This is a genomic window from Leisingera sp. SA215, from assembly GCF_055902035.1.
In genome coordinates, this window is sequence record NZ_JBVVXU010000020.1 from 1 (window position 1) to 54457 (window position 54457).

54 protein-coding genes are annotated in these 54457 nt (G+C 65.4%); 23 read left to right on the forward strand and 31 right to left on the reverse strand.

Going from position 1 to position 54457, the window contains the following annotated elements; genetic code table 11:
* Nucleotides 1–156: 156 nt before the first annotated feature.
* The 4 genes from AC0KW6_RS17400 to AC0KW6_RS17415 form a co-directional block, all read right to left on the reverse strand.
* Nucleotides 157–1452: a hypothetical protein gene (locus tag AC0KW6_RS17400; RefSeq protein WP_474035520.1), complete on the reverse strand. Its 1296-nt coding sequence runs from the start codon at nucleotides 1450–1452 to the stop codon at nucleotides 157–159.
* 75 nt (nucleotides 1453–1527) lie between these two features.
* Nucleotides 1528–2952, reverse strand: coding sequence for a TolC family outer membrane protein (locus AC0KW6_RS17405; RefSeq protein WP_474035521.1), 1425 nt, complete (start codon nucleotides 2950–2952; stop codon nucleotides 1528–1530).
* Nucleotides 2953–3088: 136 nt separating this feature from the next.
* Nucleotides 3089–3742, reverse strand: a complete 654-nt coding sequence (locus AC0KW6_RS17410) for a protein-L-isoaspartate O-methyltransferase family protein (RefSeq protein ID WP_323783776.1) — start codon at nucleotides 3740–3742, stop codon at nucleotides 3089–3091.
* A 232-nt stretch (nucleotides 3743–3974) separates the two neighbouring features.
* Nucleotides 3975–4316, reverse strand: coding sequence for a TraR/DksA family transcriptional regulator (locus AC0KW6_RS17415; RefSeq protein WP_474035522.1), 342 nt, complete (start codon nucleotides 4314–4316; stop codon nucleotides 3975–3977).
* 235 nt (nucleotides 4317–4551) lie between these two features.
* Here AC0KW6_RS17415 and AC0KW6_RS17420 point away from each other — a divergent pair, with 235 nt between their 5' ends.
* Nucleotides 4552–4689: an entericidin A/B family lipoprotein gene (locus AC0KW6_RS17420; RefSeq protein WP_084294418.1), complete on the forward strand. Its 138-nt coding sequence runs from the start codon at nucleotides 4552–4554 to the stop codon at nucleotides 4687–4689.
* A 61-nt stretch (nucleotides 4690–4750) separates the two neighbouring features.
* Here the strand turns inward: AC0KW6_RS17420 and AC0KW6_RS17425 are convergent, their stop codons facing one another.
* Both AC0KW6_RS17425 and lepA read right to left on the reverse strand, forming a co-directional pair.
* Nucleotides 4751–4993 (reverse strand): hypothetical protein, encoded by a 243-nt coding sequence (locus tag AC0KW6_RS17425; protein ID WP_474035523.1) that lies wholly within the window; start codon nucleotides 4991–4993, stop codon nucleotides 4751–4753.
* A gap of 468 nt (nucleotides 4994–5461) precedes the next feature.
* Nucleotides 5462–7261, reverse strand: a complete 1800-nt coding sequence (lepA, locus tag AC0KW6_RS17430; protein WP_474035524.1) for a translation elongation factor 4 — start codon at nucleotides 7259–7261, stop codon at nucleotides 5462–5464.
* Nucleotides 7262–7554: 293 nt separating this feature from the next.
* Here lepA and AC0KW6_RS17435 point away from each other — a divergent pair, with 293 nt between their 5' ends.
* From AC0KW6_RS17435 to AC0KW6_RS17445, 3 genes are all read left to right on the forward strand, one after another.
* Nucleotides 7555–7737, forward strand: a complete 183-nt coding sequence (locus AC0KW6_RS17435; RefSeq protein WP_323783858.1) for a hypothetical protein — start codon at nucleotides 7555–7557, stop codon at nucleotides 7735–7737.
* 151 nt (nucleotides 7738–7888) lie between these two features.
* The gene (locus AC0KW6_RS17440; RefSeq protein ID WP_323783856.1) at nucleotides 7889–8200 is read left to right on the forward strand and encodes a hypothetical protein; all 312 of its coding nucleotides are present in this window, start codon (nucleotides 7889–7891) and stop codon (nucleotides 8198–8200) included.
* Between the two features lie 188 nt (nucleotides 8201–8388).
* Nucleotides 8389–9354: a LysR family transcriptional regulator gene (locus AC0KW6_RS17445; protein ID WP_323783854.1), complete on the forward strand. Its 966-nt coding sequence runs from the start codon at nucleotides 8389–8391 to the stop codon at nucleotides 9352–9354.
* Here the strand turns inward: AC0KW6_RS17445 and AC0KW6_RS17450 are convergent, their stop codons facing one another.
* The gene (locus AC0KW6_RS17450) at nucleotides 9355–9792 is read right to left on the reverse strand and encodes a low molecular weight protein-tyrosine-phosphatase (RefSeq protein WP_474035525.1); all 438 of its coding nucleotides are present in this window, start codon (nucleotides 9790–9792) and stop codon (nucleotides 9355–9357) included.
* 49 nt (nucleotides 9793–9841) lie between these two features.
* On the opposite strand from AC0KW6_RS17450, the gene AC0KW6_RS17455 reads away from it, so the two are divergent.
* Nucleotides 9842–10540, forward strand: a complete 699-nt coding sequence (locus AC0KW6_RS17455; protein ID WP_323783850.1) for an NAD-dependent deacylase — start codon at nucleotides 9842–9844, stop codon at nucleotides 10538–10540.
* 91 nt (nucleotides 10541–10631) lie between these two features.
* On the opposite strand, the gene AC0KW6_RS17460 is transcribed toward AC0KW6_RS17455, so the two are convergent.
* The 5 genes from AC0KW6_RS17460 to meaB all read right to left on the reverse strand — a co-directional run bounded on the left by AC0KW6_RS17460 (nucleotide 10632) and on the right by meaB (nucleotide 13884).
* Complete coding sequence (locus tag AC0KW6_RS17460) at nucleotides 10632–11108, reverse strand: copper chaperone PCu(A)C (protein ID WP_323783848.1); 477 nt, start codon at nucleotides 11106–11108, stop codon at nucleotides 10632–10634.
* Nucleotides 11109–11164: 56 nt separating this feature from the next.
* On the reverse strand, nucleotides 11165–11512 hold the full coding sequence (locus tag AC0KW6_RS17465; RefSeq protein ID WP_323783846.1) for a hypothetical protein: 348 nt from the start codon (nucleotides 11510–11512) through the stop codon (nucleotides 11165–11167).
* Nucleotides 11513–11657: 145 nt separating this feature from the next.
* Nucleotides 11658–11948: a 50S ribosomal protein L28 gene (gene rpmB / locus AC0KW6_RS17470; protein ID WP_474035526.1), complete on the reverse strand. Its 291-nt coding sequence runs from the start codon at nucleotides 11946–11948 to the stop codon at nucleotides 11658–11660.
* A gap of 149 nt (nucleotides 11949–12097) precedes the next feature.
* On the reverse strand, nucleotides 12098–12901 hold the full coding sequence (locus AC0KW6_RS17475) for an alpha/beta hydrolase (protein ID WP_474035527.1): 804 nt from the start codon (nucleotides 12899–12901) through the stop codon (nucleotides 12098–12100).
* Between the two features lie 5 nt (nucleotides 12902–12906).
* Nucleotides 12907–13884, reverse strand: a complete 978-nt coding sequence (gene meaB, locus AC0KW6_RS17480) for a methylmalonyl Co-A mutase-associated GTPase MeaB (RefSeq protein ID WP_474035528.1) — start codon at nucleotides 13882–13884, stop codon at nucleotides 12907–12909.
* A gap of 200 nt (nucleotides 13885–14084) precedes the next feature.
* Between meaB and hrpB the strand changes: the two genes are divergently transcribed.
* The 3 genes from hrpB to AC0KW6_RS17495 all read left to right on the forward strand — a co-directional run bounded on the left by hrpB (nucleotide 14085) and on the right by AC0KW6_RS17495 (nucleotide 18786).
* The gene (gene hrpB, locus AC0KW6_RS17485) at nucleotides 14085–16544 is read left to right on the forward strand and encodes an ATP-dependent helicase HrpB (RefSeq protein WP_474035529.1); all 2460 of its coding nucleotides are present in this window, start codon (nucleotides 14085–14087) and stop codon (nucleotides 16542–16544) included.
* A gap of 210 nt (nucleotides 16545–16754) precedes the next feature.
* A complete protein-coding gene (locus AC0KW6_RS17490; RefSeq protein ID WP_323780975.1) occupies nucleotides 16755–17213 on the forward strand; it encodes an NUDIX hydrolase in 459 nt (152 codons plus the stop codon).
* Between the two features lie 91 nt (nucleotides 17214–17304).
* Nucleotides 17305–18786, forward strand: a complete 1482-nt coding sequence (locus AC0KW6_RS17495) for an inorganic phosphate transporter (protein ID WP_323780972.1) — start codon at nucleotides 17305–17307, stop codon at nucleotides 18784–18786.
* A 150-nt stretch (nucleotides 18787–18936) separates the two neighbouring features.
* On the opposite strand, the gene argF is transcribed toward AC0KW6_RS17495, so the two are convergent.
* A complete protein-coding gene (gene argF, locus AC0KW6_RS17500; protein ID WP_323780969.1) occupies nucleotides 18937–19863 on the reverse strand; it encodes an ornithine carbamoyltransferase in 927 nt (308 codons plus the stop codon).
* A gap of 76 nt (nucleotides 19864–19939) precedes the next feature.
* Complete coding sequence (locus AC0KW6_RS17505; protein ID WP_474035530.1) at nucleotides 19940–21115, reverse strand: acetylornithine transaminase; 1176 nt, start codon at nucleotides 21113–21115, stop codon at nucleotides 19940–19942.
* A 502-nt stretch (nucleotides 21116–21617) separates the two neighbouring features.
* Between AC0KW6_RS17505 and AC0KW6_RS17510 the strand changes: the two genes are divergently transcribed.
* Entirely contained in the window at nucleotides 21618–22535 is a 918-nt protein-coding gene (locus AC0KW6_RS17510) for a DMT family transporter (protein WP_323780966.1), read from the forward strand.
* A gap of 123 nt (nucleotides 22536–22658) precedes the next feature.
* On the forward strand, nucleotides 22659–23897 hold the full coding sequence (locus tag AC0KW6_RS17515; RefSeq protein ID WP_474035531.1) for an MFS transporter: 1239 nt from the start codon (nucleotides 22659–22661) through the stop codon (nucleotides 23895–23897).
* 5 nt (nucleotides 23898–23902) lie between these two features.
* Here AC0KW6_RS17515 and AC0KW6_RS17520 read toward each other — a convergent pair whose 3' ends face one another.
* A complete protein-coding gene (locus AC0KW6_RS17520; protein WP_474035532.1) occupies nucleotides 23903–24715 on the reverse strand; it encodes an ABC transporter permease in 813 nt (270 codons plus the stop codon).
* Between the two features lie 160 nt (nucleotides 24716–24875).
* Between AC0KW6_RS17520 and AC0KW6_RS17525 the strand changes: the two genes are divergently transcribed.
* On the forward strand, nucleotides 24876–25475 hold the full coding sequence (locus tag AC0KW6_RS17525; RefSeq protein ID WP_474035533.1) for a GcrA family cell cycle regulator: 600 nt from the start codon (nucleotides 24876–24878) through the stop codon (nucleotides 25473–25475).
* 102 nt (nucleotides 25476–25577) lie between these two features.
* On the opposite strand, the gene AC0KW6_RS17530 is transcribed toward AC0KW6_RS17525, so the two are convergent.
* Nucleotides 25578–26096, reverse strand: coding sequence for a YHS domain-containing (seleno)protein (locus AC0KW6_RS17530; protein ID WP_323784278.1), 519 nt, complete (start codon nucleotides 26094–26096; stop codon nucleotides 25578–25580).
* Nucleotides 26097–26367: 271 nt separating this feature from the next.
* Here AC0KW6_RS17530 and yghU point away from each other — a divergent pair, with 271 nt between their 5' ends.
* A complete protein-coding gene (gene yghU / locus AC0KW6_RS17535) occupies nucleotides 26368–27243 on the forward strand; it encodes a glutathione-dependent disulfide-bond oxidoreductase (protein WP_323784280.1) in 876 nt (291 codons plus the stop codon).
* 300 nt (nucleotides 27244–27543) lie between these two features.
* On the opposite strand, the gene AC0KW6_RS17540 is transcribed toward yghU, so the two are convergent.
* Complete coding sequence (locus tag AC0KW6_RS17540) at nucleotides 27544–28335, reverse strand: SseB family protein (protein ID WP_474035534.1); 792 nt, start codon at nucleotides 28333–28335, stop codon at nucleotides 27544–27546.
* A complete protein-coding gene (locus tag AC0KW6_RS17545; protein ID WP_474035535.1) occupies nucleotides 28332–28949 on the reverse strand; it encodes a uracil-DNA glycosylase family protein in 618 nt (205 codons plus the stop codon). The genes AC0KW6_RS17540 and AC0KW6_RS17545 overlap by 4 nt, the downstream gene beginning before the upstream one ends.
* 246 nt (nucleotides 28950–29195) lie before the next feature.
* Between AC0KW6_RS17545 and AC0KW6_RS17550 the strand changes: the two genes are divergently transcribed.
* From AC0KW6_RS17550 to AC0KW6_RS17565, 4 genes are read left to right on the forward strand one after another with little or no spacing between them, the layout of a single operon-like run.
* Complete coding sequence (locus tag AC0KW6_RS17550; protein WP_474035536.1) at nucleotides 29196–29855, forward strand: ABC transporter ATP-binding protein; 660 nt, start codon at nucleotides 29196–29198, stop codon at nucleotides 29853–29855.
* On the forward strand, nucleotides 29833–31554 hold the full coding sequence (locus AC0KW6_RS17555) for a KpsE/RkpR family capsule polysaccharide export protein (protein ID WP_474035537.1): 1722 nt from the start codon (nucleotides 29833–29835) through the stop codon (nucleotides 31552–31554). The genes AC0KW6_RS17550 and AC0KW6_RS17555 overlap by 23 nt, the downstream gene beginning before the upstream one ends.
* Nucleotides 31555–31569: 15 nt before the next feature.
* Nucleotides 31570–32403, forward strand: coding sequence for a 3-deoxy-8-phosphooctulonate synthase (gene kdsA, locus AC0KW6_RS17560; RefSeq protein WP_474035538.1), 834 nt, complete (start codon nucleotides 31570–31572; stop codon nucleotides 32401–32403).
* Nucleotides 32404–32423: 20 nt separating this feature from the next.
* Entirely contained in the window at nucleotides 32424–33920 is a 1497-nt protein-coding gene (locus tag AC0KW6_RS17565; protein ID WP_474035539.1) for a phosphomannomutase/phosphoglucomutase, read from the forward strand.
* Nucleotides 33921–34130: 210 nt separating this feature from the next.
* On the opposite strand, the gene AC0KW6_RS17570 is transcribed toward AC0KW6_RS17565, so the two are convergent.
* On the reverse strand, nucleotides 34131–36047 hold the full coding sequence (locus AC0KW6_RS17570; protein ID WP_474035540.1) for an AsmA family protein: 1917 nt from the start codon (nucleotides 36045–36047) through the stop codon (nucleotides 34131–34133).
* 278 nt (nucleotides 36048–36325) lie between these two features.
* A complete protein-coding gene (gene rimO, locus AC0KW6_RS17575) occupies nucleotides 36326–37729 on the reverse strand; it encodes a 30S ribosomal protein S12 methylthiotransferase RimO (protein ID WP_323780515.1) in 1404 nt (467 codons plus the stop codon).
* A gap of 234 nt (nucleotides 37730–37963) precedes the next feature.
* On the opposite strand from rimO, the gene AC0KW6_RS17580 reads away from it, so the two are divergent.
* Entirely contained in the window at nucleotides 37964–38218 is a 255-nt protein-coding gene (locus tag AC0KW6_RS17580; protein ID WP_474035541.1) for a CDGSH iron-sulfur domain-containing protein, read from the forward strand.
* 67 nt (nucleotides 38219–38285) lie between these two features.
* On the opposite strand, the gene AC0KW6_RS17585 is transcribed toward AC0KW6_RS17580, so the two are convergent.
* The 3 genes from AC0KW6_RS17585 to AC0KW6_RS17595 form a co-directional block, all read right to left on the reverse strand.
* Nucleotides 38286–38549, reverse strand: a complete 264-nt coding sequence (locus tag AC0KW6_RS17585; RefSeq protein ID WP_474035542.1) for a DUF6455 family protein — start codon at nucleotides 38547–38549, stop codon at nucleotides 38286–38288.
* A 94-nt stretch (nucleotides 38550–38643) separates the two neighbouring features.
* Entirely contained in the window at nucleotides 38644–39030 is a 387-nt protein-coding gene (locus AC0KW6_RS17590) for a YigZ family protein (protein ID WP_323780523.1), read from the reverse strand.
* A gap of 2 nt (nucleotides 39031–39032) precedes the next feature.
* Nucleotides 39033–39746, reverse strand: coding sequence for a M48 family metalloprotease (locus AC0KW6_RS17595; protein WP_323780526.1), 714 nt, complete (start codon nucleotides 39744–39746; stop codon nucleotides 39033–39035).
* Nucleotides 39747–39895: 149 nt separating this feature from the next.
* On the opposite strand from AC0KW6_RS17595, the gene AC0KW6_RS17600 reads away from it, so the two are divergent.
* Complete coding sequence (locus AC0KW6_RS17600; protein WP_024089321.1) at nucleotides 39896–40132, forward strand: hypothetical protein; 237 nt, start codon at nucleotides 39896–39898, stop codon at nucleotides 40130–40132.
* Nucleotides 40133–40134: 2 nt separating this feature from the next.
* Here the strand turns inward: AC0KW6_RS17600 and AC0KW6_RS17605 are convergent, their stop codons facing one another.
* Complete coding sequence (locus tag AC0KW6_RS17605) at nucleotides 40135–40416, reverse strand: DUF167 domain-containing protein (protein ID WP_474035543.1); 282 nt, start codon at nucleotides 40414–40416, stop codon at nucleotides 40135–40137.
* Between the two features lie 187 nt (nucleotides 40417–40603).
* Between AC0KW6_RS17605 and AC0KW6_RS17610 the strand changes: the two genes are divergently transcribed.
* Together AC0KW6_RS17610 and AC0KW6_RS17615 are read left to right on the forward strand one after the other, a co-directional pair.
* On the forward strand, nucleotides 40604–41191 hold the full coding sequence (locus tag AC0KW6_RS17610; RefSeq protein ID WP_474035544.1) for a nitroreductase family protein: 588 nt from the start codon (nucleotides 40604–40606) through the stop codon (nucleotides 41189–41191).
* Entirely contained in the window at nucleotides 41188–41877 is a 690-nt protein-coding gene (locus AC0KW6_RS17615) for an EI24 domain-containing protein (RefSeq protein WP_323780537.1), read from the forward strand. The genes AC0KW6_RS17610 and AC0KW6_RS17615 overlap by 4 nt, the downstream gene beginning before the upstream one ends.
* Before the next feature lie 272 nt (nucleotides 41878–42149).
* Here AC0KW6_RS17615 and AC0KW6_RS17620 read toward each other — a convergent pair whose 3' ends face one another.
* Both AC0KW6_RS17620 and mce read right to left on the reverse strand, forming a co-directional pair.
* A complete protein-coding gene (locus AC0KW6_RS17620) occupies nucleotides 42150–42425 on the reverse strand; it encodes a DUF1467 family protein (RefSeq protein ID WP_024089317.1) in 276 nt (91 codons plus the stop codon).
* 56 nt (nucleotides 42426–42481) lie between these two features.
* Complete coding sequence (mce, locus tag AC0KW6_RS17625; protein WP_024089316.1) at nucleotides 42482–42886, reverse strand: methylmalonyl-CoA epimerase; 405 nt, start codon at nucleotides 42884–42886, stop codon at nucleotides 42482–42484.
* A gap of 177 nt (nucleotides 42887–43063) precedes the next feature.
* Here mce and AC0KW6_RS17630 point away from each other — a divergent pair, with 177 nt between their 5' ends.
* Nucleotides 43064–43783: a response regulator gene (locus tag AC0KW6_RS17630; RefSeq protein ID WP_323780541.1), complete on the forward strand. Its 720-nt coding sequence runs from the start codon at nucleotides 43064–43066 to the stop codon at nucleotides 43781–43783.
* Nucleotide 43784: 1 nt separating this feature from the next.
* Complete coding sequence (locus tag AC0KW6_RS17635) at nucleotides 43785–43931, forward strand: hypothetical protein (protein ID WP_323780543.1); 147 nt, start codon at nucleotides 43785–43787, stop codon at nucleotides 43929–43931.
* 105 nt (nucleotides 43932–44036) lie between these two features.
* On the opposite strand, the gene AC0KW6_RS17640 is transcribed toward AC0KW6_RS17635, so the two are convergent.
* From AC0KW6_RS17640 to AC0KW6_RS17660, 5 genes are all read right to left on the reverse strand, one after another.
* Complete coding sequence (locus tag AC0KW6_RS17640; RefSeq protein ID WP_474035545.1) at nucleotides 44037–45245, reverse strand: DUF1501 domain-containing protein; 1209 nt, start codon at nucleotides 45243–45245, stop codon at nucleotides 44037–44039.
* Nucleotides 45246–45260: 15 nt separating this feature from the next.
* Nucleotides 45261–46646, reverse strand: a complete 1386-nt coding sequence (locus AC0KW6_RS17645; protein WP_323780549.1) for a DUF1800 domain-containing protein — start codon at nucleotides 46644–46646, stop codon at nucleotides 45261–45263.
* Nucleotides 46647–46859: 213 nt separating this feature from the next.
* A complete protein-coding gene (aspS, locus tag AC0KW6_RS17650; protein WP_474035546.1) occupies nucleotides 46860–48638 on the reverse strand; it encodes an aspartate--tRNA ligase in 1779 nt (592 codons plus the stop codon).
* A 407-nt stretch (nucleotides 48639–49045) separates the two neighbouring features.
* Nucleotides 49046–49699: an aminotransferase class IV family protein gene (locus AC0KW6_RS17655; protein WP_474035547.1), complete on the reverse strand. Its 654-nt coding sequence runs from the start codon at nucleotides 49697–49699 to the stop codon at nucleotides 49046–49048.
* Nucleotides 49642–50847, reverse strand: coding sequence for an aminodeoxychorismate synthase component I (locus AC0KW6_RS17660; protein ID WP_474035548.1), 1206 nt, complete (start codon nucleotides 50845–50847; stop codon nucleotides 49642–49644). The genes AC0KW6_RS17655 and AC0KW6_RS17660 overlap by 58 nt, the downstream gene beginning before the upstream one ends.
* A gap of 199 nt (nucleotides 50848–51046) precedes the next feature.
* Here AC0KW6_RS17660 and carB point away from each other — a divergent pair, with 199 nt between their 5' ends.
* Complete coding sequence (carB, locus tag AC0KW6_RS17665; RefSeq protein WP_474035549.1) at nucleotides 51047–54394, forward strand: carbamoyl-phosphate synthase large subunit; 3348 nt, start codon at nucleotides 51047–51049, stop codon at nucleotides 54392–54394.
* Nucleotides 54395–54457 lie beyond the last annotated feature (63 nt).

Sequence of the window (54457 nt, forward strand, 5' to 3'; positions counted from 1 at the left end):
CCGGGCCCAACGGGCGAGAGGCTTTTTCAAAAGCCGCGAGCCGGGCGGGAGCCCCCTGCGTTGCCGCACAGGCACGGGCTGCAATATCCGGCCCGGAACAAAAAAGGCGCCCCGCTGGAGCGCCTTGAGAAATCCTGACAAACGCTGCTGCCGCTGTCAGAGCAGATCATGTGCCGCCAGAGCGCGCTGGATTTCGCGGCGGACCAGTTTGCGCACGTTGCGGGTGATGCGCTCCCCCAGCGGGCCCTGCAGCTCCTCGCGCACGATACTGGCCACCAGTTCGCGCAGGCTGTCCTCGTCGAGATAGCCGTCAGCGGATTCGGTCAGAGTTTCCAGGGCAGCCCCGGCGACAGCGGCTTCGGCAACAGCGGATTCGGCGACGGTTTCAGCCCGCGCAACCGTGCTGCCATCGTTGACGCCGGGGCCCGGCAAAACCTCTGCGCCCGCATCCTGCGGCGCATCATCAGCGGCGGAGGCGCCGCCCCCGGCCTGCGGTCCGGCACGGCGGGCGGAAAGCGGTTCGTCGCGCCATTCGATGGTGTCGGGGACGGTGCCGGCAAACGGCGCCTCCGTCTGACTGTCCGGCTCCCATTGCTGCTGGTCCTGGTTTTTCCCGCGGGCGCTGCGGGCCTCAAGCTCGGCGATTTTGCGCACAACAGAGGCAGCGCGGGCACCGGCGGTTTCAATGGCGTGACCGCTGTCCGGGGCCTGACGGCCCGCAGGCGTTTCAGCGGCCGGACCGGCTGTGCCGTCTGCCGGCTGGTCCGCGTCTGCGGCAGCGGCAAAAAGAGTGGCATTGGGGTCGCCCCAGGGGACGTCCGCCGCAGCACCGGGCGCCGTTTGCGGTTGCGGGTCCTGCACGTCTGCATTCAGGCCTGAAACCGGGATGCCCGTGTCCGGATTCCCGGCATCCGAGCGGCCCGTTTCCAAGCGGTTCAATTCCAAATGGTCCGTATCGAAATGATCCGTATCGAAATGGCCCGTGTCCAAATCGCCTGGATCCGGCTGGACGGCCTGCAATCCGGTGTCCGGCTCCGCATCGGCCAGCCCGTCATCCAAGGACGATCCGGTTTCAGGCACGCTGCTGCGGTGGCGGAAGGCAATCGGGGCTTCCGCCTCCAGAAGCGCCGCGCTGCCGGTCCGGCCGATTGGCTCCGGAGCCTCAGCGCCGTTTCCGGCCTGGCCAGCGCAGTCAGCGGCGCCGGCAGACGGGCGGCGGGGTGCAGACCCGGTTTCAGCCGCCGGATCATCAATTGCCGGATCATCAACTGCCGGATCTTCGGCTGCGGGGGGGCAGTCTGGACCGCCCTCCTGCACCCGCAGGGCGGGTGTCAGAACCAGCCGCGCCGCCGGTTCGGGAACCGCCGGCCCGCTGCGGCTGTCATCACTCACCAAGCGGCGGATTGAGGACAATACATCTTCGATCTCAGCATGGGTAACTGGGTCGGACATTTTATAAACCACTCTTGCCTCTTGAGTCAGAGTGTAGCGGCCTTCCCGTCACCGCACAACCGATAGGATGAATTGTCAGTTACGTCCCAAGGCCTTGAGCACCCGGTCCAAATCCTTGCCGCGCTTGCTGTATTGCGCAGGCGCGTCCTTGACCAGGTTGTAATAGAGCGCCGGGTCGTAAATCTCCACCGCCAGCCCAAGATGCTCGGCGGTGAGCAGCCCCTGTGCCTGCAACAGCTGGTAGGCCGCGATCACCTGGCTGGCACGCGCAGTCACCTCGCCGGTCTGAGCATCGAGATACTGCTGCTCTGCCTGCAGCACGTCCAGCGTCGTCCGTGCCCCCAGGGTCGCCTCTTCCCGGATGCCGTCAAAAGCAACCTTGGACGCGCGCACCCGTTCATTGGAGGACACCAGGGTCGCCCGCGCCGTTTCCACATTAAAGAACGCCGAGCTGACATTCTGGCGCACGGCACGCTGGATATTGATCAGGGCGCCGCGTTCCGAGTCGGCACCTGCAATGGCCCGCCGCCGGGTCGCCGCGTTGAGACCGCCGGCATAGAGCTGTTGCGACAGTGTCACCGAAGCCGAAGCATCCGAGTCGGTGCCGGTGCTGCCGTTCACGTCCTCGCTCAAGCCTGCGGAGGCACGGAACCTCACGTTCGGCCCCAGGGCTTTGGTCGCTGCCTGGACCAGAATGTCGGCGGATTTGACCGAATGCTGCTGCGCCAGCAGATCCGGCTGGTTGCGGGCCGCGATGGACTGCGCCCCGTCAATCGAAACTGCCCGCGACGGCAGCCGCGGCTGGCCGGCAATCCTGCCCGGCGCGTGGCCGACGATTTGCAGATAGGTCGCCCGGGCGGTCAGCAGAGCGCCCTCGGCATCGGTCAGGTTGGCACGCGCGGCAGCCACCTGGCTTTGCGCCAGCGCGACATCGGTGCGGGTCACCTCGCCCACTTCGAACCGGTCCTGCGCCGCCTTCTGCTCCTCTTGCAGCAAGCTCAGGTTGTTGCGGCGCAGGGCGACATTCTCCTGCCCCTGCAGCACCCCCACATAGGCCTGAACGGCATTGAGCAGCACCGTCTGCTCGACACTCAGCAACTGCTGGCGCGCTGCAAGCACCAGCTCCTGCGCCGCCAGTTTGCGCAGGCGTGTCTCGCCGCCGTCATAGAGCAGCTGGGTCAGCTGGATCTGGGTGCCGAGATCGTTGTTGGTGAACTCGTTGAAAGTGCCGAACTGGTTGATGCTGCGGGAATAGGTATGGCTGGCAGTGATTGTCCAGTCGATCACCGGGCGCAGCCGGGACAAGGCAATCGCCACGTCCTCATCCGCGGCCCGCAGCAGCGCCCGGTTCTGATCCAGCAGGCCGCTGGTCTTATAGGCGCCGATCATCGCGTCGGACAGGTTGTCCGCCGCGGCCGCCACAGGCACCAGCGCCGTGGCCGCCACGCCGCTGGCAAACACAAAAGCCTTCAACACACTCGCCGGGAATTTCATTCGCATCGGTTGCCTTATCTTTTGCCGCGCCGCCAGCCGCGGTGGTTTTTTTCTGCACTCCGGGCGCTCTTTTGTCCGGCGCCCGGCCTCTGGTTCAGTTTAACGGCGGCATCGCTGCAAACGCAATGCCGCGATCCGCGGATCAGAGCGCGAAGTCACGCGCGGCGGCAAACCCCGGAAGCACCGGGGCGCCGGCATTGAAGGCAAACCGCCAGGAAATCCCGGTGCCGCTTTTATAGCCGATTTTCAACTCGCCAAGCGCGCCGGTCATCATCAGCGCCGCAATCCGGCCGCCGTCCTTGAGCTGGTCCAGCAGCGCCGCGGGCAGCGCCTCGACGCCGCCCTCGACCAGGATCACGTCATAGGGGCCGTGTTCGGCAGCCCCTTCCGCCAGCGGGCCGGTGTGCACAATGGCATTGTCCGCGCCGGTCTCCGACAGCAGCTCCTGCGCGTCGGCGGCCATGTCCGCGTCTTCTTCGACGCCGATCACCATCTGCGCCATCCGGGCGGCCACAGCGGTGGAATAGCCCAGCCCGCAGGCCACATCGAGCACCAGTTCGTCGTTCTGCAGATCCACCGCATCCAGCATCTTGGCCAGGGTGCGCGGCTCCATCAGCACCCGGGCGCCGCCCAGTTTCACGTTCTTGTCCGCGTAAGCCGCCTCGCGCTGCGCGTCCGGCACAAACTGTTCCCGCGGGACTGCCAGCATCGCCTCGATGATCGGATATTTGGTGACATCCGACGGACGGATCTGGGTGTCCACCATCATGCGGCGGCGCTCAGGGAAATCTGGCATCTGCTAAACTCATTTGTTCAGTCGGTCAGGCAGGTTGTGACATATCCCGGCCGGCACGGCAACGGGGGCTTTTGCAGGAAGCCCCGAAGTAGTGCAGCGCTGCGGCGGCGGTTCAGGACCGGCACCGGCCGGCGGGGCGGCTGCCCCCCGGCTGTGGAAGATCCCGGATCTGTCTGAGGCGTGTCACCCTGCCGCCCTGCCCCGCTGCAGCCGGGGCCGGGCGGCCGCGCTGTCAGAGCGCGCAGCTTTTGCAGAAGGGCGAGGCCGGACGCTGGTCCAGCCAGTCATCGGCGATATTGTCGCCGCAAATCCGGCAATAGCCATAGGACCCCTCGCGCAGGCGGGCCAGAGCCGCATCGATGCGGCGCAGCTCGTCCAGGCCGGCCCTGGCCGGGACCGCGATGGATCCGGCACCGGCAAGGCCTGCCCCCGCCTGCCGGGCCGACCCCATCTGCACCGGGTCCGGCGCGCGGCCGGTATGTGCCGGCGCCGGCGCCAGGGCGGTTTTTTCCAGGGTGCCTGCCAGCGCCATCCGGCGCAGTTCAAGGGTTTGTTTTCTGGTGGAAAAGTCCATAGTACATGCCCTCCAGCTCAAATTTCGCACAACGTGCCGCGGAGACAAAGCTACCGCCTTGATCCAGGTCAATATATCCGCGACTTCCGGGTATCACACTACCCTATAAGTTGCAAATTTCTGGTAAATCGCTTTCCGGCCTGCACTACGGCCCCGGCAATTCCGCTGGCCTGCGCCACAGCGGCTTGCTAGATATCCCGGCAAACACCCAGGCAGAGATAAGGAGCCTTAGACGATGATCAGGATTTTTGCGTGTGCGCTGATGCTGCTGGGGCTGGCCGCCTGCGAGACCACCAAGGGCGCCGGGCGCGACATTTCCAAGGCCGGCCAAGCAATCAGCGGCGCCGCACAGGACGTGCAGGACGCGCTGTAAGGTTTTTGTTTTTCTGTCGATCGAAACGCCCGGCCCGGTGCCGGGCGTTTTTGTTGCGCGGTCAGTCGATCCCGAGCAGCGCCTTGGCCTCGGCCAGGGTCGCGACCGAGGCGTCATGATCGCCGGCCTCATGCTGGGCCTGGCCCTCGCTGCGCAGTTCCTGCACCGTTGCCAGATCCGCCTCAGACAGCTCCGTCCCGGCGGCCAGTGCGGTATCGATGGCGGCCATGTCGGCGGGGCATTGATGGGCAAAGGCAGGAACCGCCAGCAGGCACAGCGCCGCGGCCAAAGTCAGATGTTTCATGGTGTCATCCTCCCCAGGTGAACGGGGCGGAGAATAGCACGGAACGGGCACGGTTTCAGGTGGAGAGTTGCGGCCCGGCGGCGGATCGGCGGAGAGTGGCGCATGGGGTGCGGCGGCACTGGATGATGGGCAGGATTGCCCGCGCTGCGGGAACGCGAGCGGCCTCCGTTTCATTGCAGGGCCCCGAATACCGGCTTTCGCAGGGCCAAAACAGCACGCGGAGGGCAGCGCCCGGCGCTGCCCGGCCTGGCAACCGGGCGGGACGTTGGATAGGCCAGTAACAACAAACGGGACCGAGGCCCCGTGTTGCAACTGTCTGAATATGTAGCGTTTCCGCCGCAGAACGCAGGGGGGCGGGCACGCGACTGGCTGCGCCAGCCGCTTTCGCCCGCCGTCCCTTAAAATGGCGGACAGGGCTCCGCCCCTTCGCACCTGAAACGCTCCCCCGGAGCGTTTCCTAGACGGTGCTCAGCTGTCCATTTTCAGGGCGGAAATAAACGCCTCCTGCGGGATGTCGACCTTGCCGAACTGGCGCATCTTCTTCTTGCCGGCCTTCTGCTTGTCCAAGAGCTTGCGCTTCCGGGTGGCGTCGCCGCCGTAGCATTTGGCGGTCACGTCCTTGCGCAGGGCGGAGAGGGTCTCGCGGGCGATCACCTTGCCGCCGATCGCCGCCTGGATCGGGATCTTGAACATATGGCGCGGGATCAGCTCTTTCAGCTTTTCGCACATCGCCCGGCCGCGCATCTCGGCCCGGTCGCGGTGCACCATCATCGACAACGCATCAACCGGCTCGTCATTGACCAGCACCGACATCTTGACCAGCGCATCCTCGCGGTAGCCGGTCATCTGGTAGTCAAAGGAGGCATAGCCCTTGGTCACCGATTTCAGCCGGTCGTAGAAGTCAAACACCACCTCGTTCAGCGGCAGGTCATAGACCACCATGGCGCGGGAGCCGGCATAGGTCAGGTCTTCCTGCAGGCCGCGGCGCTCCTGGCAGAGCTTCAGCACATCGCCGAGGTAGTCGTCGGGCACCAGGATCGTCGCCTTGATGCGCGGCTCCTGGATGTGGTCGACCTTGGACATGTCGGGCATGTCGGCAGGGTTGTGCAGGTCGATCTTCTCGCCGTCTTTCATATAGACGTGATAGATCACGCTGGGCGCGGTGGTGATCAGCTCGATATTGTATTCGCGCTCGATCCGGTCGCGGATCACCTCGAGGTGCAGCAGGCCAAGGAAGCCGCAGCGGAAGCCGAAGCCCAGCGCGGCGGAGGTTTCCATCTCGAAACTGAAGGAGGCGTCGTTCAGGGCCAGCTTGTCGATCGCCTCGCGCAGGTCTTCGAATTCGGCGCTATCGACCGGGAACAGCCCGCAGAACACCACCGGCTGGGCGGGTTTGAAGCCCGGCAGCGCCATCTCGGTGCCGTTGCGGTCATTGGTGATGGTGTCGCCGACACGGGTGTCGCGCACCTGTTTGATCGAGGCGGTGAGGAAGCCGATCTCGCCGGGGCCGAGGCTGTCGATCATCTGCATTTCCGGCCGGAACACGCCGATACGGTCAACGTTATGCAGGGTATCATTGGACATGAACTTGACCCGCATGCCCTTTTTCAGCACCCCGTCCATGATCCGCACCAGAACGATGACGCCCAGATAGGCGTCATACCAGCTGTCCACCAGCATCGCCTTCAGCGGCGCGTCGCGGGTGCCTTTGGGGGCTGGCAGGTGCTGCACGATGGCTTCCAGCGTTTCGCGGATGCCCTGGCCGGTCTTGGCGGACACCTGAATGGCGCCCGAGGCGTCGATGCCGATCACATCCTCGATCTGTTCCGCCACCCGGTCGCAGTCGGAAGCCGGCAGGTCGATCTTGTTCAGCACCGGCACGATCTCGTGGTCGGCCTCCATCGCGTGATAGACATTGGCCAGGGTCTGCGCCTCGACCCCTTGCGAGCTGTCAACCACCAGAAGCGAGCCCTCGACCGCGCGCATCGAGCGGGAGACCTCATAGGCAAAGTCGACATGGCCGGGGGTGTCGATCAGGTTCAGCACATAGGTGTCGCCGTCATCGGCAGTGTAGTCGATGCGGACGGTGTTGGCCTTGATGGTGATCCCGCGCTCGCGCTCGATATCCATCGAGTCGAGCAGCTGTTCCTTCATATCGCGGTCCTTCACCGTGCCGGTCTCCTGGATGAGCCGGTCAGCGAGGGTGGATTTGCCATGGTCGATATGGGCGACGATGGAGAAATTGCGGATTTTGGCGAGGTCTGTCATGCAAGGGGATATGATTTGGTTTTGGGGTTTGGTCAAGCGGGCGCAGCGGCCCAGCTGATGATATTTCACCAAGTGAGGAATTGGAGGCCGGGTTTTGCGCCGGATCGAGACAGAAGATCAGCCAGCAGCCGGCTGGCAGGGGCGGCGCGTTCAGCCCCCGCCGCCTTCAGACGCCCCGAACGCCTCAAATTCTCCCCGCCCCCTTCGCGTTCACCCGAAATGCGCTATACTCCTTCTGTACCGCGAAACGCGCGCCCCTCTGGTGGGAGACACAGCAAAGGAGGACGACCCGCATGGATACAATCAAAGCCGCTGAATATGCACGCGCGCTTTATGCCGCGCATGGCGACAAGGCCGAGGCCGAAGCCGCACAGAAGATGCGCAGCTGCCAGGAAGCCGGCAAGGACAGCGAAGCCGCAGACTGGAAAGCCGTGCGCCAGGCCGTCCGCGCCCTGCGCGGGCCGAACCAGGCCTGAAAACAGCAGCAGCCGGAGGGCCGGGGCAACCGGCGCTCCGGCCCTGCCCACCCCCCGCTTACCGTGATTGAAACGCGCCTTGGCTTTTGGCATACTGCCGCCAATTCCGCGGGCAGCAGACCCGCTTGCCAAAAAACGAGGCACGAGCAAGATGAAATTTTTCCTGACCGCCGCGCTTTGCGCCGGGTTCCTCACCGCACTGGCGCCAGCCGGCGCCGAAGCCGGGGAGATTGAGCGCGCCTGCCGCCAGTCCGACCGCACCGCCGCCTCGCCCGGCCTGTGCAGCTGCATCCAGAAGGTGGCCAACCGCAGCCTGACACGGGCCGAGCGCAAGACCGTCTCGAAATGGTTTTCCGATCCGCACCAGGCCCAGGTGGTGCGCCAGTCCTCCAGCCGCACGGACGAACGGCTGTGGCTGCGCTATAAGGCGTTCGGCGATCACGCGGCGCGCAGCTGCGGCTGACGCCCCGGCTTTCAGTCTTTCAGTCAAACCGCGGAAACAGCCGCCCCTGCGGGCGCCTGTTTCACTTCAACGCATCTGCGCTGCGGCATTTTCGCAAGGGATTCCGCACGGGATAAGGCTGCGCCTTTGCCCTCTTGACCGGGCTGCAGCAACGCGGAACAAACGGCGTAAGTTATTGGAGCGTTTGGATGTTGATCAAAGGTGTTACCCTGCGCGGGCTGGAAGTGTTCGAAGCTTTGGCCAAGACCGGATCGGTGGCGCAGGCGGCGGAGATGACCGGCCTCAGCCAGCCCGCCGTCAGCCAGCAGATGCGCAACCTGGAAAAGGCGCTGGACAGCGAATTGATCGATCACGGCCGCCGCCCGATGGTGCTGACCGCCGCCGGGCGCAGTTTTCTGACCCGGACCGAGGCGGTCCTGTCCGAACTGCGGCTGGCCCAAAGCGAACTGACAGTGATGGACCTCACCCATCTGCAGGCGCTGTCGATCGGGCTGATCGATGATTTTGACAACGACCTGACACCGCGGCTGGCGACCATCCTTGCCGATAGCCTGACCCAGTGCCGGTTCAAGATGATCACCGCCTCCAGCCATGATATTGTGCAGGCGATGGTGGCGCGCGAGCTGCATCTTGCGGTTGCCGCCGCCACCGGCGGGCCGCACGACGGGCTGGTGGAACACCCGCTGGTGCGCGACCCCTTTATCCTGGTGGCGCCCAAGGGCGCCTTGTCCGATGCGGCGCAGGCGGCAGAGCAGCTGCAGGATCTGCCCTTTCTGCGCTATGCCCGCGAGCAGCTGATCTCGCAGCAGATCGAAGGGCTGCTGGTGCGCCAGAAACTGGAGTTCGAAGACCGGTTCGAGGTCGGCTCGCATCTGGCGCTGATGGCGATGGTGGCGCGGCGGATCGGCTGGGCCATCACCACGCCGCTGGGCTATATGCGGGCCGGGCGCTTCCACGATCAGATCGACGCCTTCCCGCTGCCCTTTGGCGAGATGTCGCGGACGATTTCGCTGTTTTCGGCTGCCGATTGGGCTGACCGGGTGCCGCGCGACGTGGCGGAAACCCTGCGGCGGCTGGTGCAGAGCCAGATGATCGACCCTGCCGTGCAGCGGCTGCCGTTTCTGGCGGGCGGGTTCCGGGTGATCGGGGCGTAATTACAGCGCGGCCTTCAGGCCCGTGGCGGCCGCCTCGATCAGATCCAGACAGGCATCGAAATCGCGGGTGTAATAGGGATCGGGCACATGATCGGCGCCGGTTCCGGGCGCATAGCCGGTGAACAGGCGCACGGCGGTATCATTGCCCGCGGGGCGCAGGGCTTCAATAGCCTCAAGATTGCCGGCGTCCATTGCGATGATCAGATCGAAGGTTTCGAAATCACCGCGCCGGAACTGCCGCGCCCGCAGGTCCGAGATATCCAGCCCGCGCGCGCGTGCCGCCGCCTGCATCGGGCCATAGGGCGGCTCGCCTGCGTGATAGGAGGCCGTGCCCGCACTGTCTGTTTCAACCTCCGGGCACAGTGCGCGGAACACGCCTTCGGCCGCCGGCGAGCGGCAGATGTTTCCTAGGCAGACGAACAGAATACGGGTAGGCATGGGTTTGTGGCTCCTGTGTACAGAGCCCGTGATAGGAGGTTCCGCAGCGATGGGGAAGAGCGCGAAGATCGTGATCCTGACCGGCGCCGGGATTTCCGCCGAAAGCGGGCTGGGCACCTTCCGCGACGAGGGCGGCCTGTGGGCGCAGCACCGGATCGAGGATGTGGCAACGCCCGAAGGCTTTGCCCGCGACCCGGATCTGGTGCATCGCTTTTACAACGCCCGCCGCGCCCAGGCGGCGGCGGCCCGGCCGAACCCGGCGCATCAGGCGCTGGCGCGGCTGCAGGCACAGCACAAGGGCGAGGTGGTCATCGTCACCCAGAATGTGGACGGGCTGCACGAGGCCGGCGGCGCGCAGGCGGTGCTGCATATGCACGGCACGCTGGCGGGGGCGCTGTGCGCCGCCTGCGGCCACCGCTGGCCCGCCCCTTTGGCAATGTGCACAGGCATAGCCTGCCCCGCCTGCGCGGCGCCTGCGGGCCGCCCGGATGTGGTCTGGTTCGGCGAGATCCCCTATTTCATGGAAGAGATCTTTGCGCATCTGGCGGCGGCGGATGTGTTTGCTGCCATCGGCACCTCGGGTGAGGTCTACCCGGCTGCCGCCTTTGTCGATGAGGCGCATCTGGCGGGCGCCCGTACGGTAGAGCTGAATCTGCAGCCTTCCGCCACCGCCTCGCGCTTTGCCGAGCGCCGCTTTGGTCCCGCCGGCGAAACTGTTCCGGCCTGGGTGGCAGAGCTGCTCGGCTGACCCCGGACACCGGAAAGCCCGCCATCCGGCGGGCTTTGGGCGCGAAGGAGGGCTGCGGCGCAGCCTGACGCCGCGCCCGCCCTGCCCGGCTTCAGTTGGAGTGGCCGCCGTGGCCCCCGGCCTTGCGCTCCAGATCCACCGGCACTTCGACTTCCACCTCGCCGGCCTTCTCAAACACCAGCGTCAGCGTCACCACATCACCGTGGTTCAGCGCCCGTTTCAGCCCCATGAACATAACATGATCGCCGCCGCGCTTCAGCATATGGGTGGCGCCCTCGGCGATGGCAAAGCCTTCCTCCACATGCATCATCTTCATGACGCCGCCATCAGTTTCCCTGTGGGTATGCAGCTGCACTTTGGCCGCCACATCCGAGCGGACGCCGATCAGCCGGTCATCCGCATGGGTCTGGTTCACGATCTGCATGAAGGCGGCACCGGCCTTGGCAGCGGGCGAGGACACCCGGGCGTATTGATCCTGCACCAGGATCTTATGGGCGCCGTCGGCAAAGGCCGAACCGGCCAGAACCGCCGCAGCGGCGGCGGCAACGAAAACGGATTTCAGGGACATTGTCTGTCTCCTCGCATGAAAGCATTTGAATTTTTGGGTAACGGGGGTGTCTGCGGTCAGGCCGCAGGCGGCGAACGTGCGGTGGCCTCCGGTTCGCGGCATCCGCCGCTGACCGGCCGTTGCGGAACCGCAGCCACACGGCCCGCCCCCTCCCCGGGCACCGGCAGGGCGGCAGGTAGCGCCACCGCATCCAGCAGATGCATCACGCAATCGGGGCAGCTGTGCGGCGGCGGCACCGGCTGGCCGTCGCTGTCCACATAGACAATTTCCGGCCCCAGGCCGGTGCAGATCACCATCTGCCCGGCCGCGTCCCGCGCGCCCTGCCGTGCCGCAGCGCTATGCGCCGTCAGGGCAACCGCAAGGACCAGGAACAGGCCAAGGCATATGCGCAGGATGCGTGTCATTGCCGCCAGATATGCCCGCATGGCACGACGGCTGCAAGACACAACTCCGCGGCAGATTGCGCAAACGCAAACACCGCGCCGGGTTTCCCCGGCGCGGTGCCTGTAACTGTAACTGTAATCCGGTGAAGGGATCAGGCCAGGCCTATCAAGCCTCGGCGGCTTGCGCCTTGGCGATCTCTTTCTTCACTTTCAGTGCGTTGTCGGACAGCTCTTCGTTCTTGGCTTTGGCCAGGAAGGCGTCCAGGCCGCCACGGTGATCAACCGAGCGCAGCGCAGCAGCGGAGATCTTCAGCTTGACGCCGCGGCCCAGGGTCTCGGACTGCAGGGTCACATCATTCAGGTTCGGCAGAAACCGGCGGCGGGTTCTGTTTTTCGCGTGGCTGACATTGTTGCCAGTCATCGGGCCTTTTCCGGTCAGTTCGCAACGGCGCGACATATCATCATCCTTCGTTTCTGGAAGCCCGGAGCAGCTCCGGGCTAAATCACAAGGGGCGCGGCCATTGGCTGCGCCCGAAAACTGGTCCGCTGCTCATACGATCAACCAGCAACAGCGTCAAGTGATTCAACTCAGCTTTCTTGCGGGGCTTATTGCCCCTTTTCCTGTTCGGCTGCAAGCCTTTCAAGCCATGCGTCCGCAGCGGCGCCGAGCCGCGGCCTGCGGCGCTGCCGCGCAACCCGCGCCAGGCGCTGCCAATAGGTCTGCGAGCGCCTGCGCCGCTCCCGGTGCAGTCCAACAACCCGCGCCGCGGTCAGCGGCCCTGTGTGCAGCATCGACTGCAGGTCCCAGAAGCTGCCGCCCTCGCGGATCACCTGGCTGGCCGGATGGCCGCCGCAGGGCAAGCGGCACAGCTGCAGATCCGGGAATACGGCCTGAATGTACAGCGCGTGGCTCAGGTCCATCTTGCGGAACGGATCGAACAGAACCACCCCCTGCAGGCCGTGGCGGCCATAGCGGATCAGATCGCCCAGAGCTTCATCAAAAGCCGCCGCTTCCTTGCGGCGGCGGTCATGCGGCACCACGCCTTGGGCAATAGTGTATTGCGGCGAGACGGCGATCAGCCGCTTCAGATTCAGCGCCGAAGAAAACCGCAGCGCGCCGTAGCCGCCCATCGAAAACCCCATCGCCGCCGCGTCCCGATAGCGCCTGGCCAGCTCTTTCAGGCTGCGGGACAGGGCCTGTGTCTCGCTGTTCACGTACCAGTCATTCTTGCGGCACTGGATATGCAGATGCGCATAGCCGTGCTGCGTCATATTCCTGACCGGGCCGCGGTCTTCGAACTCTCCGGCCACGGCAACCCGCTGGCGAAAGGTCACGAACAGCCGCTCTGCCTGCGCATTGAACAGCGAGGCGCGCAGTTTTTCGCCGTCAAAGACGCGGATCCCCTGCATGCGCCTCAGCCTTTCAGATGCTCCTGCAGCATCTGTTCCGCCGCCGCCGCCGGGGTCAGCGCGCCCTCGGCCACCTGGCCGGACAGCGCTGCCATCGCGGTCTGGGCGCTGGCGGTATGCAGCCGCGCCAGCAGCGCCTGACGCACCTCCTGATCAAACCAGTAGCAGGACTGATCCGCACGGCGGCGGTCCCAATGGCCGTTCTCGCGGCGCCAGGCGGTCAGCGCCTGCATCTCCTCCCAGGCCTGTTCCAGCCCGTGTTCCTCGACCGCCGAGACCATCAGCGCCTTGGGGAAGCCTTCGGGGTCCTGCGGGCGCTTGCGCAGCAGCCGCAGCGCGCCGGCGTAATCGGCGCAGGTGCGGGTCGCGACGGGTTTCAGGGGGCCGTCGGCCTTGTTGACCAGAATGAGGTCGGCCATTTCCATGATGCCGCGCTTCACCCCCTGCAGCTCGTCGCCGCCCGCAGGCGCCAGCAGCAGCAGGAACAGGTCCGACATCTCGGCCACCACGGTTTCCGACTGGCCGACGCCGACGGTCTCGACCAGCACCACGTCAAACCCGGCCGCCTCGCACAGGGCCACCGCCTCGCGCGAGCGGCGGGCGACACCGCCCAGGTGGGTCTGGCTGGGGGACGGGCGGATGAAGGCATTCTTCTCGCGGCTGAGGCGCTCCATCCGGGTCTTGTCGCCGAGGATCGAACCGCCGGAGCGCGCCGAGCTGGGATCCACTGCCAGCACCGCCACCCGCAGGCCCAGCGCCGTCAGCATCATGCCGAAGCTTTCGATAAAGGTGGACTTGCCCACCCCCGGGGTGCCGGACAGGCCGATGCGCAGCGACTGGCGTTTGTGCTGTGCCAGTTCCGACAGCAGCTCCTGCGCCATGCTGCGGTGATCGGCGCGGCCGCTTTCCACCAGGGTGATGGCGCGGGCCAGGGCCCGGCGGTCGCCATCCAAGATCTTCTGCTTCAGCTGTTCAGTATCCATGCGCGTCTTCCTGTCGTGATGGGCGGACCTTGGCGCAAGCCCGCCCGGATTGTCCAGTGCCTGCCATCTGCCGGGCAACCTACAACAGCAGCAGGCGCGGAAAAGGCGGCAAATCCGCCGCGCCTGCCGCCGTTTGCGCAGACTGCCAGCTGCAAACCGGGCGCTAGACCTTGCCGCCGCCTTTGGCGATAAGGCGGGTCATGAGCAGATTACCGATCGAAGACGCCCTTCCTGAACTGCTGGACGCCCTGCGCAAGCGGGGCCGTGCTGTGCTGCAGGCGCCGCCCGGCGCGGGCAAGACCACCCGGGTGCCGCTGGCCATGCTGGAGGCCGGGCTGACCGCGGGGCGGATCGTGATGCTGGAGCCGCGCCGCCTGGCGGCGCGCGCGGCGGCCGAGCGGATGGCCGAAACGCTGGGCGAGACGCCCGGCCAGACAGTCGGCTACAGGGTGCGCGGCGATGCCAGGGTTTCCAAGGCGACCCGGATCGAAGTGGTAACCGAAGGCATCCTGACCCGGATGCTGCAGTCGGACCCGGACCTGCCCGGCGTGGGTGCGGTGATCTTTGATGAATTCCACGAACGCTCGCTGAACGCAGACCTGGGCCTGGCCTTGTGCCTTGAAGTGGCCGGCGCGCTGCGCGATGACCTGATCCTGATGGCAATGTCCGCGACACTGGATGCCGGGCCGGTGGCGGCGCTGATGGACGCGCCGATGGTCACCTCCGAGGGGCGCAGCTATCCGGTGGAGACCCGCTGGCTGGACCGCCCCCTGCCCGCCCAGGCCCGCCGTGCGGACGCGCTTGCGGATCTGGTGGTGCAGGCGGAGAAGGACACCCGCAGCGCAGACAGCGATCAGGGCGGCGGCATTCTGGTGTTCCTGCCCGGCGAGGGCGAGATCCGCCGTGCAGCCGGCGCCCTGGCCAAACGCCTGCCCGGCCATTGCCATATCCGCCCCCTGTTCGGCGCCCTGCCCTTTGCCGATCAGCGTGCCGCAATCCAGCCGGAAAAGGACGGGCGCAAGGTGGTGCTGGCAACCTCGATCGCCGAGACCTCGCTGACCATTCAGGACATCCGGGTGGTGGTGGATATGGGCCAGGCGCGGCGCGCCCGGTTCGATCCCGGCTCCGGCATGTCGCGGCTGGTCACCGAGAAAGTCACCCGCGCCGAGGCCACCCAGCGCCGGGGCCGCGCGGGCCGGGTTGCCGAGGGCGTCTGCTACCGGCTGTGGACCAAGGGCGAAGAAGGCGCGCTGATGGCGTTCCCGCCGGCCGGAATCGAAAGCGCCGACCTTACTGATCTGGCGCTGGAGCTGGCCTTGTGGGGCGCGGCGCCGGAGGAGCTGTCGTTCCTCAGCCAGCCGCCTGCCGGCGCGTTGAGCGAAGCGCAGGCGCTGCTGCAAATGCTGGGCGCCTTGACGGCGCAGGGGCGGATCACCAAACACGGCAAGGCGCTGTCTGCACTGCCGCTGCACCCCCGCCTTGGCCATATGCTGCTGACCGCAGGCCCGGCTGCGGCACCGCTGGCGGCCCTCCTGGGCGAGCGCGACCCGCTGCGCGGAGCGCCTGCCGATCTGTCATTGCGGCTGGAGGCGCTGAAAGATCCCAAGGGGTTTGAGCGCAAGCGCCCCTATCAGCTGAACCGCCCGGTGGTGGAACGGATCAAAAGCGAGGCCCGGCGGCTGGAGCGGCAGGCAGGACGCGGCACCGGCAGGCTGTCGCCGGCGGCGATGGCCGCGCTGGCCTATCCCGACCGCATCGGTCAGCGGCGCAAGGGCGACGCGCCGCGGTTTGTGCTGTCCGGCGGCAAGGGCGCGGTGCTGGAAAGCAGCGACACGCTGGCGGGCGCTCCCTTCCTCGTGGCGCTGGACACCGACGGCAACCCGCGCGAGGCGAGGATCCGGATGGCGGCGCAGATCTCCCTCGGCGAAATCCGCGCGCTGTTTGCGGATCAGATCGCCTGGAACGATGTCTGCGGCTGGTCCAAACGCGACCGCCGGGTGGTGTCGCGCCAGCAGGAGCGGTTCGGCGCCATCGTGCTGGACGACCGGCTCTGGAAAGAGGTTCCGCAAGACGCCGTTGCCGCTGCCATGCTGGACGGGGTGCGCGAGCTGGGCCTGCGGCTGACCGGCGCCGCTGCACGGCTGGCGGCGCGGGTGGAATTGGTGCGGGCTGAGGGCCATGATCTGCCGGATTTCACCATCCCCGGCCTGATGGACCGGCTGGAAGACTGGCTGCTGCCGATGCTAAACGGGGTGAAAAGCGCCGAAGAGTGGAAGCGTTTCGATCTGCTGCCCGCGCTGCGCGCCGCCCTCGATTGGGAGCAGACACAGCTGCTGGACCGCGAGGCGCCGGGCAGCTTCATCACGCCGCTGGGACGCAAGATCCCGATCAGCTATGAGGATGAGGTGCCGGAAATCTCGGTCCGTCTGCAGGAGCTGTTCGGCGTCAGCCGCCACCCTGCCGTGGGCGGGGTGGCGCTGAAGATCACCCTGCTGTCGCCGGCCCAGCGCCCGATCCAGATCACCCGCGACCTGCCCGGATTCTGGGCGGGGTCATACGCCGACGTGCGCAAGGACATGCGCGCGCAATATCCCAGACACCCCTGGCCCGAAGACCCCACCCGCGAAGACCCGACGCTGCGCGCGAAACGCCGGAAATAGGCGCCGGGCAGCGGGCGGGAGGGGCTGCGGCCCCGGCCCGCGTCAGGGGTCTGCACCGCGGGCGCTGGCAGCCCGGGACCCGGTGCAACCTGCCTCTTGCAAGGCCGGCATATCTGCGGGCGCGGCCTTGAAACTCCGGGGATTCAGGCTTACTTTTTCACAATTCCACACAAAACACGGGACCAACCCAACAACAAAGGCTGGGCAGATATGACAAGCACTCTGATCCGCGCCTGGGAAGAAATTCTCAAGCCGATGCTGAAACGACCAAACCGCCTGCAGGTTGCTGCGCTGTGCTACCGCACCGGCGCGGACGGCAAGGAAGTGCTGATGATCACCAGCCGCGGCACCGGCCGCTGGATCCTGCCCAAGGGCTGGCCGGTCGATGGCAAGGACGGGCCGGATTCGGCCCTGCAGGAAGCCTGGGAAGAAGCCGGCGTCAGCGCCGCCCGCGTTTCGGAGAAACCGATCGGCGAATACAATTACACCAAATATCACGACAACGGCACCGAGGAGCCGGTGACGACGCTGATTTTCGCGGCCGAGGTCGAACAGCTGACCGACGACTACCCCGAATCCGCCGAGCGCAACCGCCAGTGGATGCGCCCGGAGGAAGCCGCAACACTGGTGCATGAGCCGCAGTTGCAGGACGTTTTGCGTCAATTGTAAAAGTTATGTGACATTTTCATGTCAGACGCTTGATCCGTAGCCAGAGCGGCGTTAGGCGCGTGCGCAGACCTTCGGAATCAGGAATGCCACGATGAGCGATGCAGATCCGCGCACGCAATGGAATACGCTGGACAAGGATCTGAACCGGATCTCCCAGCTTGAACTTGCCACAAGCTATGCCTCCCGCCCGCTGGTAGCGCCCGGCATCGCGCTGGCCTTCATCGTGCTGGCAGGGCTTGGCGCCGGGGTGTTCTTCGGCGGTTCCGCGATGAATATGGTGGTTATCGCCGCCGCCGCATTCGGCGCCTATATGGCGATCAACATCGGCGCCAATGACGTCGCCAACAACATGGGGCCGGCGGTGGGCGCCAACGCGCTGACCATGGGCGGCGCCATCGTGATTGCCGCGGTTGCCGAAAGCGCGGGCGCGCTGCTGGCCGGCGGCGATGTGGTCTCGACCATTTCCAAGGGCATTGTCGACCCCGCCGCGGTTGCCAGCAGCAGCGTCTTCATCTGGGCGATGATGGCGGCACTGATCTCCTCGGCGCTGTGGGTGAACCTGGCCACCTGGGTCGGCGCGCCGGTGTCCACCACCCATTCGGTTGTCGGCGGTGTTCTGGGCGCTGGTGTCGCCGCCGCAGGCGTTGCCGCCGTGAACTGGCCCACCATGGGCAAGATCGCCGCCAGCTGGGTGATCTCGCCGGTACTGGGCGGAGTGATTGCGGCGCTGTTCCTCGCCTTCATCAAGGCCAAGATCATCTACCAGGACGACAAGATCGCCGCCGCGCGCCGCTGGGTGCCGGTGCTGGTCGGTATTATGGCCGGCGCCTTTGCTGCCTATCTCGCGCTCAAGGGCCTGAAACGGATCGTCAAGATCGACCTTGAGACGGCGCTGCTGATCGGCGCCGGCACCGGGGCGCTGTCCTATGTGATCACCGCGCCGCTGATCAAGCGCCAGTCCGAAGGCATGGAGAACCGCAACAAGTCGCTGAAGACGCTGTTCGGCCTGCCGCTGGTGATTTCCGCCGCCCTGCTGTCCTTTGCCCATGGCGCCAACGACGTCGCCAACGCGGTCGGCCCGCTGGCGGCCATCGTGCATGCCACCGAGTTCGGCGATTTCGCCTCCAAGGTGGCGATCCCGACCTGGGTTATGGTGATCGGCGCCTTCGGCATCTCCTTCGGCCTGTTCCTGTTCGGCCCCAAGCTGATCCGCATGGTGGGCAGTCAGATCACCAAGCTGAACCCGATGCGCGCCTTCTGCGTGTCGCTGTCTGCGGCCATCACCGTGATCGTGGCCAGCTGGCTGGGCCTGCCGGTGTCCTCTACCCATATCGCTGTGGGGGCCGTGTTCGGCGTCGGTTTCTTCCGCGAATGGCATATGGAGCGCCGCCTGAAGAAATCCGCCGAGGGCCTGCCGCCGGAAAAGCGTATCGCCCCCGAAGAACGCCGCCGCCGCAAGCTGGTGCGCCGCAGCCATTTCATGACCATTATTGCGGCCTGGGTCATCACCGTGCCCGCCGCCGCGCTGCTGTCAGCGGTGATCTACCTGTTGCTGAACGCCCTCGTCGGCTGATCCGCAATGCCGTGGCAATTGGAACCCCCCGCGCCAGCCGGCTGCGGGGGTTTTTCTTTGCCCGGGCGCCGCGCCCGACCAACAGGCAAGGTTCTATCCATGGAATGCGCGGCGGCAGGCAGCAGCCCGCCGCCGCGCAAGCCGCAAAAGTCAGCCGCCCATGCACCAGCGCATGACAGCTTTTTGCGCGTGCAGCCGGTTTTCCGCCTCGTCAAAGATCACGGACTGCGGGCCGTCCATCACCGCCGAGGTCACCTCTTCCTCGCGGTGGGCGGGCAGGCAATGCATGAACAGCGCATCGGGCTTGGCATGGGCCATCAGGTCATCGTTCACCTGATAGGGCCGCAGCATGTTATGGCGGCGCTCTTTGGATGATTGGCTGTCATGCATCGACACCCAGGTATCGGCCACAATCAGATCGGCGCCCTCAACCGCTTTGAACGCGTCGCGTTCAATGGTCACCTTGGCACCCGCCTTGCGCGCCAGACCGATGAATTCCTCCTCCGGATCCAGCTGTGCCGGGCCGGTGAAGGTGAGGTCGAACCCGAACTGCCCCGCCGCATGCAGGAAAGAAGCGCAGACATTGTTGCCGTCGCCGGCCCAGACCACCTTCTTGCCCTTGATCGGGCCGCGGTGCTCCTCGTAGGTCAGGATGTCGGCCATGATCTGGCAGGGATGGGTGCGGTCGGTGAGGCCGTTGATCACCGGCACGTCTGCATAGTCCGCCATCTCGGTCAGCACGGTTTCGTCAAAGGTGCGGATCATGATCATATCAACATAGCGCGACAGCACCCGGGCGGTGTCGGCAATGGTCTCGCCATGGCCCAGCTGCATGTCCTTGCCGCTGAGCACCATGGTCTGGCCGCCCATCTGGCGCACGCCCACATCAAAGGACACACGGGTCCGGGTCGAGGGTTTCTCGAAAATCAGCGCCACCATCCGGTCCTTCAGCGGCAGCTCATCGTCCAAGGCGGCCTTGGGGCGGCCGAGGCGCGCCTGTTTGGTCGCCTTGGCCTGATCGATGATCCCGCGCAATTCGGCAGGGTCTGTTTTGTGGATGTCGAGGAAATGGTTCATGTCGGTTTCGCTTTGTTCTGGCGAAGGCCGGGGGCGCTGCCCCCGGACCCCCGGAGTATTTCTGCAAAGATGATGATCAGGCGGCTGCGACCTGGGCGGCGGTTTTTTCCAGGCGGCTGACGGCCTCGGCGATGTCTTCATCAGTCAGGGTCAGCGGCGGCAGCAGGCGGATCACATTGTCTGCCGCCGGCACGGTGATCAGCTCGTTTTCATAGCCTGCGCTTACCACATCACTGTTCACCGCCTTGCATTTCAGGCCCAGCATCAGGCCCGCGCCGCGCACCTCCTCAAAAACCTCCGGGTGATCGGCAACCAGCCCTTCCAGCTTTTGCCGGAAAAGGCCGGACTTGCGGTTCACATCTGCCAGAAACTCAGGCTCGGCAACGTGATCCATCACCGCGCAGCCGACCGCACAGCCCAGCGGGTTGCCGCCGTAGGTGGAGCCATGGGTGCCCGCGGTCATGCCGCTGGCAGCCTCTTCGGTGGCCAGCACCGCGCCCAAGGGAAAGCCGCCGCCGATGCCCTTGGCCACCATCATGATGTCCGGGGTGATGCCCGCCCATTCATGGGCAAACAGCTTGCCGGTCCGCCCGACGCCGCATTGCACCTCATCGAGGATCAGCAGCAGGCCGTGTTCATCGCAGATCTGCCGCAGCGCCTTCAGTTCGGCATCCGGCACCGGGCGGATGCCGCCCTCGCCCTGCACCGGTTCGATCATGATCGCGGCGGTGGTCCCGGTAATGGCATTGGTCAGGCCATCCAGATCGCCAAAGGCCAGATGCACGAACCCGGGCAGCAGCGGGCCGAAGCCCTTGGTCATCTTTTCCGACCCGGCTGCGGCGATCCCGGCAGAGGACCGGCCGTGAAAAGAGCCGTCAAAGGTGATGATTTCCACCCGCTCCGGCTGGCCCTTGTCGTAGAAATACTTGCGCGCCATCTTCACCGCCAGTTCGCAGGCCTCAGTGCCGGAATTGGTAAAGAACACGGTGTCGGCAAAGGTATGTTCCACCAGCTTGTCCGCCAGCGCCTGCTGTTGCGGGATCTGGTAGAGGTTTGAGACATGCCACAGGTTCTGCGCCTGGGTGGTCAGCGCCTCCACCAGCGCCGGATGGGCATGGCCCAGCGCATTCACCGCAATGCCCGAACCCAGGTCCAGAAAGCGTCGCCCGTCCGCCGTGGTCAGCCAGGCGCCTTCGCCTTTGACGAACTCAAGCGGTGCACGGTTATAGGTCGGCAGAACGGACGGGATCATCAGGATCATCCTTTTCATGGAGTGAAGCCAAAGCTGTGACTCAGCAAGGGCCTTAGGTCAACGGTGGGTCAACGGTTTTGGGAAAGCAGGAGCGCCGGAAAACGGCACAACGGATCAAAGGGCCGGTTACGCCAGGCGGCGTCGGCGTCGCGGAAGGGTGATATGTGCGCGTTTGATCATAATGCGGTTCCATAATGGAGGTTTGGTCAAAAGAAAACCCCTTTTGGAAGGGCAGGACCGGCAAACCGGCACATGCGCCCGGCAGCCGCTTCTTTCTGGTTCGAAATACTCCGGGGTGAATTGGCCGGCCGGCCAAGAGGGGCAGCGCCCCTCTTTCCTTCAAGCCTGCGGGGCAGCGCCCCTCTTCCCGCCAAGCCTGCGGGGCAGCGCCCTTCATTCCTTTCAGCCTGCGCGGCTGCCTCCGCCTTTGCCGCAGCGGAATGCGGCTGGCAGCGATGCGTTTCCCCTTGCATCCCGCGGCGGCTTGCCGCACCGCTTGCCCATGAGCCGAAACACACCGCAGAACCCGCCGCTGGCCGCCGCCCTCATTCTGGCGGCAACAACCTTCATTGCCGGCACCACCCTGCTCGCCAAGGCGCTGGGAACGGATCTTCTGGGCACGCCGCTGCACCCGCTGCAGATCAGCCATGGGCGGTTTGTGTTTGCCTTTCTGGCAATCTCCGCGTTGGTGGTTGCGCTGCGGCCCAGGTTCCTCCGGCCGCATTGGGGCTATCACATCGGCCGCACCGCCTTTGGCTGGGCCGGGGTCACGCTGATGTTTGCCTCGGTCGCCTATATCCCGCTGGCCGATGCCACTGCGATCACCTTCCTGAACCCGGTGTTCGCCATGCTGCTGGCCATCCCGCTGCTGGGAGAGCGGGTCGGCCCCTGGCGCTGGGGCGCGGCGCTGATTGCCATGATCGGCGCCATGATCCTGTTGCGGCCGACCCCGGCCAGTTTTCAACCCGCGGCCCTGCTGGCGCTGGGGGCGGCGGCGGTGATGGGGCTGGAGCTGATCTTCATCAAGAAACTGGCAGGCCGCGAAGCGCCCTTGCAGGTGTTATGGGTCAACAACCTCCTGGGGGTGATGATTGCCAGCTGCGCGGTGCTGCCGGTCTGGCAGATGCCCAGCCCTGCGCAATGGGGGGCGCTGGCCGCGCTGGGGCTGCTGATGGCCTGTGCCCAGGCCTGTTTCATCAACGGCATGGCCCGCGCCGATGCCTCCTTTGCGGCGCCGTTCAGCTATGCCACGCTGGTTTTTGCAGCCTTTTATGACTTTCTCGGCTTTGGCGCGGTGCCGGATGCCATCTCCTTGCTTGGCGCCTTTATCATCCTGGCAGGCGCCGCCATCCTCGCCTGGCGGGAAGGGCGGCCGGTTCCCCCGGCCGGCCGCGCCGCCGCCGCCGCGCACAGGTCCTAGGCGGCCGGCCTTCACGAAAGTTATTTCCGCTGCGCGGCCCGCCTGCGACCTCCGCGTCGAAAACCGGCATTTTCCGGGCATTTTGCGCGCCACCCTGTCCTGTAACAGGAGAGGAGGACGCAGATGCACGAGAGGCGGATACCCGAATGGCTGCGCCATGCGCCGGTGCCTTCGGTGCGGGATTTTGGCATCCTGGCCGGGCTGGAAGCGGTGGTGCGCGGCACGCTGATCTCGGTCTTTCCGCTGATCATGTACCGGGCCTTGGGCGATGCCGGGCTGGTGTCGGCCTCATATTTTGCTGTCGGCATCCTGTCGCTGCTGGCCGGGCTGATGATCCCTGCGCTGATCCGGCTGGTGCCGCGCCGCTGGGCCTATTCGCTGGGGGCGCTGATGTTCATCGCTTCGGCCGGATTCGCCATCGAAGGCAGCCCGGCGTCGGTGCTTGCGGCGCTGGCGCTGAACACGGTGGCGGCGGTGACCACCTTCATCTGCTTCAATGCCTATGTGCTGGACTATATCTCGCGGGTGGCGCTGGGGCAGTGCGAAACCTCGCGGATGTTCTATTCGGCGCTTGGCTGGACCGCCGGACCGGTGGCCGGCGTGCTGCTGCTGGAGGTCTGCCCCCCTGCCCCGTTCCTGATTTCCGCCGCGGCCGCGCTGCTGATGCTGGCGGCCTTCTGGTGGATGCGGATGGGCAACGGCAAGCAGATCGCCCGCGCCCGCGGCCCCGCCTCCAGCCCGCTGGCCTATGTGCCGCGCTTCCTGGCGCAGCCGCGGCTGGTCGCCGGCTGGCTGTTTGCGGTGATCCGCTCGGCCGGCTGGTGGATCTATGTGGTCTACCTGCCGATCTTTGCGATCGAAAAAGGCCTGGGAGAGGGGCTCGGCGGCATCCTGCTGTCTGTGACCAACGCGGCTCTGTTCAGCGCGCCGCTGCTGCAGCGCTGGGTGCAGCGGCATTCGATCCGGCTGGCGGTGCAGACCGGCTTTCTGGGGGTGACGGGCTGTTTTGGCGCGGCGGCCCTGGCCCAGGGCTGGCCGCCTGCCGCGATCGCTCTGCTGGTGGCCGGCTCGGCAGCGCTGATCCTCTTGGATATCTGCGCCGGGCTGCCGTTTTTGATGGCGGTCAAGCCCTCCGAGCGGACCGAGATGTCAGCCGTCTATTCCAGCTACCGCGACATTTCCGGCATTCTGACGCCAGGGGTTGCCTGGCTGGTTCTGCTGGCCGCGCCGGTTGCCGGGATCTTTGCGGCAGGCGCTGCGGCCACTGCAGCGGCAGTACTGCTGGCGGGCAACCTGCATCCGCGGCTTGGGCGCAGAAAACCGGCGCCGGTGCCCGGCGAAAATCCGGTTCCGGCAGAATAGCGGCGTCAGGGTTTCAACCGGTAGCCGGCGCGCAGCATGGCCCAGGCCAGCAGGCACACCCCAAAAGTGGCGCCGCTGCAGACGGCCAGCCCCAGCCAGGGCGAGCTGTCCGAAGTGCCGATCACCCCGAAACGCACCCCGTCGATCAGGTAGAACACCGGGTTCAATTGCGAAATCACCTTCAGTACCGGCGGCAAAGCCTCAACCGAATAGAAGGTGCCGGACAGAAAGGCGAGCGGGGTGACGATGAAATTGGTGATCGCGGCCATCTGGTCGAATTTGTCGGCAAAGACCCCGGCGACGATGCCCAAACCGCCCAGGAAAGCTGCGCCCAGCACGATAAACACCAGTGCTGCCAGCGGATGTGCGGGCACGATCTGCAACACCGCCATCAACCCCAGTCCGATGCCCAGCGCCACCAGCGTGCCGCGGGCCACGGCGCCTGCCAGATAGCCCAGCAGGATCTCCAGCCCCGACAGGGGCGGCATCAAAGTGTCGACGATGTTGCCTTGCACCTTGGCAATCACGATGGAAGACGAGGTATTGGCAAACGCATTCTGGATCACTGTCATCATCATGATGCCGGGCGCCAGAAAGGTCAGGAACGGCACCCCCATCACATCGCCGCGTTTGGGGCCGATGGCAATGTTGAAGATCATCAGGAACAAGGCTGCCGTCATCAGCGGCGCCAGCAGCGTCTGGGTCCAGACCGCCAGGAACCGCTTCACTTCGCGCCAGGCCAGCGCCTTGAGCCCCAGCCAGTTCACCCGCCCGAACCGCCGCGCGCCCAATTCAACCTGATATCCCCGATCCGCCATGCTGCCCCCGTTTTTCGCTGCTTTGCCTGCATAACGGCTGCGGCATGGGGCGCAAGATGTCTTGTAACTCCGCCCGCAGTGATTAAAATAGGGCGATCATACGGAATAGGATGGCGGCCGCAGAAACCCTGGGGCCGCTATTAGCTTGGAAAGGCAACATATGTCCTGGACAGACGAGCGCGTCGAACTGCTCAAGAAAATGTGGGGCGAAGGCCAGTCGGCGAGTCAGATCGCCAAAGAACTGGGCGGCGTCACCCGCAACGCCGTGATCGGCAAGGTGCACCGCCTCGGCCTGTCCAACCGCAACAGCGGCGGCTCCAAGGCCGCCGAGCCGAAGGAAAAGCCCGCAGCCGCCCCGGCAGCCGCGGCGCCAAAACCCGCCGCGGCGCCAAAACCCAAGCCGCAGCCGAAGACCGAACCGGCCCGTCCGGCGGCGGCCCAGCCTGCGGCAGCCGACGCCAAACCGGCAACGCCTACACGCCGCCAGATCATCCCGGCCGGCCAGCCGCTGCCGCCGCAGCCCTCGGCCAATGAAATCAGCCCCGAGGCGCTGGCCAAGGTCAACGAAATCGAAAAGAAGGCCAAGAAGCTGAGCCTGATGGATCTGACCGAGCGCACCTGCAAATGGCCGGTGGGCGATCCGGCGACCGAGGACTTCTGGTTCTGCGGCCTGCCCGCCCAGCAGGGCAAGCCCTATTGCGAGGCGCATGTGGGCGTGGCGTTCCAGCCGATGTCCTCGCGCCGCGACCGCCGCCGCTGAGCGGCCCGCACCAGCAATGAAACAAACCCGCGCCAGCCAGCGCGGGTTTTTCTTTCGAGAGGCCCGGTTTGCGGTCCGGGCACGCTGGGCTTCAGCCGCGGCTCAGTTCGCAACCGGCCCTTCAGACGTGAAATTCGGGATCACGCTGTCCGAGGCGCCATCCGGCTCGATGCCCGGCCAGTTGCCCTCGGCCAGGGTGATATTGCCGGGAATGTCCGTTTCCCAGAAACCGACGACATTCTTTGTGATGTTCAGGTACAGTTTGTCGCCGACGATGCGCCACAGGTTCGGGTTGGCCGGCACCTTGCCGCCCTTGGACACGCCATAGGCGCAGTGGCCGTCATACTGCGGCGCGTAAAAAGCCGGATTTTCCAAAAACTTGTCGCGGTTTTCTGCCGTCGAGAAGGCCCAGGTGGCGCCGTTGTACTCGGCGGTGAAATCCGCATGGCCCCGCACCGGTGCGGTCTGGGGCGCGCCCACCGGGTTCATGTCCAGGCCCCGGTAAGCCACCACGTCATAGCCGGACACGGCAAAACCGGTGCCATCGACATATTGCTCGCCGGCAAAGGCCGGCAGGGCAATGGACAGCGCTGCCACGGCAGCAAATGCAAAACGCTTCATCAGGTCATCCCTTTCATCGGAGTCCGGTTCCATCCCGGTGCCGGCATCGCATCCGGCTTGGGATCAAACACTACAGACCCCGGGGCAGATGCGAAGGGGGGCTCACGCCTCTGTGTGCGGACACGAGCCTGCGTGATCAGTTTGTAAAATTTCCGTGGCCGGACCTTCCAGTCATTGGAAAATGCCAATACTCCTTTATCTTCGCCAATGCCAATTGCCGCGGCGCGTGCGATTGACCGCATACCGGAAACGATGAAACGAGGCCCGACAGATGAGCGACACCCCCTATACCCCGCCGGAAGTCTGGAAGTGGGAACAAGAGAACGGCGGCCAGTTCGCCTCCACCAACCGCCCCACTGCCGGCGCAACCCACGACAAGGAGCTGCCGGTGGGCGCGCACCCGCTGCAGCTTTATTCGCTGGCGACCCCGAACGGGGTGAAGGTCACGGTGATGCTGGAGGAGCTGCTGGCCAAGGGCCACGCGGGCGCCGAATACGACGCCTGGATTATCAAGATTGGCGACGGCGACCAGTTCGGCTCCGGCTTTGTGGAGATCAACCCGAACTCCAAGATCCCGGCGTTGATGGACCGCAGCGGAGATGCCCCCCTGCGGGTGTTCGAAAGCGCGTCGATCCTGATGCATCTGGCCGAGAAATTCGGAGAGTTCCTGCCCAAGGAGGGTGCCGCGCGCACCGAGACGCTGAACTGGCTGTTCTGGCAGATGGGCAGCGCGCCTTACCTGGGCGGCGGTTTTGGCCATTTCTATGCCTATGCGCCGGAGAAATGGCAGTATCCGATCGACCGCTTTGCGATGGAAACAAAACGCCAGCTCGACGTGCTGGACCGCCAGCTGGCGGAGCGGAGCTATATCGCGGGCGAGGACTACACCATTGCCGATATCGCGATCTGGCCTTGGTACGGCCAGCTGGTTCTGGGCCGCCTCTATGATGCCGCCGAATTCCTGGACGCGCAAAGCTACAAGAATGTGGTCCGCTGGGCCAAGGCGATCGACGCCCGCCCGGCGGTGCAGCGCGGCCGCATGGTGAACCGGTCGTTCGGCGACCTGGAGATGCAGCTGCACGAGCGCCACGATGCCAGCGACTTCGACACCCGCACCCAGGACAAACTGGAACCGGCGGCGGAGTAACCGCCGGCCAGCCCCTCCCGCGCCCGCGGACGCCCGGGCAATGCCCGGGCCTGCCCTTGCGGCCTTGGGCCGGGCGCCGCGCTGACGCGCGGCGGGCGGCGTGCGCGGTTCCCCCTTGGGGCGGCAAAGGGCAAACGCATCCGCGAGTTGGCGCTTACAGGCAAATCTGCCCTTAAGCGCCTTTCAGCCGAAACTCCGCGCTGTGCGCAGCACAGCGCCGCGCCCAACTGCGAGGCACATTGGACAATGTGCTGCAACAGGCCGGAGCCCCCGCACCGGCTTCAATCAGATCAGCTTCAGTCAGACCAGCCGCGGCGGCTTGTCCGGGTTGCTGCCCGGGATCTCCGGCTGATAGGTTTCCGGCTCCGGCGGCTGCGGCAGGTCGAACCGCAGACCAACCCGGGCCAGACTGGCCGCAACCGGATCCTCGGCGGTAAAGAACGCCACATCCATCGCCCCCGCCTCAATCCCGGAAAAGGTCAGCGCCTCGCTTGCCGCCTTGGCCAGCGACGGCTGCGCGGCCTCCTTGGCGCCGACAAAGCCCAGCAAATGCCCCTGGCCGCCGCCGCCATAGCGCACCCCTGCCAGATAGGCCGCCGCGGCCAGCCCGCCGGCAGTGGCCAGCTTGGCATCCAGCGCCGTCAGCAGCGCCTCCGGCAGCCCCTTGGGCGCAGTAAACATCTCCACCGCAGCCTCCACCTCTTCCGGTGCGTGGCCCAGCGTCTGATGCAGCCAGCCGACCGCCCCGGCCGGGATCAGGATGGCGGACGGAGCCACCTCCAGGTTCAGTCCCAGCCCGATCCCCTGCCCGGCCAGCATCTGCGCAATCACCCGGCCCGACAGCGCCGCGTAAGGCACCGCCCTGCCGGCAAACTGCCCCAGCCGTTCCTCGCGGTCGAACACCAGGACAAACGCCCCCTCGGGTGTCTCAAACAGCTCCGGCGAGATCTGCCCGCCGGCGGCTTCTTCGGTCAGCATCAGGAACAGCTCGCTATCGCCAAGCCGCTCGTAAAACCGCAGCCGGGCGGCATCATCTGCAGGGGCCGCCTCCATCGCCGCATGGGCCAGATCCAGCGGGGTCTCTTCTGTCATCGCATCAGCTCCTTCACCCGGGCCTGCAGCACCGGCAGCAGCTCGGTTTCGAACCAGGGGTTTTTCTTCAGCCATCCGGTATTACGCCAGGACGGATGCGGCAAGGGGAAGACCTGCGGCGCATGTTCCCGCCAGCCCTGCACCAGCGCCGTCACCGGCCCTTTTACCCCCAGATGATAGCGCTGCGCATGCGCCCCGACCAGCACCCTGAGCCGGACCTCCGGCAGCTGCGCCATCACTTGGGTGTGCCAGGTCCTGCCGCACACCGCAGGCGGCGGCAGATCCGCCTTTTTCCCGTTGTAGCCGGGAAAGCAGAACGCCATCGGCACCACGGCCACCCGGTCCTTGTCATAAAACTCCGCCTCACTCAGGCCCAGCCAGGCCCGCAGCCGGTCGCCCGAAGGATCGGTGAAGGGCCGGCCGCTGTCATGCACCCGCGCGCCCGGCGCCTGGCCGGCAATCAGGATCCGGGCAGAGGGCCGGAACCACACCACGGGGCGCGGCTCATGCGCGGTGGCGGTTGCGGCAAAACGGTCCGCACAGATCCGGCAGCCGCGAATCTGCGCCTTCAATTGCTGACCGGCCGCCATTGTCCCGCATTTGGAAACAGTCATTGCTTGCCCCGCCTTGCCCCCCTGCCGCCTGAAAACACGCCCCCGGCCCCGGATCATGGCTGAAATGGTTAAAACTTCATTGATCAATTATGGTACAATTCGACATAATAAAGCCAAATTCGCGGCGTAGGCCATTAACACTCTTTTGATAACAAAGAGCCACGGGCGCCTGAGTACGCCGATGTGGAAACGAGGCAGACAGTCAGAGCCCGCAAGAAGGCCGCACGAGCAGCACCGGAACCAGCAATGCTTGAGTTTGAAAACGTCAGCAAGTCCTTCTGGACGGGAACCCAGCGCAAGGTGATCCTTGACCGCGTGTCGTTCCGCGTCGAGCCGGGCAAATCGCTGGGTGTGCTGGCTCCGAACGGCACCGGGAAAACGACGCTGATCAACATGATGGCCGGCCTGGAAAAACCGGATGAGGGCGAGATCCGCCGCAACTGCAAGATATCTTTTCCGCTGGGCTTCATGGGCGGGGTGATCAGCCGTCTTTCGGCAATGGAGAACTGCCGCTATATCGCCAAGCTTTACGGGCTGGATCCCGATTACGTGGAGGCCTATTGCCGCTGGCTGTGCGGCCTGGGGGAGTATTTCGACCAGCCGCTTGGCACCTATTCCTCGGGGATGCGGTCCCGGTTCAGCTTTTCGCTGATGCTGGCGCTGGATTTCGACATCTACCTGATCGATGAAGGCATGCCCAGCACCACGGATGTGGAGTTCAACCGCAAGGCCGGTGAAATCCTGCAGGAGCGGCTGGCGACAACCACAATCATCATCGTCTCCCACCAAGCCAAGACGCTGGAGAAATTTGCCCGTTCAGCTGCGGTCCTGCTGCAGGGCCAGTTGCACATATTTGACACTTTGGAAGAAGCGAAACAGCTCTATGACTACGAAACCGAGAGCTAAAAAGTTCCGCATCCGCCGCAGCCCCGCGGCCGCCGGCGCCGGCGCCGGGGATCAGCCGCAGGCGGCCGGCGCAGCTGCAAGCCCGGCCGGGCACCCCCGGCCCCAAACACCGGCTGCCGCCCGGCCCGCGGCACCTGCGGCGGCTGCGGCGGCGGCATCACCAGCCCCGGCAAGCCCGGAGGCAGCCCATCCGGCTGAACCGCAAACCCGCGCCGCGCCGCTGTCCGGCATGGTCAGCTCGGCCCGCGAGATCCAGCAGGAAACCGATATCGATGCAATCCGCCAGGAAGGGCTGACCGGCCGCCAATTGCGCCTGGCCCGCCGGATGGCGCAGAAACACAACCTTGCCGCCACTTCGGATTTTGAAGCCGTGCGGATGCTGCGCGAGCGCGGCATCGACCCGTTCAAGCGCACCAATATGCTGGAACTGGTGGTGCCGCAGAACAAGGCGCAGCCCGCAGGCACACCGCCTGCGCCGGGCACCGTCCAGCTGCCGCAGACGGTGCCCGCAGGCAAGACCAGCCTGCCCTCGACCGAGCTGAGCCCGGCAGAGCGGCGCACCCGTGAAATCCAGGAAATTCAGCGCGATATCGCCCGCCGCCGCCGCCGGAAACTGACCTTGCTGGCGGCCAGGCTGGCCTTTTTCGTGCTGCTGCCGACGCTGGCCGCGGGGTTTTATTTCTACTCGGTGGCGACGCCGATGTATTCCTCCAAATCCGAGTTCCTGGTGCTTAAGGCCGACAGTGCCGCCGGTGGCGTCGGCGGCCTGCTGTCGGGCACCCAGTTTGCCACCAGCCAGGATTCGATTGCGGTGCAAAGCTACCTGATGTCCAAGGAGGCGATGCTGCGGCTGGACCGCGAGGCCGGCTTCAAGGCACATTTCACCCAGGACTGGCTGGACCCGATCCAGCGGCTGGAAACCGCCCCGACAAACGAGCAGGCCTATGCCACCTACAGCCGCAATGTGAAGATCGGCTATGACCCGACCGAGGGCGTGGTGCGGATGGAAGTCTCTGCCGCCGATCCCGAAGCCGCCGCCGAATTTTCGCGCAAGCTGATTTCCTATGCCCAGGAGAAGGTGAACAACCTGTCGCAGCAAAAGCGCGCCGACCAGATGTCCGAGGCCGAAACCGCACTTGCCCAGGCCGAAACCCAGCGCCGCGCCGCGCAGGAGCAGCTGGTGGTGCTGCAGCAGCAGGGCTCGGTGCTGGACCCCGAAGGCGTCATCGTTTCGCTGCGCCAGCAGATCAGCACCTTTGAAATCCAGCTCGAGGAAAAGCGGCTGGAACTGGCCGCGCTGCAGGACAATGCCCGCCCGAACCGGGCCAAGGTGTCCGGCGCCGAAGCGGACATCCGGCGGCTGGAAGCGGTGATCGAAAACCTCAACAACCGGATGCTGGACGCCTCGGCCGGCGAAAACTCGCTTGCCAACCTGCGGATCCAGATCCAGATGGCCCAGGCCGACCTCGCGACCCGCGACCTGATGCTGCAATCGGCCTTGCAGCAAGTGGAAACCACCCGTCTGGAGGCCAACCGCCAGGTCCGCTATCTGACCACCGCGGTGGAGCCGGTGCCAAGCCAGGAACCCTCCTATCCGCGCAAGTTCGAGAATACCGTTTTGGCATTCCTGATCTTTTCCGGTATTTATCTGATGTGCTCGCTTACCGCATCGATCCTGCGGGAACAGGTCTCATCATAAAGCTATCGGAAGCTCATGAAAAACATCGACATCGCCGGCCTCACCCTCGGCAACGATTGTCCGCTGACAATTATTGCCGGCCCTTGCCAGCTGGAAACCGCAGACCACGCCCGGATGATTGCCGGGCAGCTGAAAGAAGCCTGTGAAAAGGCCGGCGCCCAGTTTGTGTTCAAAGCCTCCTATGACAAGGCCAACCGGACCTCCCTGTCGGGGGTGCGCGGGTTGGGGCTGGACGAAGGGCTGAAGGTCCTGGACACGATCCGCAGCGAATTCGGCGTGCCGGTGCTGACCGATGTCCACACCGAAGCGCAATGCGCGGCGGCGGCCGAAGCCGTTGATATCCTGCAGATCCCCGCTTTCCTGTGCCGCCAGACCGACATGCTGCTGGCGGCAGGCAACACCGGCAAGGCCGTCAACATCAAGAAGGGCCAGTTCCTGGCGCCCTGGGACATGGCCAATGTGGTGGCCAAGGTGGAAAGCACCGGCAACGAAAAGATCCTGCTGACCGAACGCGGCACCTCATTCGGATACAACACGCTGGTGGCCGACATGCGCGGCCTGCCGCAGATGGCCAAAGGCGGCTATCCGGTGGTGATGGATGCCACCCATTCGGTGCAGCAGCCCGGCGGCCAGGGCGGTTCCACCGGCGGCCAGCGCGAATTTGCGCCGCTGATGGCGCGCGCGGCGGTCTCGCTCGGCATCTCGGCGGTGTTCATCGAAACCCATCAGGATCCGGACAACGCGCCGTCGGACGGGCCGAACATGATCTATCTCGACCAGATGCCGAAGCTGATCGAAAGCCTTATGCGCTTTGACGCGCTGGCCAAGGCCGACCCTATTCGTATTTGACCCAGAAAGAGATTTCAGCAATGACCAAACCGCTGCCTGAGGCGACCCCGAACACCTGGAGCTTTCTGCGCGACGCGATGATCAAGCCGACGGGCTTTCGCGAATATGACGCGCGCTGGAAATACCCCGAGGAAATCAACCTGCCCGGCATGACCGCCCTTGGCCTTGGCCTCGGCACCCAGATCCGCAAGCGCGGCATCGAGCCGGTGATCGCGGTCGGCAACGATTACCGCGACTATTCGCTGGCGATCAAGAACGCGCTGATCCTGGGCCTGATGCAGGCGGGCATTCAGGTCAAGGACATCGGCCCGGCGCTGTCGCCGATGGCCTATTTCGCGCAATTCCACCTGGATGTGCCCGCGGTCGCCATGGTCACCGCCTCGCACAACCCGAACGGCTGGACCGGCGTCAAGATGGGCTTTGACCGGCCGCTGACCCACGGCCCGGACGAGATGGGCGAGCTGCGCGATATCGTGCTGAACGGCGAAGGCCGGCCCGCGCCCGGCGGCTCCTACGAATTCGTGGACGGCGTCAAGGAAGCCTACCTCGACGATCTGGTCGGCGATTTCAAAATGTCCCGGCCGCTGAAGGTGGTCTGCGCCACCGGCAATGGCACCGCCTCGGCCTTTGCGCCCGAGCTGTTCAAGCGCATGGGCGTCGAGGTGGTCGAAAGCCACAACCGGCTCGACTACACCTTCCCGCATTACAACCCCAACCCGGAAGCGATGGAGATGCTGCACGACATGGCCGCCAGCGTGAAGGCCTCGGGCGCCGACCTGGCGCTGGGGTTTGACGGCGACGGCGACCGCTGCGGCGTGGTCGATGACGAAGGCGAGGAGATCTTTGCCGACAAGGTGGGTGTGATCATGGCCCGCGACCTCAGCAAGATCTATCCGAACGCCACCTTTGTCGCGGATGTGAAATCCACCGGCCTGTTCGCCAGCGATCCCGAGCTGCAGAAGAACGGCGTCACTGCCGATTACTGGAAGACCGGCCACAGCCACATGAAGCGGCGGGTCAAGGAAATCGGCGCCCTGGCAGGGTTCGAGAAATCCGGCCACTACTTCCTGGCGGAGCCCATCGGCCGCGGCTACGACTGCGGCATGCGGGTGGCGGTTGAAGTCTGCAAGATGCTGGACCGCAACCCGGATCAGTCGATGTCCGATCTGCGCAAGGCACTGCCCAAGACCTGGTCAACCCCAACCATGTCGCCCTATTGCGCCGACACCGAGAAATACGACGTTCTGGAGCGGCTGGTGCAGAAGCTGGTGGCCAAGCATGAGGCAGGCGAACGCATTGCCGGCCGGGCGATCAAGGAAGTTGTCACCGTGAACGGCGCCCGGATGATCCTGGACAACGGCTCCTGGGGGCTGGTGCGGGCCTCGTCGAACACCCCCAACCTGGTGGTGGTCTGCGAAAGCTCGGACAGCGAAGACGAGATGCGGGCGATTTTCGCAGATATCGACGCGGTGATCCGCACCGAACCGCTGGTCGGCGACTACGACCAGACGATCTGATCTCCTGATCAAGAGGAATTTCGCCTGCTTCGCAGGCGATCCGCGCCCGCCTCCGGCGGGCGCTTTTCTTTTGGCTGAGAAGCGATGCAAGGGCAGGTCTGCCCTTGCATGCGCCAGTTCCATTGTAAGGCGCCTGCGGCCGCGTCAAGGACAGGCCGGGTTTGCCCGGGGCCTTGCGGCTCTCCTTGACCCGGCGTCCGGCTGGCGGGATCAGTCGCCGCCCAGGAGTTTCAGCAGCTGGTCGCGGGCCTCCTGTTCGATGCGCTGCTTCAGCACATCGTTGATGTCCTGTTCCGGAGCGATTTCCGTTTCCAGGTTCAGCTCCTCGCTCAGCTTCTGGCGCACCCGGTCCTTGGCCTCCTGCCCGACATCATCAATTCTGGTCTGCAGCGCCTGGCTCAGGTCCGGACGGATATCCGGATCTTCCCAAGGACCGGTGATCCGCACCGGGATGGTCAGCACCTGATCACTGCCTGCCCGCACCAACTGGGGAATAAACAGATAATCCAGATCCCGCGCGCCCAGTCCGATCCGGCCCTTGCCTTCGGCCCGGAACCCCTTGAGCAGAACCAGAAGGTCCTGGTTGCGCAGGTTGCCGCCTTCGAGTGTGTAGCTGGCTGTCAGCTGGTCGAACACGGTGCTGCCGCCATTGCCGCCCGAGCGCATCAGCTGCTCCAGATCGAAGCCGGTAAAGAAGCCTTTGCCCGCTTCCAGCCAGCCCTTGCCGCTGAGCGAGCGCATGATTGCGTCAATCGAATTTCCGGACCCGAGGAATTCCAGCTCCCCCAGCGCCGCGCCGTTCAGCCGGCTGTAGCCCGTGGTTTCCCCCAAGGCCCGCTCCAGCCTGATACCATCGAACGAAAGCGTGCCGGCCACCGACAGGCCATCGCGGTTGTTGGCCACCACCTGCCCCCGTATCTGGCCGCCGAACATGGATGCGGGCAGGAATTTCAGCACCGCGCGCCTGCGGTCGAGCGTCAGGTTCAGCGTGCTGGCGCCGAGATTCACACCGCCGGTTTTCAGGCTGTCAAAGGACAGATCCACGGCGGCATCGGCCAGCCCCAGCACCGAGGCATCAATTGCGTCCTTCGGCCAGCCGGATGCAGCGGCGCCGCTGCTCCCGGTACCGCCCGGCCCGCCGGAAAATGCGGAAAAATCCAATGCGCCGCCGCGCAGCTGCGCGGTGATCTCAGGCCGCGGCTTGAACACGGCATCCGCTGCGCCGGTCAGCCTGTTGCCGCCCAGTTCCACCGCCAGGTCGCGCATCGACAACCGCCCGTCGGCGGTATAGGTCACATCGGCCCCGAATACGGCCTTTTGCGCCAGGGCATCCGGCAGGAACAGCCCCAGCGCGACACCGGTCTGCAGCGCGTCATCAGCGCCAAAGGTCAGCCGCCCGCTGGCCTCGCCATTGATATCGGCATGGCCGTCAAAGCGTCCCTTGCCGCCCGGTGCGGTGACGGTTGCCCCGACCGAGGACACCTTCCCCGCCAGGAACGCCGCAAAGGTTCCGATTTCGGCATCCACCTCCACCGGCTCACCGGCCGGACGCAGGGTCGCCTTGGCATTCACGGTTCCATCCGGGTCCGGCCACAGCAGGCTGAGGTCGATACTTTTCATCTCCACCGGCGCTTCGCCATACGCGGCATAGCGCAGTGAGGCCCCGGTCAGCTCCACCGCCTCAATCCTGAGCGGCAGCGCGCCGCTGCCCCCGGCAGAGGCGCCGCCTTGCCCGGCTGCGGGAGTGCCAAAGACCCAGTTGCCAGTGCCGTCCTCGCGGGTGGCCAGGTTCAGATGCGGCAGAATCGCCGAGATTTCCGTGACCCGCACGTCGCCCTGCAACAGCTCTGCCGCCGCCACCCCGATGGTCAGCCGCTCGGCCCGCAGCATCGGCGCAGGGCCCGCCCAGTCCGCATTGGACAGCGTCACCGCATCCGCCTTGACCCCCAGTGTCGGCCAAAAGGTGAACCGCACCTTGCCGCCGAACTCCAGTTTGCGCCCGGTCTGGGATTCCAGCTGATCGGCGGCCAGACGCGCGATTTTCTCGCCCGGCAGCAGCAGCAGCAGCGCCGCCAGTGCCACAACCGCCAGCACCAGTGCCGTCACGACCCGGATTATCAGCTTCATCGGCCCATTCCTCATGTCTTGCCCCCTTGTTCCGCCAAGGGGCTTTTCCCCAGCTTACCGCTTGGGGGACAGGGTGCAAAGCAGGATACACCGCCCGGCATCAAAGCTTTGCGTGCTTCGGGAGGGATTTACCGCAGCCGGCACCGCTGACGCAGGTATTGCTGGGATACAAGCCAGCCCCGGGAACCCCGCGGCTGGACAGAGAGAGTGCCGGGCTTCCAGATCAGCTGCGGCCACTCATCTGTCGTTCTTGCGAATTACGTTCCGGTGAAGCCTGTTCAGCGCAGCGCGCCCCAGAGGTCGTATTCCCCGGCCTCGTCCACGTCGACTGTCACCAGATCCCCCGCCTGCAACCCGCCCGTGCCCTCATCAATGAACAGGTTGCCGTCGATCTCCGGTGCGTCAGCCTTGGTGCGGCAGGTGGCGATGCCATCTTCGTCGATCTCGTCCACGATCACTTGGCAAGTCTGGCCGACCTTGGCCGCCAGCTTGGCCTCGGAGATCGCCTGGGCCTTCTCCATGAACCGCTCCCAGCGCTCCTGCTTAACCTGTTCCGGCACATGGTCCGGCAGATCGTTCGACCGGGCACCGTCAACGTTTTCGTATTTGAAGCAGCCAACGCGGTCCAGCTGCGCCTCGTCCATCCAGTCCAGCAAATGCTGGAACTCACCCTCGGTCTCGCCGGGGAAGCCGACAATGAAGGTGGAGCGCAGGGTGATATCCGGACAGGTGGCGCGCCAGGCGCGGATTTCGTCCAGCGTCTTGGCCGCCGCCGCCGGACGGGCCATGCGGCGCAGCACATCCGGGTGAGCGTGCTGGAACGGGATGTCCAGATAGGGCAGCAGCGCGTTGTCCGGGTCCGCCATCAGCGGGATCAGGTCGCGCACATAGGGGTAGGGGTAGACATAGTGCAGCCGCACCCACAGCTCATCCGCCGGGGCCAGCTTGCCCAGCTCGCGGGAGAGGTCCAGAATGTGGCTGCGCACGTCAGCGCCCTTCCAGGGGTGGGGCGAATATTTGCGGTCCAACCCATAGGCGGAGGTGTCCTGGCTGATCACCAGCAGCTCGCGCACCCCGGCCTCAACCAGCTTTTCCGCCTCACGCAGCACCGCGTGAACCGGGCGGGACGCCAGTTTGCCGCGCATGTCCGGAATGATGCAGAACTTGCACTTGTGGTTGCAGCCCTCAGAGATCTTCAGATAGCTGAAATGCCGCGGGGTCAGCTTGACGCCCGCCGCAGGCAGCAGGTCGACATAAGGGTTCGGGCTGGGCGGCACTGCGGAATGCACCGCATCCAGCACCTGCTCGTACTGATGCGGGCCGGTGACCGCATGGATACGCGGGTGATGCTCGCGGATATAGTCGGGCTCGGCGCCCAGGCAGCCGGTGACGATCACCTTGCCGTTTTCCTTCAGCGCCTCGCCGATCGCTTCCAGGCTTTCCGCCTTGGCACTGTCGAGAAAGCCGCAGGTGTTGACGATCACCGCATCGGCGCCCGCGTAGTCGGGCGAAATGCCATAGCCTTCGGCGCGCAGCCGGGTCAGGATGCGCTCGCTGTCCACCAGCGCCTTGGGGCAGCCGAGCGAAACCATGCCAAGGGTCGGCTGGTCCTTGCGCGGCGCTTCACCGAACTGCGGGCGGGGGGCGAGGTCGGGGCGGAGGTCTGGCGGATTGCTGGTCATTCGCGCGCGTATATCAGGAATGCGGCAGGAGGCAAGAAAAACGGAGGGTGCCCTGCCTGCGCGCACCGGGAACCGGGCACCGCCCGATCCCCCGTGGAAAGGCGTTTCACGCCCGGCCAGAGCCAGTCGCCGCGCGTGCCTTGCCGCGGGGTTGTGACCATCTGCCCCTCCCCTCGCGCCAAATCCCTGCTACGCTCTGGCCAAACCGCCACCAGCCAAGGAGCCCCCCCAGCCATGCCAACTGACAGCACAGCAGCACCGGAAATAGCCCAGAAAGCCCCCTTCCCGGTCGAGGTGAGTGAAGGAAAGACCTATTTCTGGTGCGCCTGCGGCAAGTCCAGCAAGCAGCCGTTCTGCGATGGTTCGCATAAGGGGACGGCGTTTACGCCGGTCAAATACACCGCGGAGAAGGACGGCAAGCTGTTCTTCTGCGGCTGCAAGCACTCAGGCAAAAAGCCCTTGTGCGACGGCAGCCACGCCAAACTGTAGCAGACCATCCAGCCCGCCATGCCTGCCAAGCCCGCCGGGCTGGCAGGCCGCGCTGCGGCCTAAGGCATCAGGCCTGCTGTTCGTTCAAATAGCCAAGCAGATCGCGGTTGCGGCAGAAATCGGGCGCCTCGGCACCGGGGCGCACTCCGCCGGCCAGCCACTTGCGGCAAGCCCCGGCACCGCCGCAGCGGCTGCAGCGCAGCACCGCCTCGGCAATTTCGTCAAAGCGCAGGGTGCCGGCAACCGCCTCTTCCTCCAGATCCAGCCCGACGGCGCCGGCCATCCGGTCAAACAGTTCGGCGTGCTTTTTCAGATCGGCATGGGTGGTCATCGCGCGGCTCCCCGGAATCCTTCATTTCCGGTACAGCTTAGCGGCAGCGCGCAGGCGCTGGTTTGATGCAGGTCAAACGGGACTGTGTTCAGCCTCAATTCCCGCCCAGATGGCCGAGATACGCCCGCACCGCATCCTGCACCCGGCGGAACCGGTCGCCGCCCAGTTTCTTACCGCCATACCAGCGGGTGACGATGATCACATGGTCCGTCAGGCCCTCGCGCTCGATCATCCGCAGGATCACCATGCCCGCGCCGCTCTCGCCGTCATCAGCCTTGAGCCCGCCTGCGGGCAGCATCGCGGCCCAGGTGTTATGGGTGGCCTTGGCATAGGCGCGGTCGGTCTTCAGCTCAGCCAGCACCGCGTCGACCTCCGCGCGCGAGGTGACCCGCGCGCCGGTCACCGCATAGCGCGAGCCGCGGTCGCTCAGCACCACGCCCAGCCTGTCCAGCACGGGCGCAGCCTGGTCCTTGGCGGCCATGCTCAGTTCAGCCCGTGGCGGTCGATGGTGGCCTGCACCACCCGCACCCGGTCCGGATTGGCGGGGTGGGTGCCCAGGAAACGGTCGCCCGGATCCGGCAGCCGGTTGAAAAAGCGCACGCCGATGCTGGGCCGGTAGCCGGACTGATGGGTGATGATGGTGCCCAGTTCATCCGCCTCCAGCTCGAAATCCTTGGAATAGGTGCGCGCGCCGACATAGCCGCCCACATCCTGTGCGGTGGACACAGTTGCCGCGCTGCCGCCCGCAAGGGCTGTGATCAGCCCGGCGCCGACGCTGACCAGCGCCGAGTTCTGCGCCTGCCGCGCCAGATGGCCGCGGATATGGTGCGCCGCCTCATGCGACATCACAAAGGCCAGCTCATCCTGATTGGCGATCTGCCCCAGCATCCGCTGCGTAAAGGTGATCACCGGCCGCCCCGAGCGGTCAAGGCTTTGGTAGGCATTGGGCGCTGCATTGGGATTCGGATCGATGCGGATCAGGAAATCGCAGTTCAGCCCCTGGGTCCGGCTGCGGCACGCCCGTTCAGCCACCGGCTCCACCCGCCGGCTCACCGAGGCAAAGGCGGTGCGCGCCTCCCCCGGTGCCATCCCCTGCACCCGCGGTGTCTGGGCAGCCGGCACAGAGCGCGGTGCAGGTTCAATCGCCACATCACAGGCGCTGACGGCCAGGGCAAGCAGACACAGAAAACGGCGCATGGCGGATCCTTTTGCGGTTCGCCTGCACTTTATCGCGCAAGGCCGGCGGAAGGCAATCGCCCGGCAGCGGAACCCTGCCGCCCGAATCCTGTGATAGCCCGTGATTGCAAGGCCTTGCCAGCGGCCGGACAGCAGTGCAGGCTGGCCTTATGTTTACCATCGAACACGAATTCGACTCGACGGTCATAACCCTGGTGGATGAGGACGGCCCGCCGCTCATCGAGGATGTGACCATCAATTCCTTTGCCGAGTGCGTCACCGTCGAGCAATACGACGCGCGCACCGACAGTGTGCAGAAAATCACCCTCTCGCACCTGCAGGTGCGGGATCTGGCCGCCGCGCTTGATCTGCCCGAGGGCGTCTACCGGCTGGTCGGCGAAGACTAGCCTCAGGCCGGTCCGGTATAGACGAACACCTTGCTGCGCGAGGCCGCGCCGCGGCGCAAATTCAGATTGGAAGCCGCAGTGCCCATTGCCGCGGCAAGCAGGCTGCGGACGGCCTCGTTGGCCTTGCCGTTTTCCGGCGCCGCGGTGACCGAAACCTTCAGCGCCCCCTCTGCCGGCACAATCGCATTGCGCGCCGCCTTGGGGGTGGCCCGCACTGCGATCTCCATCCCCGGCACACATAAATGGCCCAGGTCCGGCAGGTTTTTCTTCTTTGGCTTTCCCATGGCACCAGACATGCCCTGTGCAGCTCGCAAAGACCATAGGCCTTGCCGCTCTCGCTCCGGCAACAGCCCCCAGCCCCGCCGCCTGCTGCCTTTGCAGCACAAGTGCGGCACGCAGGGCCCGTTGGCCCTTGAAAATTCCCGCCAGCTTGCCGAAATAGGCAGCAAAAGATGTAAAAAGGTTTCACATATGCCCGCACGCCCCGCACGCAATGACGCCGCCCTCGACTTCCTGCTGTCGCGCCGCTCGCGCCCGGCCAAGACGCTGGTGGCGCCCGCGCCCTCGCGCGAGGAGCTGCTGCCGATCCTGACCGCCGCGGCCCGCACGCCGGATCATGGCAAGCTGGAGCCCTGGCGCTTCATCGTGGTGGAGAAACCCGCGATGACCCGCCTGGCCGCCCTGACCCAGGCGGCAGGCGCGCGACTCGGCAAAAGCCCCGAAGACATCGCCAAGGGCCGCAGCCAGTTCGACCAGGGCCAGCTTGCGGTGGTGGTGGTCGAGGTGCAGAAGGACAGCCCCAAGATCCCTGCCTTGGAACAGACATATTCCGCAGGCGCCGTCTGCCTCGGCCTGCTGAACGCTGCCCTGGCCTCGGGCTGGGGCGCCAACTGGCTCACCGGCTGGGCAAGCCATGACCGCGGTTTCTGCCAGGCGGCCTTTGATCTGGCCGAAAACGAGCGCATCGCCGGCATTGTTCACATCGCCACCGAAAGCACCGCCCCGCCCGAGCGCCCGCGCCCGGACCTGGATGCCATCACCACCTGGGTAAGCGAATGATCTTCAACGCCTTTTTCAAGACCCTCGGCCAGACCGGCGACCCGCGATTCCGCAAGGTGCTGTTTCTTGGCGTCGGCTTGACCATTGCCCTGCTGATTGCCGCCTATGCAGGCTTTCTGATGCTGATCCAGTGGCTGGTCGGCCCCGAAGCCACTCTGCCGCTACTGGGCGAGGTCACCTGGCTTGATGACCTTTTGTCGATCGGCTCGCTGTTCTTCATGCTGGTGCTGTCGGTGTTCCTGATGGTGCCGGTGGCCTCCGCCATCACCTCCTTGTTTCTCGAGGAGGTCGCCCAGGCGGTGGAGGACAAGCACTATCCGGCCCTGCCCCCGGCAGCCAAAGTGCCGTTCTGGGATGCGGTCAAGGACACGGTGAACTTCCTTGGCCTGCTTATTGCCGCCAACATCCTGGCGCTGTTCCTCTATGTGCTGTTCCCGCCTGCGGCACTGTTCATTTTCTGGGGTCTCAACGGGTTTCTCCTGGGCCGGGAATATTTCACCCTCGCCGCCGCCCGCCGCATCGGCACGGCCGAGGCCAAGAAGCTGCGGCGCAAACATGCCACCACCATCTGGGCCGCCGGCACGCTGATGGCGATGCCGCTGTCAGTGCCGCTGGTGAACCTGGTGATCCCGATCCTGGGTGCCGCCACTTTCACCCATATCTACCACGCGCTGTCCCGCAGATAAGGCACTCCCCTCCCCGCTGCAGCCGTGGCGCGGCTGCGGCGGGTTGAGAAATGGCAAGCGCGTCTTGAGACGCAGCCCTGCCTCTTGGGCGCGTCTCAGCCAAAACACTTCCTACAGTCTATTTTTTTTCACGTGGCGGTACACAACCAGCTCCGGCCCGGGCTGGCCGCCGCCGCGCGCCCGCGCGGCGCCATGCCCAACGGGCCCGGATGCAGGTCCTGCATCCAAGCCGGGCGGGAGCCGTTTTTGCAGACCATCAAAATGCCCGCGGCTCACTCCTGCGCAGGCAGCATCCCCATCCAGTCGAAATCACGCACGCTGATCAATTCGGACAGGATGATTCCGGCAACAAGTGCCCAGATCACCGCTGCCGCACCGGTGGTGATCCAGGCTTTTTGCTTCAGAAAATGCTTCTCCGGCGCCCCCGCATGGGTGCCCGGCACCACATCGCCCCGGTCGCCCTGAGTTTCCAGCCGGATCGGGATGATCACCAGAAAGGTCAAGAACCAGATCACCGCATAAAGCACGATCGCTGATGTAACACCCATGGCTCCGCCTTCCCGAAATTGCCCCGCCCCGCAGCCGGGACAGGGTGCTCATACCGTCAAACTTCTTCGAGTTCCACCAGGCAGCCGTTGAAATCCTTGGGATGCAGGAACAGCACCGGCTTGCCATGGGCGCCGGTCTTCGGCTCGCCCGTGCCCAGCACCCGCGCGCCCTCGGCCTGCAGGTGATCGCGCGCCGCCAGGATGTCCTCCACCTCATAGCAGACATGGTGAATGCCGCCCGCCGGGTTCTTCTCGAGGAAGCCGTTGATCGGTGAGTTTTCCCCCAAGGGATACAGCAGTTCGATCTTGGTGTTGGGCAACTCGATAAACACCACAGTGACACCGTGGTCGGGCTCATCCTGCGGTTCTCCGACCTTGGCACCCAGCGCATTGCGGTACTGGGCGGATGCGGCCTCCAGATCGGGGACGGCAATGGCAACATGGTTCAAACGGCCAATCATCTCTGTTGTGCTCCTCTCACAAAGATTTCCTCCGCTCCGGTTATGCGGCGGATGCTGCGCCGCGGCAAGTGCGCCAATCCGCACGGCGGCCTGCCGCGGCAGCTGAGCCCGCGCCGTTAACCAGTAATTAGCCTCGAATCCCTAGCGTCGGAGCCTATCCCGCAAGGAGGATATGTTATGGACGATTCGGAATTGTTTGCTGCCGCTCAGCGCCTGCCCGTCAGCCGGCGCCCGCTGCTGGGGCTGACCATCCTGGTGGTGGAGGACAGCCGCTTTGCCTGCGAGGCGCTGCGCCTTCTGTGCCTGCGCAGCGGTGCCCGCATCCGCCGCGCCGACTGCTTGAAATCTGCCCGGCGGCATTTGCAGGTCTACCGCCCCTCGGTGCTGATTGCCGATGTCGGCCTGCCGGATGGCTCCGGCCTCGATCTGATCGGCGAACTGGCAGAGGCCAGCCCGCGTCCCAGCGTGATTCTGGCCACCTCGGGCGATTCAACGCTTGAACAGGCCGCGCTCGACGCCGGGGCCGGCGGCTTTCTGGAAAAACCGATCACCTCGCTTGCGGCTTTCCAGGAAAGAATTCTGTCAAACCTGCCGCCCGACCGCCAATTGTCCGGCCCGCGCGCCTTGTATGACGAAACGGTGGAACCCGATTTTCTAGCCTACCGCGATGACATGGCCCATGCCGCCGATGTGCTGAACATAAATCCGGAAGATAAAACCCTGGCTTATCTGGCGCAGTTTCTGGGCGGCGTAGCCCGCAGTGCCGGCGACGGCCCGCTGGCCGAGGCCGCCGACCGCCTGGCCCTCTCCCGGCGCAAGGGCAAACCGCTGACCCAGGATACCGCAACCCTGGCCGGCCTGGTGCAGGAGCGGCTGGAACGCCGCGCGGCGATCTGAAATGATCGAAGCCTGTCTTATCGCCCTCGCCACGCTCGTCATCGTGCTGTACGGCCAAACCCGTCTGGAGGCCCGCGCCATCCGCCGCAACCGCAGCCGCAGCCACCAGGACGGCCGCGCGTTAATCCTCTCCTCACGCAATCCATAGGCCGCCCTGCTAGGACACGATGGCCAGCAGCTTCAAGCGCGGTGCCGGGCCCAACGGCTCAGACCGTTCCCTGAACGGGAAGAGCGGGCGGGAGATCCGCCGCTCTTACAAAAGCAGACCGGGGTCCTCTGCCATCGCCAGCCCCGGAAACACCGTTGTTTCCAGATCGGTTTTCCGGGCCCCCGCCATCCCATGCATCAGCCAGGCAAGATGCTGCCGCACATCCGCGGTCGGCATCAGATCCCGGCGGTCATAAAGATCAGCCTCCGCCAGCCCCGGCCAGCGCCCCAGCACCCTGCCGCCGCGGATCGACCCGCCTGCCAGCAGCATCGCACCGCCGGTGCCATGATCGGTGCCGCCAGTGCCGTTTTCGCGCACCGTGCGCCCGAATTCGGTCACAGCCGCCACCGCCGTCTTGCCCCAGATCCCGTCCCCCAGGCCGCTGCGCAGCTTCAGGACCGTCTCCGACAGCCGCCCCAGCGCGGATTTCAGGCCGTTTGCCTGGCGGTAATGCGTATCCCAGCCATTGATCGAAAACGCCGCGATCCTGGTATCGCCGCGCAGCTGCTGCGCGGCATAGGCGGCAATCTCGGTATGCGCTCTCCCCCTCGGCGCGGCCTGCATCATGCCGCTGTCCCCGCCGCCGGCCTCTTCGGACCCCAACGACAGGTCCTGCCGGGTCAGCTCCAGCGCCTCATTCAAGGCCTTGTGGAACAGCGGATCCTCTTCCATCAGCAGCCCCGCCAGCCGCTCGGCCTGCGGGCTCATGGCCAGCCCCGCCCCCGGGGCCCAATGGGAGACCGGCGCCGCCCCGTCCAGCAGCAGCATCCGCTCCTGGCCGATCGCAAAGGCGGTGCGCGCCTCCACGCCGGGCATCTGCTGCAGCAACCGGTTCAGCCAGCCGTCCCTTGCGTCCCCCAATGCCGCGGTGCCCGCTTCCAGAATGTCCTGGCCGTCAAAATGGCTGCGCCGGTCGCGGTAGGGGGTGGACACCGCCTGCACAAACCCCAATTCGCCTGCGCGCCACAACGGCAGCAACGGCGCCAGGCCCGGATGCAGGGCGTAAAAGCCATCAAGGTCGGCCGCCCCGGCCTGCGGTCCGCCCGACAGGGTCTGCCGCAATCCGGCCAAAGCGGGGTCGCCGTAAGGCTGCACTGCATCCAGCGCATCCATGCCGCCGCGCAGGATGATCACCACCAGCCGCGTGTCCCAGGGGGCCGCGGCAAAGCTGACCGGCGTGACCAGCGGGCTGGCCGCCAGAGAACAGCCCAGCATGGCAGAACGGGTCAGAAAGGATCGGCGTGTCAGGTGCATGGTGCAGGCCTCCTGTTAGCGGCGCTGAAAGGCAGGAGAGGTCAGGATCAGCCCGACCGCCTCTGACTGGGTTTCGGCGGCGCGGGCCGCAAACCGGACCCGTTCGCTGGCATACCGGCCCAGCGCCGCAGTGGCAAAGCCGCGCGGATCCGGCAGCGGCTGCGCCAGCTGCCGCGGCGCAGCCATCGCCCAGCGCAGGCGCGCGGCCAGGGCTTGCGGCGTGATCCAGGACATATCCTCTTCCGGCCAGCCGTCCGGCCCGCCGGAAAACTCCCAGCGCTGCCCCATTGGCGTCAGCGGCGCCAGCAGCAGCCGGTTCAGCTGCCCTGGCTTCAAGGCGGAAAACCGCGACTCGGGCACCGCCAGCGCCCTGCAGGCAGAGGCCACATAGTCAAACGGCGGTTTTACATTGGCCAGAACCGGCTGCCAGGCCGCGGGGTGTTCCAGCAGGGCGGCATAGACCTGCATCAGGTCGCCGCCGCTGTCCTGATAATGCGCCGCCAGATGCGACACCAGACCGGGGTCGGGCTGGTCAGAGGTGAAATGCACCGCAAGCTTCCTGGCGATATGCTGCGCGGTGGCAGGGTGGCGCGCCAGGTCGCGCAACGCCGCCAGCACCTGGCCCAGCTCCGGCTTACCGCCGCCATAGGTCTGCCCCAGCACGGTTTCAGCCCCCGGCTCGGCCATTCCGGGGCGGAACACAAACCCCTTGTCCTGCGAGGCGCTCAGGCCGGTGAACAGCTCGGCCAATTGCCGCACATCCGCCTGGCCATACGGCCCGTCGACGCCCAGCGTGTGCAGTTCCAGCACTTCGCGGGCCAGGTTTTCATTCAGCCCGCTCAGGCGCTTGCGCCGCTGCGCTGCCCGGCTGCCCGGCCCGGCCGAGCGGTTCTGGTCCAGGTAGTGCAGCATCAAGGGGCTGGTGGCAGCGGCAATCAGCATATCCTCGAAACGCCCCCCCACATGCGGCCGGATCACCGTTTCGGCATAGGGCGCTGCCAGAATGCGCAATGCAGCGTTTTTCCCTTGCGCGGTAAAGTGATCGGCCCAGAACAGCACCAGCCGTTCACGGAAGGCATCGCGGGTAAAGACATGTCGCAGCAGCCTTTGGCCATGCCACCTGAAGCGCGCCGCATTATGGGCCCGGCGGTACGCCTTAAAGGTTTTATCCGCGGCCTCATACCCTGGCTGGCCTTCCTGCCGCTTGCGGTCCCGTCTCAGCCGCTGGAACTCCCTGGCGCGGGCAGAGGCTTCGTCAAATCCGCTGACCGGAAATCTGAGCGCCATCTCATCGGCGTCCTGCAGACGGCCGAGCATGGCCTCAGCCGAAACCGGAGGCCGCACCTGCGGCGACAGCCCTGCCCCAAAGCGGATCTCCGCCAAATCTCCGTCAAACTGCATCGCCCTGTTCTCCCTGAACGGACTGGCTTCGCCGCAGGTTAGAGCATCAGCGCCCGGGCCCACAGCTGATTTTCAAGTGATACGCAGATCTCCGCGCGTTCCGTCGCCTGATCTGCAGATTTGCGGAGCTGCAGCCCTGCAAAAATTCCGCCTTTGCCCCACGACAAAGGCCCGGACAGTCGCCCGGGCCTTCTTTCAGCATCAAAATGCGGATTACTGATCCTGCGGAATCACCCGCAGTCCCAGTTCCATCAGCTGTTCGCTCATCGGCTCGGACGGGGCCGACATCATCAGGTCTTCGGCGCGCTGGTTCATCGGGAACATGATGACCTCGCGGATGTTGGCCTCATCCGCCAGCAGCATCACCATGCGGTCGATGCCGGCCGCACAGCCGCCGTGCGGCGGGGCGCCGTACTGGAACGCGTTGACCATGCCGCCGAACCGCTTTTCGACTTCGTCCTTGCCATAGCCGGCGATCTCAAACGCCTTGAACATGATCTCCGGCTTGTGGTTCCGGATCGCGCCCGAAACCAGCTCGTAACCGTTGCAGGCCAGGTCGTACTGATAGCCCTTCACCGACAGCGGATCGCTCAACAGCGCGTCCATGCCGCCCTGCGGCATCGAGAACGGGTTGTGCTCGAAATCGATCTTGCCGGTTTCCTCATCCTTCTCGTAGATCGGGAAGTCGACGATCCAGGCAAAGGCAAAGCGGTCCTTGTCGGTGAGGCCCAGCTCTTCGCCGATCACGGTGCGGGCGCGGCCTGCAACGCTTTCAAATGTTTTTGGTTTGCCGCCGAGGAAGAAGGCCGCATCGCCGACACCCAGACCCAGCTGCTGGCGGATCGCCTCGGTGCGCTCGGGGCCGATGTTCTTGGCCAGCGGGCCTGCGGCTTCCATGCCCTGTCCCTGGTCGCGCCAGAAGATATAGCCCATGCCCGGCAGGCCTTCTCCTTGCGCAAACTTGTTCATCCGGTCGCAGAACTTGCGGCTGCCTCCGGTGGGCGCCGGGATCGCCCGGATTTCGGTGCCTTCGTTTTCCAGCAGGCTGGCAAAGATGGCAAAGCCGGAGCCGCGGAAATGCTCGGAACAATCCTGCATCTTGATCGGGTTGCGCAGGTCGGGCTTGTCGGTGCCGTACCATTTGGCGGCATCTTTATAGGAGATCTGCGGCCATTCGCTGTCGACCTTGCGGCCACCGCCGAACTCCTCGAACACGCCCTGCATCACCGGCTGGATGGTGTCGAACACATCCTGCTGGGTGACAAAAGACATCTCCAGGTCGAGCTGGTAGAAATCGGTGGGCGAGCGGTCGGCGCGCGGGTCCTCGTCGCGGAAGCAGGGCGCGATCTGGAAATACTTGTCAAAGCCCGACACCATCATCAGCTGCTTGAACTGCTGCGGCGCCTGCGGCAGCGCGTAGAACTTGCCCGGGTGCAGACGCGACGGCACCAGGAAGTCGCGCGCGCCTTCCGGGCTGGAGGCGGTGATGATCGGGGTCTGGTATTCGTTGAAGCCCTTGTCCCACATGCGCTTGCGGATCGACTGGATCATGTTGGAGCGCAGCAGCATATTCTTCTGCATCTTCTCGCGGCGCAGGTCCAGGTAGCGGTAGCGCAGGCGGGTTTCCTCCGGGTATTCCTGCTCGCCGAACACCATCAGCGGCAGTTCCTCGGATTTGCCCAGCACCTCGATGTCGCGGATGAATACCTCGATCTCGCCGGTGGGGATCTTGCTGTTGATCAGGCTCTCGTCGCGCGCCTTTACGTTGCCGTCGATACGGATGCACCATTCGCTGCGGACCTTTTCGATCTCGGCAAAGACCGGGCTGTCCGGATCGGCCATCACCTGGGTCACGCCGTAGTGGTCGCGCAGGTCGATGAACAGCAACCCGCCGTGGTCGCGCACGCGGTGGACCCAGCCCGACAGGCGGACGGTGTCACCGACATTGGATTTGTTCAGTTCGGCGCAGGTGTGGCTGCGATAGGCGTGCATGGCGGGACCTTTCGTGTCTCGGGTCGTCTGTCCGGGTGGACCGTCATTCGGGAGATGCGCCGGAGCGGCGCTTAAATTCGTCCGGGGTGGTACACAAGTTTGCAGCGTGGTTGTCAAGCAAACTGGCCAATTTCACCGCCCGCGGGCCGCCATTTGCGCAGGCTGCGCCCTATGCGCAGAGGCTCCCGCCCCGTCCGCGTCCCGCCGCTGACGCGGCCGGGCGGCAAGCGTTGGGCCCTGCGCCGCGCCTGCAGCGCGGCGCAGGCGGCGTCCCGACGCCGCCGCAGCGCGCCAAGGGCGCGCTGCCGGGCCCAAGGGCAAGCGCCGTCTGGCGCCAGCCAGCGGGCGTTTGCGCGCGGGAGCGCCGCCTGTCAGTTCCAGTGTCAGATCCATTGCCGGACCTGTCGTCAGACCAGCCGGGCCGGGATCAGCCCGCGCAGGGAATTGCCCATATGGATGGCCCGCGCCGCCTGCAGGTCTTGCAGGCCAAGAACCGCCTCGCGGCACTCCCCCCGCTCCAGCAGCACCTGACGCAAGATGCCCGGCAGCAGGCCGGAGCTGAGCGGCGGCGTGACCACCTGCCCATCCGCGCGGGTGACAAACAGATTGGTAATGGTGCCTTCGCAGACATCGCCGCGCTGGTTCAGAAACAGCAGCTCATCCACGCCGCCGGGCAGATTGGCCCGCGCCGCATCATACAGGATCCGGCGGGTGGTCTTGTGCTGCAGCCAGACATCCGCCGCATCCAGCCTTGTTTCAGCGATGCCCAGCCGCCATTCCGCAGGGCTGCTGCCCAGCGGCGGCGCCGTCAGCTCCAGCTGCCCGCCCGCCTCCAAAGCGAGGCGGCAGCGCAGCGGCCTGTCGCCGCCAGCCTCCGCCAGGACATGCCGCGCCTGCGCCGGATCAAAGGGGATGCCAAACGCCGCAGCGCTGCGCGCCATCCGGGCCAGATGCTGCTCCAGATGCCGGAACCCCTCTCCCGGATGCCAGCCCAGCGTCTCGATCAGGCGGAAAGCGGGATCGTTCCGGATGGCGTCACGCGGGCGAACCGGGCTTTCCATAGCGCTTCCTCATACTCAGACTCCGCGGTGCTGTCCCAGACCACGCCGCCGCCCACGTTAAGCGTCGCGCGGCCCTCTTCCAGCATCAGCGTGCGGATCGCCACGTTGAATTCCGACGTGCCGTCCGGCGCTGCCCAGCCGATGGTGCCGCAATAGATATCACGCGCCCAGGGTTCCAGATCGTTGAGGATCTCCATCGCCCGGATCTTCGGCGCGCCGGTGATCGAGCCGCAAGGAAACAGCGCCGCAAAAATCTCTGCCAGCCCGGCGTCAGGCCGCAGCTTTGCCCGCACCATCGAGACCATCTGATGCACGGTGGCATAGCTTTCGACCGCAAACAGTTCCGGCACCTGCACCGACCCGGTCTCCGCCACGCGGGAGATGTCGTTGCGCAGAAGATCCACGATCATCAGGTTTTCGGCGCGGTTCTTTTCATCCTGGCGCAGGAAGTCGCGGCGGCGGGCGTCCTCGGCCGGATCATCGCTGCGCGGCTGGGTGCCCTTCATCGGCCGGGTCTCGATCACGCCCGCCGCATCGGTGCGGAAGAACAGTTCCGGCGAGCGCGACAAAAGATCCGGCAGACCGTCCTGTTCGACAAGGACACCGTGGCCCACCGCTTGTCTGGCCTGCAGTGCGGCGTATAGCTCCCCGGCAGTGCCAAAGGCCTCTGCATCAATCGGAAAGGTCAGGTTGGCCTGATAGATATCGCCCTTGCCAATGTTGCGGTTCACCTCGGCAAAGGCTTCGGCGTAGCGTTCATAACTCCACCTCGGAGTGATGTGTTCCAGCCCCGCATCGCCCGGCGGCACGCCGGGCAGCGCCCGTCCGCCCCCCCGGGCGGGCGCTGCGCTTTCCGCCCGCGGACGGGCACTGCCCTCGGTGGCATTTATGGATGGATCGTCATAGACCCCGAAACAGATCAGCGGCAGCCGCCGCCCCGCTGGCATCCGGCCCGCCAGCTTCACCTCCAGCGCATAGCCCAGTTCATAAGAAGCATAGCCCGCCAGCCAATGCCCGTCCGCGCGTGCCGTATCCAAGGCGGCCAGCGCAGCGGGCACCTCTTCCGGCCCGTCCGCGCGGATCAGGCGCAGCGGCTGGTCGAAACATGTGCCGGCCCCCTTGGGCCCCTGATCAAAGCGAATCCGCACTGGAATTGACTCCGTGAACGTCTGCCCCCCACATATATCCGTTCGCTATGCGAACAAAAGGGGTGGATGCGGCATTTCCAAATCCGTTTCCGATCCCCCTTGAACCTTTCGGCGCGGTCCCTATAACGCAGGACAATTTGGGCACTCGCCGGTGCCCCCGATTCAAAGCTGCCCGCGCGTCAACCAAAGGAATATGGCCATGCCCAAAAGAACCGACATCCAGTCGATTATGATCATCGGAGCCGGTCCGATCGTCATCGGGCAGGCCTGCGAGTTTGATTACTCCGGCGCCCAGGCCTGCAAAGCCCTGCGCGAAGAGGGCTACCGGGTCATCCTGGTGAACTCCAACCCGGCCACCATCATGACCGATCCGGGCCTGGCCGACGCCACCTATATCGAGCCGATCACCCCGGAAGTGGTCGCCAAGATCATCGAGAAAGAACGCCCCGACGCGCTGCTGCCGACGATGGGCGGGCAGACCGGGCTCAACACCTCGCTGGCGCTGGAAGAAATGGGCGTGCTCGAGAAATTCGGTGTCGAAATGATCGGCGCCACCCGCGATGCCATTGAAATGGCTGAAGACCGCAAACTGTTCCGCGAAGCAATGGACCGCCTCGGCATCGAAAACCCGCGCGCCACCATCGTCACCGCACCCAAGCTGGAGGACGGCAAAGCGGACCTGGACGAAGGTGTCCGCATCGCACTGGACGCGCTGGAAGACATCGGCCTGCCCGCAATCATCCGCCCCGCCTTTACCATGGGCGGCACCGGCGGCGGCGTCGCCTACAACCGCGAAGACTACATCCACTTCTGCCGCACCGGCATGGACGCGTCCCCGGTGAACCAGATCCTGGTCGACGAAAGCCTGCTGGGCTGGAAAGAGTTCGAAATGGAAGTGGTCCGCGACAAGGCGGACAATGCGATCATCGTCTGCTCGATTGAAAACATCGACCCGATGGGCGTCCACACCGGCGATTCGATCACCGTGGCCCCGGCGCTGACGCTGACCGACAAAGAATATCAGATCATGCGCACCCATTCGATCAACGTGCTGCGCGAGATCGGCGTGGAAACCGGCGGCTCCAACGTGCAATGGGCAGTGAACCCCGCCGACGGCCGCATGGTGGTGATCGAAATGAATCCGCGGGTCAGCCGCTCCTCTGCGCTGGCTTCCAAGGCCACCGGCTTCCCGATTGCCAAGATCGCCGCCAAGCTGGCGGTTGGCTACACGCTGGACGAGCTGGACAATGACATCACCAAGGTGACTCCGGCGTCGTTCGAGCCGAGCATCGACTATGTCGTGACAAAAATTCCGAAATTCGCCTTTGAAAAATTCCCCGGCTCGGAACCCTACCTCACCACCGCGATGAAATCGGTGGGCGAGGCGATGGCCATCGGCCGCACCATCCATGAATCGCTGCAAAAGGCGCTGGCGTCGATGGAATCCGGCCTCACCGGCTTTGACGAGGTGGAGATCCCCGGCGCCCCCGACAAGGCGGCGGTGTTCAAGGCGATCAGCCTGCAGACCCCGGACCGGATGCGCACCATCGCCCAGGCCATGCGCCACGGGCTGAGCGACGATGAAATCCACGGCGTCACCAAATTCGATCCCTGGTTCCTGGCCCGCATCCGCGAAATCGTCGCGGCCGAAGAGGAGGTCCGCGGCAGCGGCCTGCCGGCGGACGAAAAAGGCCTGCGCGCGCTCAAGATGCTGGGCTTCACCGATGCCCGCCTGGCCAAGCTGACCGGCCGGACAGAGGCAGACGTCCGCAAGGCCCGCCACGCGGCCGGCGTCAACGCCGTGTTCAAGCGGATCGACACCTGCGCCGCCGAATTCGAGGCGCAGACGCCCTACATGTACTCGACCTATGAAGCGCCGGCCTTTGGCGAAGCGGAATGCGAGGCGCGCCCCTCCGACCGCAAGAAGGTGGTCATCCTCGGCGGCGGCCCGAACCGGATCGGCCAGGGCATCGAGTTCGACTACTGCTGCTGCCACGCCTGCTTTGCGCTGACCGACGCGGGCTTCGAGACCATCATGATCAACTGCAACCCGGAAACCGTGTCGACCGACTATGACACCTCGGACCGGCTGTATTTCGAACCGCTGACCTTCGAGCACGTGATGGAAATCCTGCGGGTTGAGCAGGACAACGGCACCCTGCACGGCGTCATCGTGCAGTTCGGCGGCCAGACCCCGCTGAAACTGGCAAACGCGCTGGAAGAGGAAGGCATCCCGATCCTCGGCACCTCGCCCGACGCCATCGACCTGGCCGAAGACCGCGAGCGGTTCCAGGCGCTGGTCAACAACCTGGGCCTCAAGCAGCCGAAGAACGGCATCGCCTCCACCGACGAGCAAGCGCTTGCCATCGCTGAGGAAATCGGCTTCCCCCTGGTGATCCGCCCGTCTTATGTGCTGGGCGGCCGGGCGATGGAAATCGTCCGCGACATGGACCAGCTCAGGCGCTACATCGCCGAGGCGGTGGTGGTCTCCGGCGACAGCCCGGTGCTCTTGGACAGCTACCTCTCCGGCGCGGTTGAACTGGATGTGGACGCGATCTGCGACGGCAAGGACGTGCATGTGGCGGGCATCATGCAGCACATCGAAGAGGCCGGCGTGCACTCGGGCGACAGTGCCTGCAGCCTGCCGCCCTACTCGCTCGGCAAGCCGGTGATCGACCAGATCAAGGAACAGACCTTCGCGCTGGCCAAGGCGCTGAATGTGGTTGGCCTGATGAACATCCAGTTTGCGATCAAACCCAATGACGCCGGCGAAGAGGAGATTTACCTGATCGAGGTGAACCCGCGCGCCTCGCGCACCGTGCCGTTTGTGGCCAAGGCCACCGACAGCGCCATTGCCTCGATCTCGGCCCGGGTGATGGCCGGGGAGCCGCTGTCGAACTTCCCGATGCGCGCGCCGTATCAGCCCGATGCAGGCTATGACGTCAACACCCCGATGGCCGACCCGATGACCCTGGCGGATCCGGACATGCCCTGGTTCTCGGTCAAAGAAGCCGTTCTGCCGTTTGCCCGCTTCCCCGGCGTCGACACCATCCTCGGCCCGGAAATGCGCTCCACCGGCGAAGTCATGGGCTGGGACCGTTCCTTTGCCCGCGCCTTCCTCAAGGCCCAGATGGGCGCCGGCATGGTGCTGCCGTCCCAAGGCCGCGCCTTTATCTCGATCAAGGATGCCGACAAGGGCCGTCTGATGCTGGAAGCGGCACAGATCCTGGTGGAGCAAGGCTTTACCCTGGTGGCCACCCGCGGCACCCAGATCTGGCTGGAAGGTCAGGGCGTGGCCTGCGAGCTGGTGAACAAGGTCTATGAGGGCCGTCCGCATGTGGTGGACATGCTGAAGGACGGCGGCGTCCAGCTGCTGATGAACACCACCGAAGGCGCCCAGGCGGTCGAGGACAGCAAGGAAATGCGCTCTGTCGCGCTTTATGACAAGATCCCCTATTTCACCACCGCGGCCGGCGCCAATGCGGCTGCACGGGCGATCAAGGCCCAGGCCGAAGGGGATGTCGAGGTGAAGAGCTTGCAGGGCTGACGCCCGGCGCCGGCTCTCTTCAGCACAGCCTTTGCAGCCTCGTATTCTGACGGCTGTGCTCAC

What these genes read in the sequence shown, in the direction of transcription:
- AC0KW6_RS17400 (WP_474035520.1), bottom strand. Translation starts at nt 1,452, where the DNA reads ATGTCCGACCCAGTTACCCATGCTGAGATCGAAGATGTATTGTCCTCA.
- AC0KW6_RS17405 (WP_474035521.1), bottom strand. Translation starts at nt 2,952, where the DNA reads ATGCGAATGAAATTCCCGGCGAGTGTGTTGAAGGCTTTTGTGTTTGCC.
- AC0KW6_RS17410 (WP_323783776.1), bottom strand. Translation starts at nt 3,742, where the DNA reads ATGCCAGATTTCCCTGAGCGCCGCCGCATGATGGTGGACACCCAGATC.
- AC0KW6_RS17415 (WP_474035522.1), bottom strand. Translation starts at nt 4,316, where the DNA reads ATGGACTTTTCCACCAGAAAACAAACCCTTGAACTGCGCCGGATGGCG.
- AC0KW6_RS17420 (WP_084294418.1), top strand. Translation starts at nt 4,552, where the DNA reads ATGATCAGGATTTTTGCGTGTGCGCTGATGCTGCTGGGGCTGGCCGCC.
- AC0KW6_RS17425 (WP_474035523.1), bottom strand. Translation starts at nt 4,993, where the DNA reads ATGAAACATCTGACTTTGGCCGCGGCGCTGTGCCTGCTGGCGGTTCCT.
- lepA (WP_474035524.1), bottom strand. Translation starts at nt 7,261, where the DNA reads ATGACAGACCTCGCCAAAATCCGCAATTTCTCCATCGTCGCCCATATC.
- AC0KW6_RS17435 (WP_323783858.1), top strand. Translation starts at nt 7,555, where the DNA reads ATGGATACAATCAAAGCCGCTGAATATGCACGCGCGCTTTATGCCGCG.
- AC0KW6_RS17440 (WP_323783856.1), top strand. Translation starts at nt 7,889, where the DNA reads ATGAAATTTTTCCTGACCGCCGCGCTTTGCGCCGGGTTCCTCACCGCA.
- AC0KW6_RS17445 (WP_323783854.1), top strand. Translation starts at nt 8,389, where the DNA reads ATGTTGATCAAAGGTGTTACCCTGCGCGGGCTGGAAGTGTTCGAAGCT.
- AC0KW6_RS17450 (WP_474035525.1), bottom strand. Translation starts at nt 9,792, where the DNA reads ATGCCTACCCGTATTCTGTTCGTCTGCCTAGGAAACATCTGCCGCTCG.
- AC0KW6_RS17455 (WP_323783850.1), top strand. Translation starts at nt 9,842, where the DNA reads ATGGGGAAGAGCGCGAAGATCGTGATCCTGACCGGCGCCGGGATTTCC.
- AC0KW6_RS17460 (WP_323783848.1), bottom strand. Translation starts at nt 11,108, where the DNA reads ATGTCCCTGAAATCCGTTTTCGTTGCCGCCGCCGCTGCGGCGGTTCTG.
- AC0KW6_RS17465 (WP_323783846.1), bottom strand. Translation starts at nt 11,512, where the DNA reads ATGACACGCATCCTGCGCATATGCCTTGGCCTGTTCCTGGTCCTTGCG.
- rpmB (WP_474035526.1), bottom strand. Translation starts at nt 11,948, where the DNA reads ATGTCGCGCCGTTGCGAACTGACCGGAAAAGGCCCGATGACTGGCAAC.
- AC0KW6_RS17475 (WP_474035527.1), bottom strand. Translation starts at nt 12,901, where the DNA reads ATGCAGGGGATCCGCGTCTTTGACGGCGAAAAACTGCGCGCCTCGCTG.
- meaB (WP_474035528.1), bottom strand. Translation starts at nt 13,884, where the DNA reads ATGGATACTGAACAGCTGAAGCAGAAGATCTTGGATGGCGACCGCCGG.
- hrpB (WP_474035529.1), top strand. Translation starts at nt 14,085, where the DNA reads ATGAGCAGATTACCGATCGAAGACGCCCTTCCTGAACTGCTGGACGCC.
- AC0KW6_RS17490 (WP_323780975.1), top strand. Translation starts at nt 16,755, where the DNA reads ATGACAAGCACTCTGATCCGCGCCTGGGAAGAAATTCTCAAGCCGATG.
- AC0KW6_RS17495 (WP_323780972.1), top strand. Translation starts at nt 17,305, where the DNA reads ATGAGCGATGCAGATCCGCGCACGCAATGGAATACGCTGGACAAGGAT.
- argF (WP_323780969.1), bottom strand. Translation starts at nt 19,863, where the DNA reads ATGAACCATTTCCTCGACATCCACAAAACAGACCCTGCCGAATTGCGC.
- AC0KW6_RS17505 (WP_474035530.1), bottom strand. Translation starts at nt 21,115, where the DNA reads ATGATCCCGTCCGTTCTGCCGACCTATAACCGTGCACCGCTTGAGTTC.
- AC0KW6_RS17510 (WP_323780966.1), top strand. Translation starts at nt 21,618, where the DNA reads ATGAGCCGAAACACACCGCAGAACCCGCCGCTGGCCGCCGCCCTCATT.
- AC0KW6_RS17515 (WP_474035531.1), top strand. Translation starts at nt 22,659, where the DNA reads ATGCACGAGAGGCGGATACCCGAATGGCTGCGCCATGCGCCGGTGCCT.
- AC0KW6_RS17520 (WP_474035532.1), bottom strand. Translation starts at nt 24,715, where the DNA reads ATGGCGGATCGGGGATATCAGGTTGAATTGGGCGCGCGGCGGTTCGGG.
- AC0KW6_RS17525 (WP_474035533.1), top strand. Translation starts at nt 24,876, where the DNA reads ATGTCCTGGACAGACGAGCGCGTCGAACTGCTCAAGAAAATGTGGGGC.
- AC0KW6_RS17530 (WP_323784278.1), bottom strand. Translation starts at nt 26,096, where the DNA reads ATGAAGCGTTTTGCATTTGCTGCCGTGGCAGCGCTGTCCATTGCCCTG.
- yghU (WP_323784280.1), top strand. Translation starts at nt 26,368, where the DNA reads ATGAGCGACACCCCCTATACCCCGCCGGAAGTCTGGAAGTGGGAACAA.
- AC0KW6_RS17540 (WP_474035534.1), bottom strand. Translation starts at nt 28,335, where the DNA reads ATGACAGAAGAGACCCCGCTGGATCTGGCCCATGCGGCGATGGAGGCG.
- AC0KW6_RS17545 (WP_474035535.1), bottom strand. Translation starts at nt 28,949, where the DNA reads ATGACTGTTTCCAAATGCGGGACAATGGCGGCCGGTCAGCAATTGAAG.
- AC0KW6_RS17550 (WP_474035536.1), top strand. Translation starts at nt 29,196, where the DNA reads ATGCTTGAGTTTGAAAACGTCAGCAAGTCCTTCTGGACGGGAACCCAG.
- AC0KW6_RS17555 (WP_474035537.1), top strand. Translation starts at nt 29,833, where the DNA reads ATGACTACGAAACCGAGAGCTAAAAAGTTCCGCATCCGCCGCAGCCCC.
- kdsA (WP_474035538.1), top strand. Translation starts at nt 31,570, where the DNA reads ATGAAAAACATCGACATCGCCGGCCTCACCCTCGGCAACGATTGTCCG.
- AC0KW6_RS17565 (WP_474035539.1), top strand. Translation starts at nt 32,424, where the DNA reads ATGACCAAACCGCTGCCTGAGGCGACCCCGAACACCTGGAGCTTTCTG.
- AC0KW6_RS17570 (WP_474035540.1), bottom strand. Translation starts at nt 36,047, where the DNA reads ATGAAGCTGATAATCCGGGTCGTGACGGCACTGGTGCTGGCGGTTGTG.
- rimO (WP_323780515.1), bottom strand. Translation starts at nt 37,729, where the DNA reads ATGACCAGCAATCCGCCAGACCTCCGCCCCGACCTCGCCCCCCGCCCG.
- AC0KW6_RS17580 (WP_474035541.1), top strand. Translation starts at nt 37,964, where the DNA reads ATGCCAACTGACAGCACAGCAGCACCGGAAATAGCCCAGAAAGCCCCC.
- AC0KW6_RS17585 (WP_474035542.1), bottom strand. Translation starts at nt 38,549, where the DNA reads ATGACCACCCATGCCGATCTGAAAAAGCACGCCGAACTGTTTGACCGG.
- AC0KW6_RS17590 (WP_323780523.1), bottom strand. Translation starts at nt 39,030, where the DNA reads ATGGCCGCCAAGGACCAGGCTGCGCCCGTGCTGGACAGGCTGGGCGTG.
- AC0KW6_RS17595 (WP_323780526.1), bottom strand. Translation starts at nt 39,746, where the DNA reads ATGCGCCGTTTTCTGTGTCTGCTTGCCCTGGCCGTCAGCGCCTGTGAT.
- AC0KW6_RS17600 (WP_024089321.1), top strand. Translation starts at nt 39,896, where the DNA reads ATGTTTACCATCGAACACGAATTCGACTCGACGGTCATAACCCTGGTG.
- AC0KW6_RS17605 (WP_474035543.1), bottom strand. Translation starts at nt 40,416, where the DNA reads ATGGGAAAGCCAAAGAAGAAAAACCTGCCGGACCTGGGCCATTTATGT.
- AC0KW6_RS17610 (WP_474035544.1), top strand. Translation starts at nt 40,604, where the DNA reads ATGCCCGCACGCCCCGCACGCAATGACGCCGCCCTCGACTTCCTGCTG.
- AC0KW6_RS17615 (WP_323780537.1), top strand. Translation starts at nt 41,188, where the DNA reads ATGATCTTCAACGCCTTTTTCAAGACCCTCGGCCAGACCGGCGACCCG.
- AC0KW6_RS17620 (WP_024089317.1), bottom strand. Translation starts at nt 42,425, where the DNA reads ATGGGTGTTACATCAGCGATCGTGCTTTATGCGGTGATCTGGTTCTTG.
- mce (WP_024089316.1), bottom strand. Translation starts at nt 42,886, where the DNA reads ATGATTGGCCGTTTGAACCATGTTGCCATTGCCGTCCCCGATCTGGAG.
- AC0KW6_RS17630 (WP_323780541.1), top strand. Translation starts at nt 43,064, where the DNA reads ATGGACGATTCGGAATTGTTTGCTGCCGCTCAGCGCCTGCCCGTCAGC.
- AC0KW6_RS17635 (WP_323780543.1), top strand. Translation starts at nt 43,785, where the DNA reads ATGATCGAAGCCTGTCTTATCGCCCTCGCCACGCTCGTCATCGTGCTG.
- AC0KW6_RS17640 (WP_474035545.1), bottom strand. Translation starts at nt 45,245, where the DNA reads ATGCACCTGACACGCCGATCCTTTCTGACCCGTTCTGCCATGCTGGGC.
- AC0KW6_RS17645 (WP_323780549.1), bottom strand. Translation starts at nt 46,646, where the DNA reads ATGCAGTTTGACGGAGATTTGGCGGAGATCCGCTTTGGGGCAGGGCTG.
- aspS (WP_474035546.1), bottom strand. Translation starts at nt 48,638, where the DNA reads ATGCACGCCTATCGCAGCCACACCTGCGCCGAACTGAACAAATCCAAT.
- AC0KW6_RS17655 (WP_474035547.1), bottom strand. Translation starts at nt 49,699, where the DNA reads ATGGAAAGCCCGGTTCGCCCGCGTGACGCCATCCGGAACGATCCCGCT.
- carB (WP_474035549.1), top strand. Translation starts at nt 51,047, where the DNA reads ATGCCCAAAAGAACCGACATCCAGTCGATTATGATCATCGGAGCCGGT.